Source organism: Escherichia sp. KS167_9B (assembly GCF_030295215.1).
GTDB classification, from domain to species: domain Bacteria; phylum Pseudomonadota; class Gammaproteobacteria; order Enterobacterales; family Enterobacteriaceae; genus Escherichia; species Escherichia coli_F.
The window spans coordinates 3,152,258-3,208,329 of sequence record NZ_AP025754.1; the positions used below are offsets into that span (position 1 = coordinate 3,152,258).

Below are 56,072 nucleotides of genomic sequence, written 5' to 3' on the forward strand. Positions count from 1 at the left end.
TTTCACCACATAATCCTTCGCCAGCCAGTAACTTCTCGTTTTCTCGTCGCCGTGATTCGGTCTGTTTAGCCTCTGTAACAAAAATTAAAATAGCAGGTGTTTAATCGCACAACATGATGCTATGCTGACCAAACCGTGTTTAGTAAATTAAACAAAATAATGAATACTCTCCCTGAACATTCATGTGACGTGTTGATTATCGGAAGCGGCGCAGCCGGGCTTTCACTGGCGCTACGTCTGGCTGACCGGCATCATGTCATCGTTCTAAGTAAAGGCCCAGTCACGGAAGGTTCAACATTTTATGCCCAGGGCGGAATTGCCGCCGTGTTTGATGAAACTGACAGCATTGATTCGCATGTGGAAGACACAATGATAGCCGGTGCTGGTATTTGTGATCGCCATGCAGTTGAATTTGTCGCCAGCAATGCGCGTTCCTGTGTGCAATGGTTAATCGACCAGGGGGTGTTGTTTGATACCCACGTTCAATCGAATGGCGAAGAAAGTTACCATTTGACCCGTGAAGGTGGACATAGTCACCGACGAATTCTTCATGCTGCGGACGCCACCGGTAAAGAAGTAGAAACCACACTAGTGAGCAAGGCGCAGAACCATCCGAATATTCGCGTGCTGGAGCGCAGCAACGCGGTTGATCTGATTGTCTCTGACAAAATTGGCCTGCCGGGCACGCGACGAGTTGTAGGCGCGTGGGTATGGAACCGAAATAAAGAAACGGTTGAAACCTGCCACGCAAAAGCGGTTGTGCTGGCAACCGGCGGTGCGTCGAAGGTTTATCAGTACACCACCAATCCGGATATTTCTTCTGGCGATGGCATTGCTATGGCGTGGCGCGCGGGCTGCCGGGTCGCCAATCTCGAATTTAATCAGTTCCATCCTACCGCGCTGTATCATCCGCAGGCACGCAATTTTCTGTTAACGGAAGCACTGCGCGGCGAAGGCGCTTATCTCAAGCGACCGGATGGCACGCGTTTCATGCCTGATTTTGACGAGCGCGGCGAACTGGCTCCGCGCGATATTGTCGCCCGTGCTATTGATCACGAAATGAAACGCCTCGGCGCAGATTGTATGTTCCTCGATATCAGCCATAAGCCCGCCGATTTTATTCGTCAGCATTTCCCGATGATCTATGAAAAGTTGCTCGGGCTGGGGATAGATCTCACGAAAGAACCGGTGCCGATTGTGCCTGCTGCACATTATACCTGCGGTGGTGTAATGGTTGATGACTATGGGCGTACCGACGTTGATGGTCTGTACGCCATCGGCGAAGTGAGCTACACGGGATTACACGGCGCTAACCGCATGGCCTCGAATTCCTTGCTGGAGTGTCTGGTCTATGGCTGGTCGGCGGCGGAAGATATTACCAGGCGTATGCCTTATGCCCACGGCGTCAGTACGTTACCGCCATGGGATGAAAGCCGCGTTGAGAACCCAGACGAGCTGGTGGTGATTCAACATAACTGGCACGAGTTACGTCTGTTTATGTGGGATTACGTTGGCATTGTGCGCACAACGAAACGTCTGGAACGCGCCCTGCGGCGGATCAATATGCTTCAGCAGGAAATAGACGAATATTACGCCCATTTCCGCGTCTCAAATAATTTGCTGGAGCTGCGTAATCTGGTACAGGTTGCCGAGTTGATTGTTCGCTGTGCGATGATGCGCAAAGAGAGCCGTGGCCTGCATTTTACGCTGGATTACCCACAGCTACTCACGCATTCCGGTCCATCGATCCTTTCCCCCAGCAATCATTACATAAACAGATAAAAAGCCTGGGTCAGCGCCGTATACGCTTCGGAATAGTTCTGGTCTGGCCCACGAATGACTAAGCGATCGCTAAAGCATTCTCCCGCCTGCGGGGAGAATGCCAGCAGCACCCGATGCGGCAGTCGCGCTTCGTTTTCCGCCACATCCGTCCGCAAACGTAAATGCCAGCCCATACTTAATGCCAGTTCAGTAAAACCATTACCAATCTGCTCTGGCAGCACCACGCAGAAAAATCCCTCTTCGGTAATGCACTCCGCCGCACAGGTCAGCAACGATTGGTGATCAAGCGTAGTGGTATAGCGTGCCTGTTCCCTCTGCGGCGTAGCGCACTCAACGCCCTGCTGATAATAAGGCGGGTTACTGATGATTAAATCAAAGCGTGCTGTCTGCTGGGTGATCCACTGCTGAATATCCGCCGTATAGACATTAATCCGCTCTGCCCACGGGGACTGGTTGATATTTTCCTGCGCCTGAGTCGCAGCTTCACTTTCCAGTTCAACGGCATCAATCATCACGCTGTCATCGGTTCGCTGCGCCAGCATTAATGCCAGCAACCCGCTACCCGCGCCGATATCAAGGCAACGTTTTACCCCAGCCACCGGTGCCCATGCGCCCAGCAAAATGCCATCCGTTCCCACTTTCATCGCACAACGATCGTGAGCAACAAAAAACTGTTTAAAAGTAAATCCATTACGACGAAGCACGGATGTAGACTGTGACATGAAAATAAAACCTTGCAGGAAAAACGGCGATAGCACCGGGTGAGAACAATACCCGAGAAGCGATATCCATACAAACAGATGAAGATTGCAGCCGTAACGTCTATAATCAGCGCCCCACACAGAGGTAGAACATGACTGTAACGACTTTTTCCGAACTTGAACTCGACGAAAGCCTGCTGGAAGCCCTCCAGGATAAAGGTTTCACTCGCCCGACCGCCATTCAGGCTGCCGCCATTCCGCCTGCGCTCGATGGCCGTGATGTACTCGGTTCTGCGCCGACAGGCACCGGTAAAACGGCGGCGTATCTGCTGCCAGCGTTGCAGCACCTGCTCGATTTCCCCCGTAAGAAATCCGGTCCGCCGCGTATTTTGATCCTCACCCCGACTCGCGAACTGGCGATGCAGGTGGCCGATCATGCCCGCGAACTGGCGAAACATACGCATCTGGATATCGCCACCATCACCGGCGGCGTAGCCTATATGAACCACGCGGAAGTATTCAGCGAAAACCAGGATATCGTGGTTGCCACGACCGGACGTCTGCTGCAATACATAAAAGAAGAGAACTTCGATTGCCGCGCGGTTGAAACGCTGATCCTCGACGAAGCAGACCGTATGCTGGATATGGGTTTTGCTCAGGATATCGAACATATTGCAGGCGAAACGCGCTGGCGTAAACAGACCCTGCTCTTCTCGGCAACGCTTGAAGGCGATGCCATTCAGGATTTTGCCGAGCGTCTGCTTGAAGATCCGGTGGAAGTTTCTGCGAATCCATCCACCCGTGAGCGCAAAAAGATTCATCAGTGGTATTACCGCGCCGATGACCTGGAACATAAAACCGCGTTGCTGGTGCACCTGTTAAAACAGCCGGAAGCGACTCGCTCAATCGTATTTGTGCGTAAGCGTGAGCGTGTGCATGAGCTGGCAAACTGGCTGCGCGAAGCGGGCATCAACAACTGCTATCTCGAAGGCGAGATGGTACAAGGTAAGCGTAACGAAGCGATTAAACGTCTGACCGAAGGTCGCGTAAACGTACTGGTTGCCACCGATGTTGCCGCGCGCGGTATCGACATTCCGGATGTCAGCCATGTTTTTAACTTCGATATGCCACGCAGTGGCGATACTTATTTACACCGTATCGGACGTACTGCTCGCGCTGGTCGTAAGGGAACCGCGATTTCACTGGTTGAAGCTCATGACCATCTGCTGCTGGGCAAAGTAGGCCGTTATATTGAAGAGCCAATTAAAGCTCGCGTAATTGATGAGTTACGCCCGAAAACGCGTGCGCCAAGTGAGAAGCAGACCGGCAAGCCATCGAAGAAAGTACTGGCAAAACGCGCCGAGAAGAAAAAGGCTAAAGAGAAAGAGAAGCCGCGGGTGAAAAAACGCCATCGCGACACCAAAAATATTGGTAAGCGCCGTAAACCAAGCGGAACGGGCGTGCCACCGCAAACGACAGAAGAGTGATCTTAATTCCGGGTTTAAGCCCGGAATTAAAAGTGCTGGCAAACGCAAAACTGCCTGATGCTCTACGCTTATCAGGCCTACATGGCTCATGCAATATATTGAATTTGCACGATCTTGTAGGCCGGATAAGGCGTTCACGCCGCATCCGGCATGAACAAAACGCACTTCGTCGACAAGTTAGGTGCCGGGTTTAAGCCCGGCATTATTTTTATCCCGGCAAAAAACACTCTTCAACACACTGAATAAAAGTGTGCATCGCCGGGCTAACCGCTTTCCCGGCATGGTGAGCGCACATTGCCGTAATGGTCTGCGACTGTTCGCCAAAAGGCAATTCGATTAATTCGCCACTCGCAAGTTCATTTGCCACTGCAAAGCGCGGCAGGTAACTGACCCCGATATTCGCCGCGACACAACGCTTGATGCTTTCAATGCTTATAAGCTCAATGGTATTTTCCACCGTGATCCGCCGCTGGCGCAGCGTGCTCTCAAATATCTGCCGGAAGACACATTGTGGTTCGTTGATAATAAAGCTACAGGCGTTATGTCTTCCAGGCTGAGTAAAATCGACATCTGCAATTTGCGGTGAAGCCACCAGCACCAGCGATTGTTCACCCAATTCTCGTCGATTCAGAGCATCATCATTTCCTACGCGATAAAAAACACCGACATCGGCCTCATCATTCAGTAGAGCATCACGGATCACGTAACAGTTCAGCGACTGCAGTGATAAACGCACTTTTGGTGCACGTTGCCGAAAACGCTGCAACACCTGCGGCATTCGGTAAGAGAGCAGCGTTTCGCCTGAAACAACGCGCAGTTCTCCGTCCGGATCAGACTCTTTTTTGGCAGCCTCACGAAGCGTATCCATCACTCTGGTGAGTTCATAGATGTGCGGCAGCAACTTTTTGCCTTCGCGAGTGAGGCACATCCGTCGGCCAATTTTCTCAAACAATTGTACTGAGAACTCCTGTTCAAGCTGCTGAATATGAAAAGTCACCGTCGATTGTGTGCAACACAATTTTTGCGAAGCTCGCAAAAAGGAACCCTCTTCCACCACGGTTTTAAGCGTAATAAAACGGCGCAGATCCATAACTCCAAACCTATCGAAAATATCGAATTTAGAATGTGAAAACATTCATTTTTTTAAATGTTTCGTGTCGGGTACTGTCTACCAAAACAGAGGAGATAACAAGTGACACCGACCCTTTTAAGTGCTTTTTGGACCTACACCCTGATTACCGCCCTGACGCCAGGACCAAACAATATACTCGCTCTTAGCTCTGCCACGTCGCATGGATTTCGTCGGAGTACCCGCGTGCTGGCAGGGATGAGTCTGGGATTTTTGATTGTGATGTTACTGTGTGCAGGAATTTCATTTTCACTGGCTGTTATCGACCCGGCAGCGGTGCACCTTTTGAGTTGGGCAGGAGCAGCATATATTGTCTGGCTGGCGTGGAAAATCGCTACCAGTCCAACCAAGGAAGACGGACTTCAGGCCAAACCGATCAGCTTTTGGGCCAGCTTTGCTTTGCAGTTTGTGAACGTCAAAATTATTTTGTACGGCATTACAGCACTGTCGACATTTGTCCTGCCACAAACGCAGGCGTTAAGCTGGGTGATTGGCGTCAGCGTTTTGCTGGCAATGATTGGGACCTTTGGCAATGTGTGCTGGGCGCTGGCGGGGCACCTGTTTCAGCGATTGTTTCGCCAGTATGGTCGCCAGTTAAATATCGTGCTGGCGTTGTTGCTGGTCTATTGCGCGGTGCGCATTTTCTGTTAATGAAAAAAAGCGGAAGAGGTCGCCCTCTTCCGCTTAGTAACTTGCTACTTAAACCTTACAGGCTTTCAGTAAAGGTACGAGCGATAACATCGCGCTGCTGTTCCGGAGTCAGAGAGTTAAAGCGAACTGCATAACCGGATACACGGATGGTCAGCTGCGGATATTTTTCCGGATGCTTAACTGCATCTTCCAGAGTTTCACGACGCAGAACGTTTACGTTCAGGTGCTGACCACCTTCAACGCGAACTTCTGGTTTAACTTCTACTGGAACTTCACGGTATTCAATGTCACCCAGTTTGCTTACTGCAACCACTTCGTCTTCTGCAAAACCTGCTTTCGCAACGATGCAACGCGCTTCGCCTTTTTCGCTGTCCAGCAGCCAGAAAGAGTTCAGCAGATCGTCATTAGCAGCTTTAGTAATCTGGATACCTGTAATCATGTGATGCCTCCCCGGCAAAATTATTTGATTTGTTTAGCCTGTCGCGGCCAATTGGTAAAACCATTGTTGCTTGAGTGTATATATACTCCTCAAACACCCTTGATTCTTTGATTTAAATCAATAAAAACCACGCATCAAGTGTGCTCGCAAATGGATTTTATTGTTTTACATCAACTTATACGGGTGTGAAATTTTACCAATTTACATTTTTTTGCACTCATTAAAGTCTAAAAAATGAGCTTGGTTTTGTTCTGTAGAAAGAAGCAGTTAAGCTAGGCGGATTGAAGATTCGCAGGAGAGCGAGATGGCTAACGAATTAACCTGGCATGATGTGCTGGCTGAAGAGAAGCAGCAACCCTATTTTCTTAATACCCTTCAGACCGTCGCCAGCGAGCGGCAGTCCGGCGTCACTATCTATCCACCACAAAAAGATGTCTTTAACGCCTTCCGCTTTACAGAGTTGGGTGACGTTAAAGTGGTGATCCTCGGTCAGGATCCTTATCACGGACCGGGACAGGCGCATGGTCTGGCATTTTCCGTTCGCCCCGGCATTGCGACACCGCCGTCACTGCTGAATATGTATAAAGAGCTCGAAAATACTATTCCCGGCTTCACCCGCCCTAATCATGGTTATCTTGAAAGCTGGGCGCGTCAGGGCGTTCTGCTGCTCAATACCGTCTTGACGGTTCGCGCAGGTCAGGCGCATTCCCACGCCAGCCTCGGTTGGGAGACCTTCACCGACAAAGTCATCAGCCTGATTAACCAGCACCGCGAAGGCGTGGTGTTTTTGTTGTGGGGATCACATGCGCAAAAGAAAGGAGCGATTATAGATAAGCAACGCCATCACGTACTGAAAGCGCCGCATCCATCGCCGCTTTCTGCACATCGTGGATTCTTTGGCTGCAATCATTTTGTGCTGGCAAATCAGTGGCTGGAACAACGTGGCGAGAAACCGATTGACTGGATGCCAGTATTACCGGCAGAGAGTGAGTAAATTTGAGGGAAAACGCCGGATGGCAGAATTGCCACCCGGCTGATTTATCAGGCTTTGTTCTGACGCCACCATTCGCCAAGCAAAACGCCGGTTGCAACAGAGATATTCAGCCCGGCAACATTGCCAGTTCCGTCAATCTTCACGCGCAAATCGTTCGGATCGCGTGCGGCATCCGGTAACCCTTCATATTCCTGACCCAGCACTAGCACCATTTTCTCTGGCAGACTGGTTTTGAACAGCGGTTTACCCTGCTCGCTGGAAGTGGTCACTACGGTGTAACCCGCCTGACGGAAGTCATCCAGCACGTTAACAATGTTGTCGCCAGTAATCGGCTGGACATGCTCTGCACCGCCTTCTGCGGTACGGATAGCCGCACCGGATTCCAGCAACGCCGCATCCTGCACCACAACGCCTTTCACGCCGAAGTGTGCGCAACTGCGCATCATGCCGCCCAGGTTATGCGGGTTAGATTCGTTTTCCAGTGCCAGTACACAATCCTGCGCACCTGCCTGACTTACCCACTGCTGCACGGTTGTACCGTTACGCTTTTTGATCAGGAAGCAAACGCCGCCGTGATGTTCCGTGCCTGACGCTTTGGTCAGTTCCGCTTCATCCACCACATGATACGCTTTGCGGTTTGCCGCCATCCAGCGCAATGCTTCTTTAAAACGTGGCGTTACGCTCTGAATAAACCAAGCGCGAACAATCGCTTCGGGGCGGCTCTGGAACAGTGCCTGACAGGCGTTTTCGCCGTAGACGCGGGTTTCTTCCGCACGCTGACGACGCAAAACTTCCGGATCAATAAAACTTTTACCACTGATGCCACCGTGATCGGCCTTTTCCGGCGTCTCATCACCCGGCGCGCGGGAAACCGTGCGCCACGGAGACTCTTCCCACTTGCGGTCACGGGGCTGACTTTGTTTGTCATCGCGGGCGGGGCGACGGCCACCGTCGGCACGAGATTTTCCTGGACGCCCGCCCCCTTTCCCGGTACGCGGGTTATGGGTACGTTTATCAGAATCATCATCACTGCGGACATACATCACTTTGACCTTGCCGCTTTTACCTTTCATCTCATCGTTCATGCTTTTCTCCACCAGCGCTGCGCGAAGCGCGCAGATTACCCGAAGTGCGCGCGGTTCGCCATGATTTCGTACCAAAGCCTGCGACTATCATACCTATTGAATAAAACAGATTGTTGTCTGGAACAATGTCCCCGATAATATGTAACATATTAGAAACATACCGGCGTCGTTGCCGATAAGTCTCCTTACTCATCCCGAGGTTAGTTATGAATACCGTTTGTACCCATTGTCAGGCCATCAATCGCATTCCCGACGATCGGCTCGAAGATGCGGCAAAATGCGGACGCTGCGGTCACGACTTGTTTGACGGAGAGGTGATTAATGCGACCGGTGAAATGCTCGACAAATTGCTGAAAGATGATCTGCCTGTGGTGATCGACTTCTGGGCGCCGTGGTGCGGCCCCTGCCGTAATTTCGCACCAATTTTTGAAGATGTTGCGCAAGAGCGTAGCGGTAAAGTGCGCTTTGTGAAAGTGAATACCGAAGCTGAACGTGAATTAAGCAGCCGCTTTGGTATTCGTAGCATTCCGACAATCATGATTTTCAAAAACGGTCAGGTTGTCGACATGCTTAATGGCGCAGTACCAAAAGCACCTTTCGATAGCTGGCTGAACGAATCGCTTTAATCTTGTCGGGGTGCATCTTGTGCCCCGTTTTCTCCTCTGCGACAATGGCGTTTTTTCGACGCTCTCTTATGACCGAAAACGTTGTTCTCCAGTTACGCGCCGAGCGTATTGCGCGCGCAACACGTCCTTTTCTTGCCCGCGGTAATCGCGTTCGTCGCTGCCAACGCTGTCTTTTGCCAGAGAAATTATGTCTCTGTTCGACAATTACTCCAGCGGAAGCTAAAAGTCGCTTTTGTTTGCTGATGTTCGACACCGAGCCAATGAAGCCCAGTAACACCGGGCGTCTGATTGCCGATATCTTGCCAAATACCGTCGCGTTTCAATGGTCCCGTACCGAACCCTCGCAGGATTTGCTAGCTCTGGTACAAAACCCGGATTATCAACCGATGGTGGTCTTCCCTGCCTCATATGCTAATGAACAACGGGAAGTGATTTTTACACCACCTGCTGGTAAGCCACCGCTGTTTATCATGCTCGATGGTACCTGGCCGGAAGCTCGCAAGATGTTTCGTAAAAGTCCTTATCTGGATAATCTTCCCGTCATTTCCGTCGATCTTTCCCGGCTATCTGCCTATCGCCTGCGTGAAGCCCAGGCTGAAGGCCAATACTGCACTGCCGAAGTTGCCATCGCACTGTTAGATATGGCCGGCGATACCGAAGCGGCGGCAGGTCTAGGCGAGCATTTCACCCGCTTTAAAACACGCTATCTGGCAGGAAAAACGCAACATCTGGGTAGCATCACAGCAGAACAGTTAGAAAGCGTTTAAAATCATTCGGTCACTTCTGCGGGAGACCGATATGAGTCAGCGAGGACTGGAAGCATTACTGCGACCAAAATCGATTGCGGTAATTGGCGCATCGATGAAACCCAATCGCGCAGGTTATCTGATGATGCGTAACCTGCTGGCGGGGGGATTTAACGGGCCGGTACTCCCGGTGACGCCTGCCTGGAAAGCGGTGTTGGGTGTGTTGGCCTGGCCGGATATTGCCAGCCTGCCCTTTACACCCGATCTTGCGGTTTTATGTACCAATGCCAGCCGCAATCTTACTCTTCTGGAAGAGCTCGGCGAGAAAGGCTGTAAAACCTGCATTATTCTTTCCGCCCCGGCATCGCAGCACGAAGATCTCCGTGCCTGCGCCCTGCGCCATAACATGCGTCTGCTGGGGCCAAACAGTCTGGGATTACTGGCCCCCTGGCAAGGCCTGAATGCCAGCTTTTCGCCGGTACCGATTAAACGCGGCAAACTGGCGTTTATTTCGCAGTCTGCCGCCGTCTCCAATACCATCCTCGACTGGGCACAACAGCGGGAAATGGGCTTTTCCTACTTTATTGCTCTCGGCGACAGCCTGGATATCGACGTTGATGAATTGCTCGATTATCTGGCGCGCGACAGCAAAACCAGTGCAATCCTGCTCTACCTCGAACAATTAAGTGATGCGCGACGTTTTGTTTCGGCTGCACGTAGCGCCTCACGTAATAAACCGATTCTGGTGATTAAAAGTGGACGTAGCCCGGCGGCGCAACGACTACTGAACACCACGGCAGGAATGGATCCTGCTTGGGATGCAGCTATTCAGCGCGCCGGTTTGTTGCGAGTACAGGATACCCACGAGCTGTTTTCGGCAGTCGAAACCCTTAGCCATATGCGCCCGCTACGTGGAGAGCGGCTGATGATTATCAGCAACGGTGCAGCACCTGCCGCACTGGCGCTGGATGCCTTATGGTCACGCAATGGCAAGCTGGCTACGCTCAGTGAAGAAACCTGCCAAAAATTGCGCGATGCACTGCCAGAACATGTGGCAATCTCTAACCCGCTCGATCTTCGTGATGACGCCAGTAGTGAGCATTATATTAAAACGCTGGATATTCTGCTCCACAGTCAGGATTTTGATGCGCTGATGGTTATTCATTCGCCCAGCGCCGCTGCCCCCGCAACAGAAAGCGCACATGCATTAATTGAAGCGGTAAAGCATCATCCCCGCAGCAAGTATGTTTCTCTGCTGACGAACTGGTGCGGCGAGCACTCCTCGCAAGAGGCACGACGTTTATTCAGCGAAGCCGGGCTGCCGACCTACCGCACCCCGGAAGGAACCATCACCGCTTTTATGCATATGGTGGAGTACCGGCGTAATCAGAAGCAACTACGCGAAACGCCGGCGTTGCCCAGCAATCTGACCTCTAATACCGCAGAAGCGCATCTTCTGTTGCAACAGGCCATTGTCGAAGGGGCAACGTCGCTCGATACCCATGAAGTTCAGCCTATCCTGCAAGCGTACGGCATGAACACACTCCCCACCTGGATTGCCACTGACAGCACCGAGGCTGTGCATATTGCCGAACAGATTGGTTATCCGGTGGCACTAAAATTACGCTCGCCGGATATTCCACATAAATCAGAAGTTCAGGGCGTCATGCTCTACTTGCGTACAGCCAATGAAGTCCAGCAAGCCGCAAATGCTATTTTCGATCGCGTAAAAATGGCCTGGCCGCAGGCGCGTATCCACGGCCTGCTGGTACAAAGTATGGCTAACCGTGCTGGCGCTCAGGAGTTGCGAGTAGTGGTTGAGCACGATCCGGTTTTCGGACCGTTGATCATGCTGGGCGAAGGCGGTGTGGAGTGGCGTCCTGAAGATCAAGCCGTCGTCGCACTACCGCCGCTGAACATGAACCTGGCACGTTATCTGGTCATTCAGGGGATCAAAAGTAAAAAGATTCGTGCGCGTAGTGCGCTACGCCCGCTGGATGTGGCGGGATTAAGCCAGTTACTGGTGCAGGTTTCTAACTTGATTGTTGATTGTCCGGAGATTCAGAGGCTGGATATTCATCCTTTGCTGGCTTCCGGCAATGAATTTACCGCGCTTGATGTCACGCTGGATATCGCTCCGTTTGAAGGCGATAACGAGAGTCGCCTGGCTGTGCGCCCTTATCCTCATCAGCTGGAAGAATGGGTAGAATTGAAAAACGGCGAACGTTGCTTGTTCCGCCCGATTTTGCCGGAAGATGAGCCACAGCTTCAGCAATTCATTTCGCGAGTCACCAAAGAAGATCTTTATTACCGCTACTTTAGCGAGATCAACGAATTTACCCATGAAGATTTAGCCAACATGACGCAGATCGACTACGATCGGGAAATGGCGTTTGTAGCGGTACGACGTATTGATCAAACGGAAGAGATCCTCGGCGTCACGCGTGCGATCTCCGATCCTGATAACATCGATGCCGAATTTGCCGTGCTGGTTCGCTCGGATCTCAAAGGGTTAGGCTTAGGTCGACGCTTAATGGAAAAGTTGATTACCTATACGCGAGATCACGGACTGCAACGTCTGAATGGTATTACGATGCCAAACAATCGTGGCATGGTGGCGCTGGCCCGCAAGCTCGGGTTTAACGTTGATATCCAGCTCGAAGAGGGGATCGTTGGGCTTACGCTAAATCTTGCCCAGCGCGAGGAATCATGAGTAAGGTACTGGAAATGTTGACCACTTAATCGGGACTGGTGTTATTATTGCCCGCTTATGTCGTCTGCATTGCACAGAGGACCCTTCAATGAACAGAGAAGAAATGCACTGTGATGTTGTCAAAATTTAAGCGTAATAAACATCAACAACACCTTGCCCAACTACCCAAGATTTCTCAATCAGTTGATGATGTCGATTTCTTTTACGCTCCCGCCGACTTCCGGGAGACGCTGCTGGAAAAAATAGCCAGCGCGAAGCAGCGCATTTGCATTGTCGCCCTGTATCTCGAACAGGATGACGGTGGCAAAGGCATTCTGAACGCGTTGTATGAGGCTAAAAGGCAGCGTCCGGAACTGGATGTACGGGTGCTGGTCGACTGGCATCGTGCACAACGTGGACGCATTGGCGCTGCGGCATCTAACACTAACGCTGACTGGTACTGCCGCATGGCACAGGAAAATCCGGGCGTAGATGTTCCAGTTTATGGCGTTCCAATCAATACCCGTGAGGCCCTTGGTGTTCTGCACTTTAAAGGCTTTATCATCGACGATAGCGTACTTTATAGCGGTGCCAGCCTGAACGATGTTTACCTGCATCAGCACGATAAATATCGCTACGACCGTTATCATCTGATCCGTAACCGTAAGATGTCAGACATTATGTTTGAATGGGTTACACAGAATATTATGAATGGCCGCGGCGTTAATCGTCTGGATGATGTTAATCGGCCAAAAAGCCCGGAAATCAAGAACGATATTCGTCTGTTCCGCCAGGAGCTGCGTGATGCCGCTTATCATTTCCAGGGCGATGCTGACAACGATCAGCTTTCCGTAACGCCGTTGGTAGGTCTGGGGAAATCGAGTCTGTTGAACAAGACCATTTTCCACCTTATGCCTTGTGCCGAGCAGAAACTAACCATCTGTACGCCATACTTCAACCTGCCAGCAATCCTTGTGCGCAATATCATCCAGTTGCTGCGCGAAGGGAAAAAGGTCGAAATTATTGTTGGTGATAAAACCGCGAATGACTTCTACATTCCGGAAGATGAACCTTTCAAGATAATTGGCGCATTGCCTTATCTCTATGAGATCAATCTGCGTCGTTTCCTGAGCCGTTTACAGTATTACGTCAACACTGACCAGTTAGTGGTTCGGTTATGGAAAGACGACGACAACACCTATCACCTGAAAGGGATGTGGGTTGATGATAAGTGGATGCTGATCACCGGCAATAACCTGAACCCACGCGCCTGGCGTCTGGATCTGGAAAACGCCATTTTGATTCACGATCCGCAACTGGAGCTTGCGCCACAGCGAGAGAAAGAACTGGAGCTGATCCGCGAGCATACCACCATCGTTAAGCACTATCGCGATCTGCAAAGTATTGCCGATTATCCGGTGAAGGTTCGTAAACTCATTCGCCGTTTGCGCCGTATCCGCATCGACCGATTAATTAGCCGCATCCTGTAATCACAACCCCGTCCTGTACGGGGTTTGTTTTTGGAGGCCACGTTTTGCGTATTCTTTTTGTCTGTTCGCTATTGTTACTTTCTGGATGCAGCCATATGGCTAACGATAGCTGGAGCGGGCAGGATAAAGCTCAACACTTTATCGCCTCGGCGATGCTTTCCGCTGCCGGAAATGAATATTCACAGCATCAGGGGATGAGTCGCGATCGCAGTGCCACTTTCGGGCTAATGTTCTCTGTTGGGCTGGGCGCGTCAAAAGAACTTTGGGATAGCCGCCCCGAGGGGAGCGGCTGGAGCTGGAAAGATTTTACCTGGGATGTCGCCGGTGCAACTACTGGCTATACCGTCTGGCAGTTGGCGCATAATTAAAGGCGCATCCCCTTCCCTTTGCGATGTAGCATCAAAGAAACCAGAAACGCCACCACGGCCATCAAGGTCACATACCAGAAGAAGGCTGTTTCCATTCCTATTGATTTCAGCGACAACGCTACGTACTCTGCTGAGCCACCAAATATCGCATTAGCGACGGCATACGACAGACCAACACCTAATGCGCGAACCTGGGCCGGGAACATTTCAGCCTTCAGTATTCCACTGATTGAAGTATAAAAACTCACTATCAGCAGGGCGCACATCACTAGACCAAAAGCGGCATAAGGCGAAGATACGTTCTGCAATGCTGAGAGAATAGGAACGGTAAAAATGGTTGCCAAAGAACCGAAACATAACATTGAGGTACGACGACCAATCTTATCCGACAGCGCGCCAATAAGTGGTTGAATAAGCATGAATACAAACAATGCGGCAGTCATAATGCCACTCGCCACGTTGGCATGCATTCCCGCAGTATTTACCAGATACTTCTGCATATAAGTGGTGAAGGTATAGAAACAAAGGGAGCCCGCAGCGGTAAAACCGAGAACCATGATGAATGCACGGCGATTGCGCCATAATCCTTTCAGAGATCCAGCTTCTTTTAAAGCGCGTGTTTCTTGTTGTGAAGTTTCATCTAACTGACGACGTAACCACAACGCCACAACAGCTAACACAGCTCCTAACGCGAAAGGAATACGCCATCCCCACTCTCTGAGTGCAGCGTCTTCCATGGTGTGTTGTAAAACCACGACAACCAGTAGAGCTAGCAGTTGCCCGCCGATCAACGTCACATACTGAAATGATGCGTAAAAACCTTTGCGCCCTTCAACGGCAACTTCACTCATATAGGTGGCGCTGGTGCCATATTCTCCGCCAACGGATAATCCCTGGAATAAACGAGCGAGAAGCAATAATGCCGGAGCCCAGGTACCGATTGTTTCGTAGCCTGGCAAACAGGCGATAACCAGTGAGCCGAAACACATCATACACACCGATAATAGCATCGATTTTTTGCGACCATGTTTATCGGCTATGCGGCCAAATAGCCAACCGCCTATTGGGCGCATCAGAAATCCCGCAGCAAAAACACCTGCTGTTTGCAGTAGTTGAGTCGTCGTGTTCCCGGAAGGGAAGAAGATGTGGGCGAAGTAGAGTGAACAGAACGAGTAGACATAGAAATCGAACCACTCGACCAAATTACCTGAAGAGGCCCCCACAATTGCCCAAATGCGGCGACGAGTATCACTACTTGTCAGTTTGCTGTCTGCCGTTACAGTACTTTCAGCCATGCCATTATGTCTCCTGCCGTAATCCGATGCTTTTGTCGGTCGCTGTTGTTTATTTTTTGGTAAAGAAAATGTTATACATTTGTTGCGTATCATTATGCAACCTTAACCATGAATTTAGTTAGCAGGAAAATGGTTATTAAGGAGCTTAAGGATAGATTTCTGGTAAGGAGGAAGTATTTAAGTGGGCAATTTGGGGAAGCCGTATTCGCTGTTGAATCTAGCTTATGTGGGAGCGTAGGCTGGATAAGACGCACCAGCGTCGCATCCGGCATGGTTTTCTGCACCATGCAAAAAGGCCCAGTCTTCCGACTGGGCCTTCTGCTTAATTTGATGCCTGGCAGTTCCCTACTCTCGCATGGGGAGACCCCACACTACCATCGGCGCTACGGCGTTTCACTTCTGAGTTCGGCATGGGGTCAGGTGGGACCACCGCGCTAAGGCCGCCAGGCAAATTCTGTTTCATCAGACCGCTTCTGCGTTCTGATTTAATCTGTATCAGGCTGAAAATCTTCTCTCAATCCGCCAAAACATCTTCGGCGTTGTAAGGTTAAGCCTCACGGTTCATTAGTACCGGTTAGCTCAACGCATCGCTGCGCTTACACACCCGGCCTATCAACGTCGTCGTCTTCAACGTTCCTTCAGGACCCTTAAAGGGTCAGGGAGAACTCATCTCGGGGCAAGTTTCGTGCTTAGATGCTTTCAGCACTTATCTCTTCCGCATTTAGCTACCGGGCAGTGCCATTGGCATGACAACCCGAACACCAGTGATGCGTCCACTCCGGTCCTCTCGTACTAGGAGCAGCCCCCCTCAGTTCTCCAGCGCCCACGGCAGATAGGGACCGAACTGTCTCACGACGTTCTAAACCCAGCTCGCGTACCACTTTAAATGGCGAACAGCCATACCCTTGGGACCTACTTCAGCCCCAGGATGTGATGAGCCGACATCGAGGTGCCAAACACCGCCGTCGATATGAACTCTTGGGCGGTATCAGCCTGTTATCCCCGGAGTACCTTTTATCCGTTGAGCGATGGCCCTTCCATTCAGAACCACCGGATCACTATGACCTGCTTTCGCACCTGCTCGCGCCGTCACGCTCGCAGTCAAGCTGGCTTATGCCATTGCACTAACCTCCTGATGTCCGACCAGGATTAGCCAACCTTCGTGCTCCTCCGTTACTCTTTAGGAGGAGACCGCCCCAGTCAAACTACCCACCAGACACTGTCCGCAACCCCGATAAGGGGCCTACGTTAGAACATCAAACATTAAAGGGTGGTATTTCAAGGTCGGCTCCATGCAGACTGGCGTCCACACTTCAAAGCCTCCCACCTATCCTACACATCAAGGCTCAATGTTCAGTGTCAAGCTATAGTAAAGGTTCACGGGGTCTTTCCGTCTTGCCGCGGGTACACTGCATCTTCACAGCGAGTTCAATTTCACTGAGTCTCGGGTGGAGACAGCCTGGCCATCATTACGCCATTCGTGCAGGTCGGAACTTACCCGACAAGGAATTTCGCTACCTTAGGACCGTTATAGTTACGGCCGCCGTTTACCGGGGCTTCGATCAAGAGCTTCGCGTTACCGCTAACCCCATCAATTAACCTTCCGGCACCGGGCAGGCGTCACACCGTATACGTCCACTTTCGTGTTTGCACAGTGCTGTGTTTTTAATAAACAGTTGCAGCCAGCTGGTATCTTCGACTGATTTCAGCTCCACGAGCAAGTCGCTTCACCTACATATCAGCGTGCCTTCTCCCGAAGTTACGGCACCATTTTGCCTAGTTCCTTCACCCGAGTTCTCTCAAGCGCCTTGGTATTCTCTACCTGACCACCTGTGTCGGTTTGGGGTACGATTTGTTGTTACCTGATGCTTAGAGGCTTTTCCTGGAAGCAGGGCATTTGTTGCTTCAGCACCGTAGTGCCTCGTCATCACGCCTCAGCCTTGATTTTCCGGATTTGCCTGGAAAACCAGCCTACACGCTTAAACCGGGACAACCGTCGCCCGGCCAACATAGCCTTCTCCGTCCCCCCTTCGCAGTAACACCAAGTACAGGAATATTAACCTGTTTCCCATCGACTACGCCTTTCGGCCTCGCCTTAGGGGTCGACTCACCCTGCCCCGATTAACGTTGGACAGGAACCCTTGGTCTTCCGGCGAGCGGGCTTTTCACCCGCTTTATCGTTACTTATGTCAGCATTCGCACTTCTGATACCTCCAGCATACCTCACAGTACACCTTCGCAGGCTTACAGAACGCTCCCCTACCCAACAACGCATAAGCGTCGCTGCCGCAGCTTCGGTGCATGGTTTAGCCCCGTTACATCTTCCGCGCAGGCCGACTCGACCAGTGAGCTATTACGCTTTCTTTAAATGATGGCTGCTTCTAAGCCAACATCCTGGCTGTCTGGGCCTTCCCACATCGTTTCCCACTTAACCATGACTTTGGGACCTTAGCTGGCGGTCTGGGTTGTTTCCCTCTTCACGACGGACGTTAGCACCCGCCGTGTGTCTCCCGTGATAACATTCTCCGGTATTCGCAGTTTGCATCGGGTTGGTAAGTCGGGATGACCCCCTTGCCGAAACAGTGCTCTACCCCCGGAGATGAATTCACGAGGCGCTACCTAAATAGCTTTCGGGGAGAACCAGCTATCTCCCGGTTTGATTGGCCTTTCACCCCCAGCCACAAGTCATCCGCTAATTTTTCAACATTAGTCGGTTCGGTCCTCCAGTTAGTGTTACCCAACCTTCAACCTGCCCATGGCTAGATCACCGGGTTTCGGGTCTATACCCTGCAACTTAACGCCCAGTTAAGACTCGGTTTCCCTTCGGCTCCCCTATTCGGTTAACCTTGCTACAGAATATAAGTCGCTGACCCATTATACAAAAGGTACGCAGTCACACCCCAAAGGGTGCTCCCACTGCTTGTACGTACACGGTTTCAGGTTCTTTTTCACTCCCCTCGCCGGGGTTCTTTTCGCCTTTCCCTCACGGTACTGGTTCACTATCGGTCAGTCAGGAGTATTTAGCCTTGGAGGATGGTCCCCCCATATTCAGACAGGATACCACGTGTCCCGCCCTACTCATCGAGCTCACAGTATGTGCATTTTTGTGTACGGGGCTGTCACCCTGTATCGCGCGCCTTTCCAGACGCTTCCACTAACACACACACTGATTCAGGCTCTGGGCTGCTCCCCGTTCGCTCGCCGCTACTGGGGGAATCTCGGTTGATTTCTTTTCCTCGGGGTACTTAGATGTTTCAGTTCCCCCGGTTCGCCTCATTAACCTATGGATTCAGTTAATGATAGTGTGACGAATCACACTGGGTTTCCCCATTCGGAAATCGCCGGTTATAACGGTTCATATCACCTTACCGACGCTTATCGCAGATTAGCACGTCCTTCATCGCCTCTGACTGCCAGGGCATCCACCGTGTACGCTTAGTCGCTTAACCTCACAACCCGAAGATGTTTCTTTCGATTCATCATCGTGTTGCGAAAATTTGAGAGACTCACGAACAACTTTCATTGTTCAGTGTTTCAATTTTCAGCTTGATCCAGATTTTTAAAGAGCAAATATCTTAAACATGACTCGTAAGTCATCTTTAACGATATTAAGGTCGGCGACTTTCACTCACAAACCAGCAAGTGGCGTCCCCTAGGGGATTCGAACCCCTGTTACCGCCGTGAAAGGGCGGTGTCCTGGGCCTCTAGACGAAGGGGACGTATCAGTCTGCTTCGCAAGACGCCTTGCTTTTCACTTTCTATCAGACAATCTGTGTGAGCACTGCAAAGTACAGTTCTTTAAGGTAAGGAGGTGATCCAACCGCAGGTTCCCCTACGGTTACCTTGTTACGACTTCACCCCAGTCATGAATCACAAAGTGGTAAGCGCCCTCCCGAAGGTTAAGCTACCTACTTCTTTTGCAACCCACTCCCATGGTGTGACGGGCGGTGTGTACAAGGCCCGGGAACGTATTCACCGTGGCATTCTGATCCACGATTACTAGCGATTCCGACTTCATGGAGTCGAGTTGCAGACTCCAATCCGGACTACGACGCACTTTATGAGGTCCGCTTGCTCTCGCGAGGTCGCTTCTCTTTGTATGCGCCATTGTAGCACGTGTGTAGCCCTGGTCGTAAGGGCCATGATGACTTGACGTCATCCCCACCTTCCTCCAGTTTATCACTGGCAGTCTCCTTTGAGTTCCCGGCCGGACCGCTGGCAACAAAGGATAAGGGTTGCGCTCGTTGCGGGACTTAACCCAACATTTCACAACACGAGCTGACGACAGCCATGCAGCACCTGTCTCACGGTTCCCGAAGGCACATTCTCATCTCTGAAAACTTCCGTGGATGTCAAGACCAGGTAAGGTTCTTCGCGTTGCATCGAATTAAACCACATGCTCCACCGCTTGTGCGGGCCCCCGTCAATTCATTTGAGTTTTAACCTTGCGGCCGTACTCCCCAGGCGGTCGACTTAACGCGTTAGCTCCGGAAGCCACGCCTCAAGGGCACAACCTCCAAGTCGACATCGTTTACGGCGTGGACTACCAGGGTATCTAATCCTGTTTGCTCCCCACGCTTTCGCACCTGAGCGTCAGTCTTCGTCCAGGGGGCCGCCTTCGCCACCGGTATTCCTCCAGATCTCTACGCATTTCACCGCTACACCTGGAATTCTACCCCCCTCTACGAGACTCAAGCTTGCCAGTATCAGATGCAGTTCCCAGGTTGAGCCCGGGGATTTCACATCTGACTTAACAAACCGCCTGCGTGCGCTTTACGCCCAGTAATTCCGATTAACGCTTGCACCCTCCGTATTACCGCGGCTGCTGGCACGGAGTTAGCCGGTGCTTCTTCTGCGGGTAACGTCAATGAGCAAAGGTATTAACTTTACTCCCTTCCTCCCCGCTGAAAGTACTTTACAACCCGAAGGCCTTCTTCATACACGCGGCATGGCTGCATCAGGCTTGCGCCCATTGTGCAATATTCCCCACTGCTGCCTCCCGTAGGAGTCTGGACCGTGTCTCAGTTCCAGTGTGGCTGGTCATCCTCTCAGACCAGCTAGGGATCGTCGCCTAGGTGAGCCGTTACCCCACCTACTAGCTAATCCCATCTGGGCACATCCGATGGCAAGAGGCCCGAAGGTCCCCCTCTTTGGTCTTGCGACGTTATGCGGTATTAGCTACCGTTTCCAGTAGTTATCCCCCTCCATCAGGCAGCTTCCCAGACATTACTCACCCGTCCGCCACTCGTCAGCAAATCAGCAAGCTGATTCCTGTTACCGTTCGACTTGCATGTGTTAGGCCTGCCGCCAGCGTTCAATCTGAGCCATGATCAAACTCTTCAATTTAAAAGTTTGATGCTCAAAGAATTAAACTTCGTAATGAATTACGTGTTCACTCTTGAGACTTGGTATTCATTTTTCGTCTTGCGACGTTAAGAATCCGTATCTTCGAGTGCCCACACAGATTGTCTGATAAATTGTTAAAGAGCAGTGCCGCTTCGCTTTTTCTCAGCGGCGCGGGGTGTACATAATACGCTTTCCCGCTCCAGAGTCAAGCATTTTTTTGCTTTTCTCTGTCGAGATTCTCAGGAGAACCTCGCTGACCCGGCGGCGTGTTTGCCGTTGTTCCGTGTCAGTGGTGGCGCATTATAGGGAGTTATTCCGGCCTGACAAGCGAAAAATATAAAAACTTTATCGTTCGCTCATTTTTCAGGCAAAACATCTTGAATATAGTCTTTTCCGTCTAATTTATAGACAAAAACGAGCCCCGAAGGACTCGTTTTATCATTACTGGACGGCGACAATCCTGTCTTCATTAACTTCCAGGCGAATAACTTTACCCGGAACCAATTCACCAGACAGTATTTGCTGTGCCAGCGGGTTTTCGATCTGCTGCTGGATAGCACGTTTCAGAGGACGTGCACCATAGACCGGATCGTAACCGTTCTCGCTCAGCAGTTTCAGCGCCTCGTCAGAAATGTGGATTTCATAACCACGTTCTTCCAGACGTTTGTACAGACGTTTCAACTGAATCTGCGCAATCGACGCAATGTGCTGTTCACCCAGCGGATGGAAGACCACCACTTCATCGATACGGTTAATGAATTCCGGACGGAAGTTATGGCTTACCACACCGAGTACCAGCTCTTTCATGTGCGCATAATCCAGTTCACCGAAGCGTTCCTGAATCAAATCGGAACCGAGGTTAGAGGTCATAATGACAACCGTATTACGGAAGTCGACCGTTCTCCCCTGCCCGTCAGTCAGACGCCCATCATCCAGTACCTGCAACAGAATGTTGAAGACATCCGGATGCGCTTTTTCCACTTCATCCAGCAGGATGACGGAATACGGACGACGACGCACCGCTTCGGTCAGGTAGCCACCTTCTTCATAACCGACATATCCCGGAGGCGCACCAACCAGACGAGACACCGAGTGTTTCTCCATAAACTCGGACATATCGATACGGACCATCGCCTCGTCGCTATCAAACATAAAGTTCGCCAGCGCCTTACAAAGCTCAGTTTTCCCCACACCCGTTGGGCCGAGGAACAGGAATGAACCAATCGGGCGATTCGGGTCAGCAAGCCCCGCACGGCTACGACGAATAGCGTTAGATACCGCATCAACCGCTTCGTTCTGACCAATAACGCGATGGTGCAGCTCTTGCTCCATACGCAGCAGTTTTTCGCGCTCGCTTTCCATCATGCGAGAAACCGGAATCCCCGTCCAACGCGCCAGCACTTCAGCAATTTCGGCGTCGGTCACTTTATTACGCAAGAGACGCATAGTTTTGCCTTCGAGCTGCGTTGCGGCTTCCAGTTGCTTTTCCAGTTCTGGAATTTTGCCATATTGCAGTTCAGACATCCGCGCCAGATCACCCACACGGCGAGCCTGTTCAATGGCGATTTTCGCCTGTTCCAGTTCCGCTTTAATGGTCTGCGTACCAGAAAGCGACGCTTTCTCAGCTTTCCACTCTTCTTCTAACTCGGAATACTGACGTTCTTTGTCGCTCAGTTCTTCGTTGAGCATATCCAGGCGTTTTTTACTGGCTTCATCAGACTCTTTCATTAACGCCTGTTGTTCCAGTTTGAGCTGGATGATACGACGATCGAGTCGGTCGAGTTCTTCTGGTTTTGAGTCAATCTGCATACGAATGCTGGATGCTGCTTCATCGATCAGGTCGATGGCTTTATCCGGCAGCTGACGGTCAGCAATGTAGCGATGAGATAATGTCGCAGCTGCAACAATTGCCGGGTCAGTAATTTGCACATGGTGGTGCAGTTCGTAACGTTCTTTCAGGCCACGCAGAATAGCAATGGTGTCTTCCACGGTTGGCTCGGCAACAAACACTTTCTGGAAACGACGTTCCAGCGCAGCATCTTTTTCGATGTACTGGCGATATTCGTCCAGTGTCGTGGCACCTACGCAGTGCAATTCACCACGCGCCAGCGCCGGTTTCAGCATGTTGCCGGCATCCATTGCGCCATCGGCTTTACCCGCGCCGACCATGGTATGTAATTCGTCGATAAACAGGATGACGTTGCCTTCCTGTTTGGCAAGATCGTTAAGCACGCCTTTTAAACGCTCTTCAAACTCACCGCGATATTTCGCCCCAGCCACCAGCGCGCCCATATCCAGCGCCAGTACGCGGCGGCCTTTCAACCCTTCCGGCACTTCGCCATTGATAATACGCTGAGCCAGACCTTCAACGATGGCTGTTTTACCAACGCCTGGTTCACCAATCAGCACCGGGTTATTTTTAGTACGACGTTGCAGTACCTGAATGGTACGGCGAATTTCTTCATCACGGCCAATCACCGGATCGAGTTTGCCTTGTTCGGCTCGTTCGGTGAGGTCGATAGTGTATTTTTTCAAAGCCTGACGTTGGTCTTCAGCTCCTTGATCGTTCACGCTTTCACCTCCACGCATTTGTTCAATCGCTTGAGTAATGTTGGCGGTGGTCGCCCCTGCTGCTTTCAGGATGTCGGCCAGCGTGCCGCGAGACTCAAGTGCCGCCAGAACGAACAGTTCTGACGAGATAAAGTTATCACCACGTTTTTGCGCCAGCTTGTCGCAAAGATTAAGAACGCGCACCAGATCCTGTGAGGGCTGGACATCGCCGCCAGTGCCTTCAACCTGCGGTAAACGATTTAATGCCTGATTGATATCTGTGCGCAACTGACCAGCATTGATGCCGGCGGATGTTAATAAAGGACTAACCGAACCCCCTTCCTGATTCAGCAGGGCGCTCATTAAATGAAGTGGTTCGATGAATTGGTTGTCGTGCCCGAGTGCAAGTGATTGGGCATCGGCAAGAGCAAGCTGGAATTTATTAGTAAGACGATCCAGACGCATAACTCCTCCCATAACGGATCAAAGTTGCTACTGGAGATTAAATGAGGTCATCCCTCAATTATTCAAGGTTATTGACCAGATTAATGTGAAAAGAAAATCACGCGTACCGGATCGTCTTGATTCTTTAGGTTATATCAGCCAAATGAAACTTGCCATACGACCGGTGGTCTTGTCGCGACGATAAGAGAAGAATGTCTCATTTTCCGTATATGTACAACGGTCGCCGCCGAAAATTTGCTCAACACCAACGTTCGCCAGACGCTGCCGGGCAAGCTGATAAATATCCGCCAGATATTTATCTCCATGCTGAATGAAAGCTGCACTCGCTTTGGCGTCTACTGCCATAAACGCCTCGCGAACCTCCGCTCCCACTTCAAACGCGCGTGGACCAATTGCCGGCCCTAACCAGGCGAGAATGTTTTCGGGATTATCAGCAAAACAGGAAACCGTCTCTTCCAGCACGCCTGCGCACAGTCCACGCCAGCCAGCATGAGCGGCGGCGACTTCCGTTCCCGCTCGATTGCAAAACAGCACAGGGAGGCAGTCAGCCGTCATCACGGCGCAAACCGTGCCGGGCGTATTGCTATAAGAGGCATCCGCTCGTTTTGAGGCATAAGGTTCGCCAGTAAGATTAAGCACATCTTTGCCGTGTACCTGCTCAAGCCAGACCGGTTTTGAAGGCAAATTGCCCGCAGCAAAAAGTCGCTTACGATTTTCCTCGACGTGATCCGGGTTATCGCCACAATGGGCACCGAGGTTGAGCGAGTCATACGGCGGCAAGCTCACGCCGCCGATACGGGTAGAGCTACAGGCCGCAACACCTTTTGGCAGCGGCCACTGCGGGACAATCAGCTTACTCATAACCAGTCCACTTCATCCTTATGCTCTTCGAAATCGGCGCGCATCACCTCAATCAGCTCCACCATATCTTGTGGAATAGGCGCATGCCATTCCATTTCGATGCCGGAGATCGGGTGATAAAGACGCAGCATGGTTGCATGAAGCGCCTGGCGGTCAAACTTACGCAGCGTGGAGATAAACGCTTCCGAAGCACCTTTTGGCGGACGCGGACGGCCGCCATAAACCGGATCGCCCACCAGCGGATGAGTGATATGGGCCATATGCACGCGGATCTGGTGCGTACGTCCGGTTTCCAGACGCAACCGCAGACGCGTGTGCACACGGAAGTGTTCCATGATGCGATAGTGAGTGACCGCCGGTTTACCCATCGGATGCACCGCCATGTGAGTACGTTTGGTCGGGTGGCGGCTGATTGGTTCATCTACTGTACCGCCAGCGGTCATATGACCAATTGCCACCGCTTCATACTCACGAGTAATTTCACGCCGTTGCAAAGATTCGACTAAACGCGTCTGAGCCGGAACGGTTTTTGCCACAACCATCAGGCCGGTGGTGTCTTTATCCAGACGATGGACGATGCCCGCACGCGGTACATCGGCAATGGGCGGATAATAATGAAGCAACGCATTCAGTACCGTGCCATCCGGGTTACCCGCGCCAGGATGTACCACCAGGTCGCGTGGTTTATTAATGACGATGATATCTTCATCTTCATAGACGATATCCAGCGGGATATCCTGCGGTTCAAAACGCGCTTCTTCTTCAATCTCAGCGTTGATGGCCACCTGCTCGCCACCCAATACTTTTTCTTTCGGCTTATCACAAACTTTGCCGTTAACCAGCACGCGCTGGTCGAGGATCCATTCTTTTATTCGCGAACGTGAATAATCCGGGAACATTTCGGCCAAAGCCTGATCTAAGCGTTGACCGAGTTGGTTTTCGGACACCGTTGCAGTGAGCTGTACTCGTTGTGCCATATATACTGCTTCTTCGTTTATCGTTGGGGTTTTACGGCTTTGCCGTTTAATATAGTGTGCTATTGTAGCTGGTCTTAACCGGGAGCAGGAACAGAGAATCTCCCGTATTACATTTTGAGGAAAGTCAAAACGTCATGACGCGCATGAAATATCTGGTGGCAGCCGCCACACTAAGCCTGTTTTTGGCGGGTTGCTCGGGGTCAAAGGAAGAAGTACCTGATAATCCGCCAAATGAAATTTACGCGACTGCACAACAAAAGCTGCAGGACGGTAACTGGAGACAGGCAATAACGCAACTGGAAGCGTTAGATAATCGCTATCCGTTTGGTCCGTATTCGCAGCAGGTGCAGCTGGATCTCATCTACGCCTACTATAAAAACGCCGATTTGCCGTTAGCACAGGCTGCCATCGATCGTTTTATTCGCCTTAACCCGACCCATCCGAATATCGATTATGTCATGTACATGCGTGGCCTGACCAATATGGCGCTGGATGACAGTGCGCTGCAAGGGTTCTTTGGCGTTGACCGTAGCGATCGCGATCCTCAACATGCACGAGCTGCGTTTAGTGACTTTTCCAAACTGGTGCGCGGCTATCCGAACAGTCAGTACACCACCGATGCCACCAAACGTCTGGTATTCCTGAAAGATCGTCTGGCGAAATATGAATACTCCGTTGCCGAGTATTATACAGAACGTGGTGCATGGGTTGCTGTCGTTAACCGCGTAGAAGGCATGTTGCGCGACTATCCGGATACCCAGGCTACGCGTGATGCGCTGCCGCTGATGGAAAATGCATACCGTCAGATGCAGATGAATGCGCAAGCTGAAAAGGTAGCGAAGATTATCGCTGCTAACAGCAGCAATACATAACAGAAGATTGAAATAAAAAAACGGCAGCCCTTGAGCTGTAATGCCGATCAGTTAAGGATCAGTTGACCGATTCAGTGGCTGTGTAAGAATCCGGAAACGCTCACTCGTTTCCGGATTTTTTTGTGCACAGAAAACCCCCAGCTAGGCTGGGGGTTCCGGAAAGCTTTCAGCTTTGAGCCAGTTATTAAAACCCCTTTTGATTTGTTAAAACACCTTGCGGTCTGGCAACTGCAAGTGTCAAACAAGAAATCAAAAGGGGGTCCCAATGGGGGACGAAAAGAGCTTAGCGCACACCCGCTGGAACTGTAAATATCACATAGTTTTTGCGCCGAAATACCGAAGACTGGCGTTTTACGGAGAGAAGCGTAGGGCGATAGGCAGTATTTTGAGAAAGCTGTGTGAGTGGAAAAGCGTACGGATTCTGGAAGCAGAGTGCTGCGCAGATCATATCCATATGCTTGTGGAAATCCCACCCAAAATGAGCGTATCCGGCTTTATGGGATATCTGAAAGGGAAAAGCAGTCTGATGCTTTACGAGCAGTTTGGGGATTTGAAATTCAAATACAGAAACAGGGAGTTCTGGTGCCGAGGGTACTATGTCGATACGGTGGGTAAGAACACGGCGAAGATACAGGACTACATAAAGCACCAGCTTGAAGAGGATAAAATGGGGGAGCAGTTATCGATTCCATATCCGGGCAGCCCGTTTACGGGCCGTAAGTAACGAAGTTGAATGCAAATGTCAGATCGTATGCGCCTGTTAGGGCGCGGCTGGTAACAGAGCCTTACAGGCGCATTTGAAAAACCTCCGGCTATGCCGGAGGATATTTATTTATGCTCATTGGACAGGCCCTTGATTTGGTATCCCGTTACGATTCTCTGCGTAACCCACTGACTTTTCTGGGGGATTACCTCGACCCCGAACTCATCTCTCGTTGCCTTGCCGAATCAGGTACTGTAACGCTACGCAAGCGCCGTCTTCCCCTCGAAATGATGGTCTGGTGTATTGTTGGCATGGCGCTTGAGCGTAAAGAACCTCTTCACCAGATTGTGAATCGCCTGGACATCATGCTGCCAGGCAATCGCCCCTTCGTTGCCCCCAGTGCCGTTATTCAGGCCCGCCAGCGCCTGGGAAGTGAGGCTGTCCGACGCGTGTTCACGAAAACAGCGCAGCTCTGGCATAACGCCACGCTGCATCCGCACTGGTGCGGCCTGACCCTGCTGGCCATCGATGGTGTGTTCTGGCGCACACCGGATACACCAGAGAACGATGCAGCCTTCCCCCGCCAGACACATGCCGAGAACCCGGCGCTCTACCCGCAGGTCAAAATGGTCTGCCAGATGGAACTGACCAGCCATCTGCTGACGTCGATGACGGACGCCATGCGCTTCACCGGGACGTATACCGGAGCTGATGCGCGATCTTGCAAGTATGGGACAACCAGTGAAATTACCGACAAGAAGGGAAAGGGCCTTCCCGAGAGTGGTAAAGGAGAGGCCCTGGAAATACCCCACAGCCCCGAAAAAGAGCCAGTCAGTTGCTTAACTGACTGGCATTACAGCCTTGAGCTGCCGTTTTTTTATTCTGTTAGTTGTGAAACTGAAGCGATTTAGTCACTATCGATCTCATCAAATATGGCTCGCTTTGAGATATTCCTCAAGTAAAAAAACACCTCTTCCTGCGATTTCTCACAAAAAAGATTCGTTGACAAAAAGTGACAAAATTATGAGATTTCCATCACACATTTTGACATCAGGAACGGTATGCTGAATTCACCAAGACGGGAAGACAAGAGGTAAAATTTATGACAATGAACATTACCAGCAAACAAATGGAAATTACTCCGGCCATCCGCCAACATGTCGCAGACCGTCTCGCCAAACTGGAAAAATGGCAAACACATCTGATTAATCCACATATCATTCTGTCCAAAGAGCCACAAGGTTTTGTTGCTGACGCCACAATCAATACTCCTAACGGCGTTCTGGTTGCCAGTGGTAAACATGAAGATATGTACACAGCAATTAACGAATTGATCAACAAGCTGGAACGGCAGCTCAATAAACTGCAGCACAAAGGCGAAGCACGTCGTGCCGCAACATCGGTGAAAGACGCCAACTTCGTCGAAGAAGTTGAAGAAGAGTAGTCCTTTATATTGAGTGTATCGCCAACGCGCCTTCGGGCGCGTTTTTTATAAAGCTAACAAATTGTTTCTATTAGCTTATTTCTTATAAACATCCACAAACTGTCCACATCAGTAATGATATACAAGCCCGCAAAAAATGCGGGCTTTGTCTTATATAGCCGAAATGGTTGTGGTAATAGTCCCCCGAAGCCGCTGCGCTGCTACCTCAAAATAATGATCACTGGTTTCTATACCAATAAATTTTCGCCCTGCTTTCAGTGCAGCCACACCCGTTGTCCCTGACCCCATAAAAGGATCAAGGACTGTTCCGCCACTATTCACAGTCCTGACCAGTTCCGCCATTAGTTCTTCTGGTTTTCCGGTCGGGTGCATTTTCTTTGACGGGATAACCGGGTACGTCATGCAGCCGTCGAACGGCCCCGAAGGCGATTTATCTAAATGGCCTTTGCTGCCCCAGACGATGTATTCGCACTGATGCCTGAAATACCCCGTATGGGGTGTTCGTGACCCCCTCCCCTTATTCCACGCAATGATGCCGCGCCATGTAAAGCCGCTGGCCTGAAACGCATCGGTTAAAGCTGGTAGTTGTCGCCAGTCAGTAAATACTAGGGCATAACCGCCCGGCCTGACTGCGCGGTGTGCCTGTGCCATCCATAATTGTGTCCAGTAAGCCCACGAACGGGCGTCCATGTTTTCACCCGCGAACCCATCAAAGCGGTGAAGGTTCTCGCCGTTCAGATATTTTGCATGGCTGCCTTGGTTGGTGCGTCCGGCCTTGTGTGTCGCACCCGAACTGTAAGGCGGATCAGTGATTAAGGCATCAATGCTTTCTGGCTCAATCAGCGGCAATATTTCCAGCGCATTCCCACGACAGAGCGTGGCATTGTCAGTCTGATAAACCTTAGTGTGTTCCGGTGTATGTGCTGGTTGGTGCTGGATTGCGATCCCCACGGTCATAACTCCTCATGTGTGTGGGGTGCTCGATGGCTCTCGTTATCTGGTTAAGTGTTTTGCAGCGCGGACATTTTATTTCAATGTAGTGAAATGAGGCGCGGGCAAGTAGTTTGTTGCAATTTTTGCATCGTACATTTTGCGTCATTTGCGGCACCTCTTGTGTGGTTACTGCTGCCGATATGATAACAAATCGATCGCTTTTATCGATCGGATTTATTGCATCGATCTGCTATGCCTATCACTTATGAATGGTGTTACCCTCATTTATGAGGACACCAAAAAGAAAACCCGCAGTTTTTACGCTGCGGGTTTGTCATTCTGATTCGCCCACTAGGCATTAGCCATATTTGCGGGCAAAGTCTTCATCAGAGGTGCATAGATAGATAAAAAACTCAATAAATGCCACGATTGCCGGAATGAATGTCCAGCAAAAAATAAGGTAAAGGAATCCTTGCCCCACTTTACCTAAATAAAATTTGTGTGCACCAAGACCACCTAAAAAGAAAGCCAGTAGTGCTGCTGTCATTCTGCTTTTTGAACTTGCTGTTCTTTGAGGTGCTCCACAATTGGGGCAGGATGTGGCATCTTTATGTATTTCCTTGCCGCATCCGCGACAAAATACCATTTCACTCATAAAGAGTTCCTTTCAAATTTAAATAAGCGTTAAGCCCACCACTCTTACTGGTGGGCCTCAATTTAAATTTGGGTGCCACTTCGACCATACCCTGGCAACCGATTGACGGGGGATTGCTCCCCCGTCGCGGTTTCCTTACTGCTTACACTGTAAGAACGCCGCAAACTCCGCTCCCCAGAAGCTCATCCGTATTTCACACAGCGAACCGTGCAGCATCCAGATGATGAGGATTACCGTCACGCAGAACGTGATGGCCGTAAGCGATTTTTGCGACATAGCGCTTGCTCCTTTGTTGGAGAGGCGCTAACCTATCACTTGCTTAAGGTAGATATGTTAGGGCCTCGGTTAAACAGAAATGTTTTCCGGGGCCTTTCCACATCTGGCCTTCGGGTATTCCCTCCGACCATCAGCCGAAAGGCACCCGCGCGTAATCTATCGCTTTTTTGTTACTCCGGCAATTCTGCCTGTTAATTCTGAGGTAAAGGCAAACTCATCTGATTGTTTCCCCTGTGTGAAGCTGGCAGCTCATGCCACGGGATACCTTCTGAAGAGTGAACGCCGGAGGCGTGTTTTGATGTGAATTTATGGAAGGCTTCCAGTGTTGAGAAGCATACGCCGCATTCCAGGTTGTTACACTGGTAATATTTTTTCCGTACGGTGTTTGAATCATTTTCCGAACGACTGGTGCGGATACGGGCAGATGCGCCACAAAGCGGACAACGGAACATAGCGACCTCCCTTAACGTGGTGCTGCCGCTATTCTAAGTTGCTCACTCTGTTTCTGCTATCCATTCCGGGATTTTTGCCTCAAGCTCAAGCTGCGTGGTAAAGCCGCTGTTATCAATGGTGTGCTCGGCTTTCGCAATAATCCAGTCCTGATTATCAATCTCGCTTTTAAATCCTGTTACCGTGCCATGCATTTCGGGGTAGAGTTCTGCGCGTCCACGTGCCAGTGTGATGGAGAACGCTGCGGCTCCGCGTTGTAGCTGCTGCCACTTTGCCGCCGCTGCGCGTCTTGCTGCCTGTTCGTTCTGATAAGTCTTGCGTAACACAAACACATTGCCTTCCGCACCTTCCATATAGTCACCTTCACGGCTGCTGCTTTTCTCCTTTTTCGGTTTGCGGCGTTTCACGCTGACTTTTTTCTTTTTCCCGTAATTAAGATCAAGCCAGTAGGCGCGTACCCCCGTATACGCCTCGCGGTCAGCAATGCGGAACTGATGGCGATCGCCGCTGCTGCGTGTGATGGCAAACGATGGCAACGGCTGGCCCTGCGCGTTCACGCCACCGCCGGGCATGATGAATAACAGATTACCGCTTTTTACCGTGGTGATTGCGCCCAGCATTTCCGCCATGCGCGTAAGGAAGGACATGTCGCTTTCTTCGGTCTGGTCGGCGTGGTCGATTTCGATATCCATCAGCATTTCGCTGATTTGCGGTTTCAGACCATACCGATGAGCGATGGCGGATACCACACGCTCAACGGTCACATCATGCCAGGACACCTCACGTTTAACGTTAAATTCATCCCGAAAATCTGCGCTTCTGGCTGAAACAGTCAGCCTGTCCGGCGGTCCTTCGTGAGCGATTTCATCAACAATGTAAGTGCCTTTTTCTGTCAGCGGTTCTCCTTTCCAGCCAATGAGAACCGTCAGGCGCGCGCCCCTTGACGGTAGCTGCAACTGACCATCCGCATCATCCAGCGTGATGGTGAGCTGGTCCGCCTCAAATCCCCGGTTGTCGGTCAGTGACAGGCTCATCAGGCGCTCTGCCACGCCTGACAGCGTTTTACCCTCCGCGAGAATATCAAAATCCGGCATTTTCACGGGGTCTGTGCCCTGACTGAGCAATTGCATGGTGGTGTCGGTCATCTGCTCCCTCCCTGTGTGGCATGGTCGCATGTGCGTGCGGAGGGGGTTACTGCTTTTTGTTGTCGCCGTGGCGGGAGAATGGCGCAGGGGTGAGATTACGCGCGTGGTGGGTGATGATTGTTGCCGAATCATTTAACGGATACAAGGGGCTGAAGCTATGAGTGAAACTCGTTTTCATGGTGCCCGTGTTACGGAAAATACCGACCTGGTAACAGCGATTAACGATGTTGATTCCAGCGTTATCGGTATCGTGGCAACGGCGGATGATGCGGACGCGAAGCTGTTCCCGCTGAACAAACCCACACTGCTGACCCGCGTCAATGACGTGCTGGGAAAATGCGGAACAACGGGGACGCTTTATCGTGCGCTTAAGGCCATCGCAGACCAGGTGAGCACAAAGGTGATCGTCGTTCGCGTGGCTGAACACAAAGAAGAAGACGGAAAGACGCAGGATCAACTGGTTATCGGTGGTTCTGAGGATGACGGCAGCTATACGGGGATGTATGCGCTGCTTGTTGCAGAGCAGGATGAAAGCATCGGATACCGTCCGCGTATTCTGGCCGCGCCGGAGCTGGACACGGAGGCGGTGACAAAATCCCTGTGCGTGATTGCGGGTAAGCTGCGCGCGTTTGTGTATGCCTCATGTCACGGCTGTAACACGATGGCTGAAGCGATTACCTACCGCCAGAAATTCAACGAACGTGAAGTGATGCTCTTGTGGCCGGACTTTATCGCCTACAACCCGAAAAGTGGCGAAAACGAAACGTTCCCCGCGCCTGCCTATGCGTGCGGCCTTCGTGCGTACATTGACCATGAGCAGGGCTGGCACAAATCGCTGTCCAACGTTCCGGTTAAAAATGTGCTGGGGATGTCCAGGCATGTGTTCTGGTCGTTACAGGCCGAAGACAGTGATGCCAACAGCCTCAACAACAAAGAAATCACGACCATTATTCGTCGCAACGGGTTCCGCTTCTGGGGCAACCGCACACCGGAAACGAACGCCTACATCTTTGAGGTGTATACCCGAACCGCACAGGTGCTGGCTGATTCAATTGCGGAAGCGCAGTTTGAAACCATCGACAGTCCACTGACGCCTGCGAACGTGAAGGATGTTATCAGTGCCATCAGGGCAAAACTGGATTCACTGGTTACTGCCGGGAAACTGATTGGCGCGGAGTGCTGGTATGACGTGGTGGATAACAGCACCACGGATTTACGTCAGGGGCGTGTGCGTATTCGCTACAAATATACGCCCGTTCCGCCACTGGAAGACATGGAGCTTTACCAGACGTTTACTGATGAATACTTTGAACCCGCATTTGCGGTTCTGGGAGGTGCCTGATGGCTGTGCCAAAACATCTTCGCTTTTTTACGCTGTTTGTGGATGGTGAAAACGAAGTGGGTAAGGTGACGTCCGTCACTCTGCCTAAGCTGACGCGCAAAACCGACAGCTACCGGGGTGGTGGCATGATGGGTGCGGTAAGTATTGATCTCGGTCTGGACGACTCCGCGCTTGATGCGAGCTTTGTCATGGGGGGCGCAGTTCGTGAGCTGTTCCTTAAGTATGGCGGCACGATTGACGGCACGCTGCTGCGTTTTGCGGGTGAATATTACACTGATGCAGAAAGCGACCTGTATGAAGTCGAAATGCGCGGACGTGTGACGGAAATTGATATGGGGGAAGCCAAACAGGGCGAAGCCACATCACACACTTACGCCATTAAAAACACCTACTACAAGCTGAGTGTTAACGATCGTCCGTTGTGGGAGATTGACCTGCTGAACTTCATTTACCGGAAGGACGGCAAGGACATTGTGCCCGATCGCATCCGTTCCGCGCTTGGGCTTGGCTGATAAGTAATATGCAGGCGGCGCAGTGCGTCGCCTCTGACTGAAAGGAGTTTCCTGATGAAAGAGACGAAAAACATCGATACCGAAAACACGGTAGTTGCTGACACTGTGAAAGAAACCAGTGAGCGTGGCGTAAAACTTACCCAACCAATTGAGCGAGGCGGCGAAAAAATCACGTATGTGGAGATCACCGGAGCTATTGAGCAGGCTGGATCTCTGCGAGATTTGTCGCTGTCTGATGTGCTGAATCTGAAAGCGGAATCCATGTTTACGCTGCTGTCACGCGTGACATCACCGCGACTGGATGAAGTGACGATCAAAAAAATGGCATCCCGTGACTTTATTCAGTTATGTGTGGTTGCCGTAAATTTTTTGAGCGGTGCGGACTCTGGCGGGAAGAACGAACAGGCGACGGAAGCCTGATCACGGTTGTGTGCTTTGAGCACATAGAAGACTTTGTGGCAGATATTGCCGTTATTTTTAACTGGTCGCCCGCCGAAATCTTCATGATGACGCCCGGCGAAGTGGTTAGCTGGCGTGAGCGGGCGGCACTTCGCAGCGGGAATGCAGACAATGAAGACTCTTGATATCCGGGTCGCTTTCAGCGCCGTTGACAGGCTGACCCGGCCTGCCGAAAACGCCCGCCGCCTGATGGGGCAGTTTGGTGACTCCATCCAGCGAACGCAGGTGGCGATCAAAAATCTCGAGCGTCAGGCGCGTTCATTTGAGCGCGCCCGCGACGCTGTCAGTAAAGCGGATGCGGGTATCGTGAAAGCACGACGCCAGCTTAACGCCCTTAATCAGTTACAACGCACGGGTACAGTGCTCAGCGAAAAACAACAAAAGCTGATGCAGCAGTTAAGCACCCGACTTGAACGCCTGAATGAATCGCGCGCACGGGAAATTCAGAAAATGCGGGAGCTTGGCGGAGAGCTGAAACGCCACGGCATTTCCCTGACAGGCAGCGATAACACCATTCAACAGGCCATCAGACGCACCGAACAGTACAACAACCAGCTTGAACGCGAACGGCAGGCGCTTGCGCGTGTAACGCTGGCGCGTGAGCGGTATTCGCGCGCGCAGGAAACAGCGGGAAAACTGAAAACAGGTGGTGCACTGGCAATTGGTGCGGCAGCGGCGGGCGGCTATGCTGCCGGGCGTTTTTTGCAGCCCGCAATCGGGTTCGGGAAAGAGATGTCCCGCGTTCAGGCGCTGACGCGAATCGACCAGAACAGCCCGCAGTTTAAGGTGCTGCGTGAGCAGGCGTTAAAACTTGGCTCTGAAACGCAGTTCACCGCAGGCGATGCCGCCAGTGGGCAGGCATTTCTTGCAATGGCTGGCTTCACTCCGCAGGCCATTCAGGCTGCGCTTCCCGGCGTGCTGAGCATGGCAACGGCTGGCGGCATGGATCTCGGCGAGACGGCGGATATTGGCTCAAATATCCTGACTCAGTTCGGCCTTTCTGCTGACCAGATGGACCGGGTTGGCGACACACTCACCGCAGCGTTTACCCGTACCAACACTGACCTTCGCGCACTGGGCGAAACCATGAAATATGCAGGTCCGGTGGCGGGTAAGCTGGGAATATCGCTGGAGCAGGCCGCAGCGATGGCAGGCGTGCTGGCGAATATGGGTATCAGAGGGAGTGATGCCGGGACGGCAATGCGTGCCAGCCTGGCTCGTCTGGCATCACCGCCTAAGGCGGCAGCAGAGGCCCTGAAAGAGCTTGGCGTGTCTGTCTCGGATGCCGGGGGCAAAATGCGCCCGATGGAGGATGTGCTGGCTGACCTTTATAAAGCTACCCGCAAATACGGGGAAGTTGACCGGGTATCGTTCTTTAAGGACATTGCCGGAGAAGAGGCTTTCACATCATTTATGGCCCTCGTTGATGCGGCAGGTGACGGCTCCTTACCCAAACTGAGAAAAGAACTTGAAGGCGCGCGCGGTGAGGCTGAACGCACAGCAAAGGTTATGGCCAACAACCTTGACGGCGATCTGAAATCACTCGGCAGTGCATGGGAAGGTCTGCGCATCCGCATTGCAGATCTGATTGACGGTCCACTGCGTTTTGTCACGCAGTGGCTCACGCGGGTGGTATCAAAGGTGACTGCGCTGGCGCAGGCCCATCCGGTACTGACGCGCCAGCTACTGATAGCAGGCGGTGCGTTGCTGGCAATGACTGCAACGGTTGGCTCGTTGTCGCTGGCTATTGGTGTGCTTGCTGGCCCGCTGGCAAAACTGCGTCTTGGTTTTTCTCTCCTGACCGGATCAATGAATGCTGTCAGGGTCCTGCCAGCACTATGGGGAATGGTGACGGGGTCCGTTTCTTTGCTGGGAGGTGCTATCGGGGCGCTGTTCAGTCCGGTTGGTCTTATCGTGGCTGCGCTTGCCGGAGCTGCCATTCTTATCTGGAAATATTGGGATCCCATCAGGGCATTTTTTGCCGGGGTGTTCAGCGGGATTATGGAAAGGCTGACCCCGTTGCGCGAAACCTTTGAACGGTTTGGCCCTGTTTTTGACGCAATCGGAAGCGGGATCGGCCAGGTGTTTAACTGGTTTAAATCGCTGCTGTCACCAATGGAGTCCAGCAAGGAGACGCTGGATAAATGTACCAGTGCTGGCGAGATATTCGGTAACGTTCTTGGTGGCGCGTTACAGCTTGTTCTGACGCCTGCAAAAATGTTGCTGGATACGCTGGCGTGGATACTTGAAAAACTCGGTGTGCTTCCGGATGAAGCAGAAAGGGCGAGAAAGAAAATCGAAGACGCACAGCGTGCGGCTATTCTCCAGGACAAGGTTGCCTTGCTTCAGGGGGACCTGGCGAAAATCAATCCGCCGAAGCCTGTAGAAAATGGCAATGGCACCGGAGGTGATAAACCCAAAGATAATAAACCGCTCACAGACAGCAATACCGGTACGCTACGCAGACTCAGCAAAATTGCTGATAACACAGGTAAGCTGGTTGATGAGACGAAAAAACGCATTGGCCCCGGCGATATTGTCTTTAAGAACCTGCCCCGCGCACTTACTGTTCGTGGGGAGTGGCAGGAGCGGAAGATTGCACAGGTCAGTAAGCCTGCCCCCGCAATTAATATCACGCCTGTGGTTCCGGCCCCGCTGCCTCCGGCGCTGGTCCCTGTTGTTGCGGCCAGCTCCCGCCCGGTGGCGGAAGCCATACGATCGCCAGTGGCATCAGCCCCAGCACCTTCGCGTAACCGGGAACCTGTTGCCTCAGGATTTGGCGGTGAAATTCATGTTCATCTGCATAACGTCGTTACACAGAATCCCCGCGAACTGGCGAAACTGGTCGGTGAAATGGTCAGGGCAGAAATGGAACGGCGCGCCCGTGCCGGGCGTGGCAGTTTTTACGATAAAGATTGAGGAGTCATGGCCATGATGATGATCTACGGCATGTTTGTTTTTGAGCTGCGCACGCTGCCGCATCAGCAGTTACAGCAAAACAAAAGCTGGCGGCATGTGAAAAATGAACGCGTTAACCGTTCAGCAAGCTGGCAGTATATCGGTGCAGGTGATGATCGCATCGTGCTTTCTGGCGTGCTTTATCCTGAAATTACAGGTGGCGAAGTGTCGCTTTCGCTGCTGACCACGCAGGCATATACAGGACGCCCCTGGCCTCTGATTGATGGTGTCGGGCAGATTTACGGCATGTATGTACTGACTGAAACGAATACGACCCGCTCCGAGTTTGATCGCTACGGTAAGGCGAAAAAGATAGAATTTTCACTGACTCTTGAACGCTGTGATGAGGATTTGCGGGAGCGCCTGCAATCCTCATCGTTCAGTGATATGCTGTCCGGCTTCAAAGATAAGGTCACATCATCCCTTAACAGCGCGGCCAGCTCCGTTAAAGGGCTGTTTTGATTAACGCAAAACCGCTAATGGTCAGATTAGCGGTTTTCATTTTCCTGAGTCTGCCTGGTTGTTTCTTCAGCCTGTATATCGCCTACAGGGTGATAACGATAAATCGTCGATATGCCGATGTCGTAAATGATCGCCAGTTGTTTCCTGTCATGACCGTTTTTAATCAGCCTCGCTATTTGCTCGTGTTGTTCTTTTGTCAACTTCGGGCGACGTCCGCCAATGCGTCCTTGTGCGCGTGCTGCTGCCAGCCCGGCCAGTGTACGCTCTACAATTAATTCACGTTCCATTTCGGCTAAAGCCCCCATGACGTGAAAAAAGAAACGCCCCATGGGTGTTGATGTGTCAATGCTGTCCGTCAGACTACGGAAATTAACACCTTTTTCCCGCAATTCCTCAATAAGTGTGATCAGGTGTTTCATACTTCTGCCCAGTCTGTCCAGCTTCCAGACAACCAGCGTATCTCCTTCTGATAGCGTTCTGAGCAGTTTTTTCAATCCCGGTCTGGCTGATTTCGTTCCGCTGATTTTATCTTCAAAAATCAGTTCACATCCTGCGCAGTTCAGTGCATTGCGTTGTAAATCCGTGTTCTGGTCATTTGTTGACACACGAATATAGCCAATTTGCATAAAAAACATCCTCTTTGTTTCGTGAAAAATACATAGTTGGTATAGGTAGGGATAAAGACGGAAACGTTGGTTTGGGGGAAGGCTCTGCACTGCCCGTTGGTGTACCTGTTCCATGGCCCTCAGCCACGCCGCCAACGGGGTGGCTGAAATGTAACGGCGCAGCATTTTCTTCTGAAATGTACCCCAATCTGGCAAAGTCTTATCCGACAAATAAATTGCCTGATTTACGTAGTGAGTTTATTCGTGGCTGGGATGATGCGCGAGGCATTGATAGCGGACGAATATTATTATCAAGTCAAGGGTATGCAACGGAAGATCACGCACATGGATTACCATCCAAATCCTCCATTGTGACTGATTCAACGATTAATTTTTATTTTGATGAAGGCTGGGTAAATAGTGGTACTGATATCATCAGAAGGGGGAATACGAACGATGCCGGATTACCAGCTCCAGATTATGGAACCTTTAAAACATATAAGCAATCCGTGGCAGGTTTAGGTATTGCAGCGTCTGAAACTCGCCCTCGCAACGTTGCATTTAATTACATCGTAAGAGCCGCATGAAAACGTTGGTTTGGGGGAAGGCTCTGCGTTGCCCGTTGGTGTACCTGTTCCGTGGCCCTCAGCCACACCGCCAGCAGGGTGGCTGAAATGTAACGGTGCAGCATTTTCTTCTGAAATGTACCCCAATCTGGCAAAGGCTTATCCCACCAATAAATTACCGGATTTACGGGGCGAATTTATTCGTGGCTGGGATGATGGGCGCGGGGTGGATGCCGGAAGGGGCATCTTAAGCATGCAGGGGTGGTTAACAGGAAGTCATTATCATAATATTCGGTCATGGGATGCGTGGGATAACACGGTACTGGTGCCAAATGACAAAGGAGGGGATAGTCTGTTGTCGACAGATAACGCCGTCCGGCAAGGTGCAATTAACGGTAGATTTACCAGTCAATACAGAACGGAATCCTCAGAGGGGAATGAAACCCGCCCACGCAATATTGCCTTCAATTATATTGTGAGAACCGCATAATGAATAACGCGATATTAAATGATGACCTTATTGCCGTACAGGCAGGAAACATCGTCGTTTATAACTATGATGGTGAGACACGGGAATATATTTCCGAATCAACTGAATATCTTGCTGCGGGTGTCGGTATTCCGGCAAATTCCTGTTTAGATGCCCCGGGCGCACATAAAGCGGGCTATGCTATCCGCCGTTCGGAGAATTTAAATTCATGGGAGTATACGCCAGATCATCGTGGTGAAACCGTCTATAACACTGACACGGGAAACACCGAAGAAATCACGACGCTGGGTGACTACCCGAAAAATACAACCACTATCGCCCCGTCAACACCATACGATAAATGGGATGGTGAAAAATGGGTGACAGATACTGAGGCACAACATCGTGCCGCAGTAGAAGCGGCAGAAACCAAGCGCCAGTCACTGGCTGATGCGGCAATGGATTCCATAAGTCTGATTCAGTTGAAGTTGCGGGCCGGGCGGAAGTTGACGCAGGCAGAAACCACCCAGCTTAACGCCGTGCTGGATTATATAGACGCGCTGAACGCAATGGATATAAACATGGCACCAGATATCAACTTGCCGGAAATACCACTGGCAGCAGCCAGTTGAATATAACTAAGCCGCCCTCACGATATAGTTAAATGCAATATTGCGGGGGCGGGTTTCACTACCACCTGTGTTACCAATACTTCCTCGTGAATGAAGCGTTGGTGATGGAATCAAACTCCCTCCTGTATTTGTGGCATCAAGCCCCCTGCCTTGTGTATATGTTTTTTTGAAAATCGTGGCCAACTCCCATTCATCCTTTGTGTCATATCCATCGTTAGCTACAACAATATGGCGGTGTTTTTCCAACATCCCGGTTTGAATGCTCAATAAAGCGCGTGCTGCATCAATTCCTCGCCCATCATCCCAGCCACGAATAAATTCGCCCCGTAAATCCGGTAATTTATTGGTGGGATAAGCCTTTGCCAGATTGGGGTACATTTCAGAAGAAAATGCTGCTCCGTTGCATTTCAGCCATCCCGTTGGCGGTGTTTCTAAGGGCCACGGAACGGGTACACCAACGGGCAGTGCAGAGCCTTCCCCCAAACCAACGTTTTCATGCTGCCCTTACGATGTAATTAAATGCGATATTTCGCGGCCTGACAGCAACAAAATTTATACCATCGCCTACAGAGTTACTGGTGAAATTAAATCGTGAAAATCCTGGCTGATTTCCGACTATGCCATCATGAAAATTAATTGCGTGGCCCGCACCATCGCCTATATTTCCGGCACGCTGAGAAAAATTTGTAGCCTCTTGGCTGCTTAATAATGCCCTCCCATTGTCCACACCACGTCCATCATCCCAGCCACGAATAAATTCGCCCCGTAAATCCGGTAATTTATTGGTGGGGTAGGTCTTTGCCAGATTGGGGTACATTTCAGAAGAAAATGCTGCGCCGTTACATTTCAGCCACCCCGTTGGCGGCGTGGCTGAGGGCCATGGAACAGGTACACCAACGGGCAGTGCAGAGCCTTCCCCCAAACCAACGTTTTCATGCTGCTCTTACGATGTAATTAAACGCAATGTTGCGTGGGCGGTTTTCGTTTGCAGTTGGAACAATTCTTGAAGCATCAAGGCCAATCACTTTTGGGTAAACAGCGCCATCTGTTCTTTCAGTCACCATACTTCTGATTAAGGAGAAATAACTATTGTTCGTTGAGGGACTCAAAGGCACCACTGCCCCCTTAAATGAGCCTACTGATTCCCATATTGAATAATTTTCGGTGTTTACAGTCTTGAACTCACCATAGATATTACGTATGGCATCACCTTGAGCGGATAATATTGTTCTCCCCGCATCCACACCACGTCCGTCATCCCAGCCACGGATAAATTCACCGCGTAAATCCGGTAATTTATTGGTGGGATAAGCCTTTGCCAGTTTTGGGTACTTTTCAGAAGAAAATGCTGCTCCGTTGCATTTCAGCCATCCCGTTGGCGGTGTTTCTAAGGGCCACGGAACGGGTACACCAACGGGCAGTGCAGAGCCTTCCCCCAAACCAAGGTAATCAAGAACTCCCTGAGTGCTGGTTTTACCAAGAATGGCACGTCCAACACTTGTCAACGCGGTTAACGCGGCACGATCTGCCCCTGTAAAATATGGGAGTTTATCTGCTGATGTAGCAAGCTCTGCCAGCGCCGTCAGGGTGGCATCCTTCGGTTGCTTACCCGCAAGCGCGTTAGTCATGGTGGTCGCAAAATTCGGGTCATTGCCCAGCGCCGCAGCCAGTTCGTTCAGCGTGTTCAGTGCATCAGGTGACGAATCTACAAGTGCGGCAATCGCGGCCATAACGAAAGCCGTGCTTGCGATCTGGGTACTATTATTCCCCTGTGGCGCTGTTGGTGTTGTTGGCGTTCCGGTCAGTGCCGGGCTGTTTAATGGTGCTTTCTTGTTCGTTTCATCCATTACCGCCTTAACAGCTTTTGGTGTTGCTGCCAGCGTTTCAGACGTGCTGTTCGTGGCGCTACTGAGCTGAACAATCCCTTTTTGTGTAGTGGTGGCGTTCTGGGCGGTATATTTCCCGTTAGCCAGGTCATATGCAGCCTTAACCGCTTTCGGTGTTGCGGCCAGTGTTTCTGATTCACTGTTAATTGCACTGCTTAACTGAGTAAAACCTTTTACGGTCAGCGAGGCGTCCGGGTGACGTCGTGACTGTTCGTGCTCTGAGATTTTATCATCCACATATTTGCGGGTTGCCAGAACTACAGACGGGTCGATTTTCAGCGTGATGGCTTCGGTGTTCGTGACAACCAGAATCATGCGGATAGTCTGGGTGCGTCCACTGCCTTCCTGCAACTGCGGTTTGTACGTTTCCGGGCAGTTTGCCACCGCAATGAGTACACCTTCATCATCATAAAGACCAATCTCACGGATCCAGAATCCTCCCTCGTTTTCAGGGATGATTTGCTCCGCAATAATCTGGCTCTGATTGTTAGGGTCAACACTCAGAAGATTCAGCGGTGCAATGCGTTTCTGGTTAATCAGTTTTGTTTGTGCAGGGTCTGGTGTTGGTAACACACCATTTGCATCACCAACGGCCATTTGCGTCAGATTCAGCTTACTGCCGAGCATCGTCGCGTTAGCCAGTCGTGCCGCGCCCTGATTAGTCAGAATGGCGTAGTATTTCACTGTCATGCGTTTACTCTCAGATTATCAATTAAATGAATGGCCGGGGCAGGGAAATAATCCCCTTCGACAATAATGGACTCCGGGGTGTAGGGATAAACCGTCAAGGCATCGCCGTGATAGCATCCCGTACCAACGAAAATCTTTCCGTTCACACTCAGGCTGATCGCCAGCCCCGTCAGATGGCGACTTACTGGTTTTGCATCCGCAATAAGGCGCTCAAGTTCCTGATACATTTCATCGGTGATGCCCTGATCAAGTACTCCGACAACAATGCGAAATGTTCCCGGCTCCTCGTTGAGTTGCCACCACTCCTTTACTTCAATCAGGTAGCCGAGAGGCTCCACGGCTCTTCGCAGTGCGCTGATGGTCCCTTTGTGTCGGTGTATCAGCCATGCATCACGAATCACCTGTCGCTTTGTCTCTTCCGGCCAGTTGCGATCCCAGCGGTCAACGGAAAACGCCCAGGCGAGATAAGGCAGCAGATGCACCGGGCAGGTGTCCGGCGACCACAGCGTGTTGAGGTCTACCGGAATGTCTGTAATGCGTGTTCCGACGGCTTCGGCACAACGCATGAAATTGCTGGCTGATGGTGGTAACAACGAATTACTCATTACGCCCACCTTCGCTGATGGTGAATGACTCACAGCGCGCCGCCTGTATGTCGCTGATGGCCATATTCTGTGTGGGTTCGATTATCTCCACGCGTTGCACACCGTGCACATGCAGTGCGGCAGCAATGGCGGACAACGCCACGTCCTGACCGATAAGCCCCTGTTCAGCCAGCCACTTCCTGAACGACGATTCAGCCGCGGCCAGAATAGGTTCGGATTCCGGGCCGGGGTAAAAGTACAGTTTTGCATTCAGCCGCCATGTCACGATTCTGGCGCTCTGTACGGTCAGGCGATCGGCCACCGGGCGGGTATCCTCTGCATTCAGAACGGCGCGAACGGTATTAAGCAACGCCTCCGTTGCTGTGCCGTCGCCTTCAGTGGACAGGATGGAAACCGTCACACAGGCCGGAGACGGACTGATAGCCCGCGCATCGCGCACCAGACCGCTGGCGCTGCGGGCAAAATACTCGTATGCACCTGACGGGCCAGCAACACTCAGGCCGTCGTACGCCCGCTGCGCCCGCAGTCTCAGCGAGGTGTCGCTCTCCATCACCGCGTCGGTGGTATCCGTTGCCGGAGTGATAACCAGGCGCTTTGTGTTCATATTGCCCGCGAGGTTGTCCAGGTCTGTCCCGGCGCTGTGGCTTAACATGCAGGCGCGTGCACCCTCATTGACCCGCTGGCGTAACAGCATTTCACGAAACGACATGGTTTGAGCGATAACGTTCAGGGGTTCCGATTCCAGCTCCAGCGCGGCGGAAACGGCTTCACGCTGTTCGGCGGGATAGGACGCAATCATCATGGCTTTTGTGTCAGCCAGAATTGCTTCAAAGTCAGGCTCCGCGATGATGGCGGGTTCCGGTAACTGGGAAAGGTCAACGGCGGGCATGATTTACTCCCTCAGCGTGATGGTTAACTCAACATTCTGCATGGTCTGCATGACAGTGCCCGACAGTGTCACCCCGGCGCGGCCTCCCGCTTTCCAGACAACGTCGATGGCATCCAGGGCAATGCGGGGTTCCCATCGTGTCAGCGCAATCACGGCAGCACTCATGCATTGCAGACGCGTGGTGTTATTCATGGGTTCGTCAATCAAATCAGGCACAAGGCTGCCATATTCCCGTCGCATAACCCGGCTGGCCAGCGGGGTGGTCAGGATGTCCCTGACTGACTGTTTCAGGTGCTCCATATCGTTCAGGTTTCCCGTTCCGTCCAGGTTCATTCCTGTGTAGCGGGTTGTCACTGCGGGCCTCCTGTCGAATCGCTGCCACCTTTAACGCCACCGTGCTTATGCGTATGCACTGTGATGCCGTTTGAGGTGAAATCGCCGCCGCTGTGCGTGATATTGCCGCTCATCTTTCCCCCTTTTGTGACGTCAAGCGTCGCTGTTCTCAGAAGGTTTGTGCATTCCACGACGGGCGTATCCAGTGTCACGCTGACGGATGCCTGCAGGGTGGCTGTTTTCATGCCGCTGGCGCTCAGTGCGCCAGCGTCTGCGTCGTAGCGGAACACCGCGCCATCCGGCGCGCTGACCACGATTTCTTTCAGGCTTTTGCCGGGGGCTGGACTGGCATCACTCCACAGGCTGCCAATTATCATGGCGGTTTCCGGGTTGCCGCCAATGCAGGCAATTACCACCTGTTCGCCTGGTGATGGCGGCAGCCACACATTGAAGGCTCCCGCGCGCGTGGTGTTCCAGCGCAACCAGCCTGTTTCCAGTTCGCCGCTGCGAACGCGCACGCGCCAGGACTTCTCATCAACTTCAGAGATGATCCCGGTGCGGATGATATTGCTCAGCAGTCGCATGAGTTCTGCGCTCACCGTACAGCCTCCGCAATCCGGCCCAGCACCGTGTTATAAATCAGGCGCTCATCTGCCTGGCTGATACCCAGCAGCTCACGTACCGGGTAATCGGTGAAAATGCCCGGCGCAACCTGATCGCGCTCACCGAACTGATGAACGCGGGCAATACGTGCGGCCACGCCGCTGTAACCCACCGTCACACCGGAAGCATCTGCACGGGCTTTCAGGTAGCGGGCGGTGCGCAGTTTTACGAACATGGGGACGCGCTTTGTGCTGTCCTGGTTGATGCGCCGGGTGCGTATTTCCAGAAAACGGTCGATGTCATCCCGGTAAAACGTGCGGATATTGTTTTTATCCTCATCCCACCCGGTAATGGTTCGCCCGTATTTCCCCGTGTCGTGATGCCAGTTTTTCAGCGTGCGTGCTTCGTTATTCCAGATAAAGCGAATGCGTTCCTGTATCCGGGTTACGCGGCGTCTGCGTGGTGTCCACGCGGTCCCGTCCGGCGCTTTCTGTGACCGGATACGCGCCTGCTGGGCGCGGCGTAAATCCTGTGCCAGCTTTCTGGCAATGTTATTGATGGCCTGCTGATTCAGGCTGTCGCGGATGGCCTCAAAGGTTTCATCCACGCGGGTGAATGCCTTATCCATCGCTTTCACCCCACGTCACATCCTGGAATACATGCGACCAGTCGCCTTCGGAAGATGGCAGGCGGGGTTTTGGCTCCGGCAGGTGTTCTGCCTGCGGCGTGCCCTGACTGCTGCGCGTGATGCGAACGCGTTCCCGCAGAGGGAGCGTAAACAGGAGATCGGCGCTGTCATCGTCATTGATAACGGCGGAGAATTTGATGTCCTGATTACGCTCCGGATTGAGCAACAACTGTGGCTGATTTTCTGATAACCACGCCAGTAGCGGCAGCGTGAGGTCGTCCAGCTCCCCGGCGTAATCCATGACAAACATCACCATCTGATAGCGGTAAACAAACGAGGGCGTTTCTCCGGTCGTTTCAATGTTGCCGCTCTCCACGAAAATGGTGAATTTTTCCGGGTTGGCCTGACACCATCGGCATGAACGGGTCATGGCTTCACGCAGGGAATCAGTTTTCAGCATGGTTGTTGTCCTCGTTGTTCAGTCGTTGCAGCCTGCGCTGTTCCAGTAATTCAATGGCCCGTTTATCCGCGTTACAGGTTTCCAGTGCATCCAGAAGGCGGTCGCCCCATATACCGAGATTTCCCCATGTGGGAGTATCAGGGAAGGGGGGAGGCATTACCGGTATGGTCAGCGTCTGCGGTATAAGCCGGACTGACGGCGCTGGCCGTGGCGCGTTCTGCGTGCCTGCGCAACCTGTCAGTAAAACGAGCGTCAGGCAAAGCGTGGGCGCATTCATCTTTTGCAATATCGTTGCGTAGCTGTTCACGTCTTACCTCTCCGTCCTGATTGCGTTGCTGATTTTCCACGCGGAGTTGCGCCAGCACCTGCTGCATATCCTGTACCCCGGCGCTGATGATATTCAGGGTGTCGGCGGTACTTTTCAGGGTGCTGGCCTGCGCTTCGTTTCTGGCGTTCTCCCGGCCCAGCGACCACGACAGACGCATGGATGTTCCCCATCCGGCAATCAGAAGGAAAGCGACGCCAAGCGTGGGCCAGAGCTTCATGCCGGATAGGCTCCGTGTGGTAACTGAAAATGCGGTCCGTCTTTCAGGGTCTTCCAGTCGCCGCCCCATTCCACCGGAATATTCAGTTCCCGGCTGGCCTGTCTGAATGCTGCTGCGATTTTTTCGTACAGCGGCCATTCCCATGACACCTGGCTGCCGATATAAGCCACAACATCCACGGCATGCCCCGTAAGGTGGCGGCTGTTCATGGTCTGGCTCTTACCTGTGGCCACAAGTTGCTTCTGGCGGTAACGGCTGCGCAACCCTTCGGTGATACCAAAATCCACTTCCGAGATTTCCAGTGCCCGTCGGGTCACTTTCACCAGATCAGGATTTACGCCCTGCAAATTCTTTTCGCTCCGGCTGCTGAATTTAAATGTGTTGCTCATTCGTCCTTCTCCTTCACCCTGCGATTAAAGGCCGCAATAACCTTGTCGCGTGCTTTCTCTGCCCCCATAAAACCGATTGATGCGCCGATAAACGTCACGGCATCTTCAGGAAAACCGAAGAAGCGCAACGACCCGGCCACGGCCATGGCAAGAACGCCGCACGCCAGCGATCCCGTTACGGTCTGAACCAGTGTTCGTCCGTCATAAAGACTCATCAGCGCGGAAATGCTGACCGCCGCGCCTACTGCATACACCGTTGGCAGGTGGTCAAAGAGCCATGCAATAACCTGCTCTGTGATCCCTGTTTGAATGGTGCTCACTGCTACTCCCCCCACAACTGAATCATTTCTCGTTTCTTCTTCTCCGGCTCCGGCATCTCAACTTCCTGCCCGGCGTCCAGAAATACCTGCTGACAGAGTCCGGGGTTGGCATCCAGCACCTTTTCGGTGACGCCCTGCGTCGTGCCGTAGTACCGGAAACAGAGCGAATCCACGGTGTCGCCTTCCAGTGCCTTCACTTTCATCAGCACAGCTCCGCAAAGATTCGCGGGCGGCACAGAATGTCAGAGATGGCCCAGCTCACATCACGCCACAAATCCGATGTCTGTATATCCAGAGCGTCCGCCCGGCGGTCGCCCTTGTCCGTTGTGTCTGCATCACGATAACGCTCCAGAATCAGGGCGCGCGTGGCGGTATAAACAGCATTGCGCCAGTGCCAGAGATTGACGCTTTCTCCGTTAATTACGGGTGCCGGAACATCGGCCAGCGTCTGATGGCCAGCTGCCTGCTGTTCCTGCTGCCATGTTTCCAGCTCGCGGGTAACGTGTGCCACAGCCCCGGTGGCAGTATGCAGCAGGCGGGAGGTGGTCACGCGGCCCGGCAGTCGTACCGCCAGACGCAGCTCGCGCAGCACAATATCCGGCCAGAATGCACCCGCTGAAATGCGGGTATCGCCATCATCGGTATCGGTGATGTCGTCCTCTGCGGGTCTGGGTTCAGTTCTGGCAACCATACTCATGGGGTTCACTCCTGAAAAAAATCGGGCGGTGGGTGCGCGGTGTAAACGGTCACGGAGTCAAACCGGAACACCGCGCACGCCGCCCGCTGACGGGGTCAGTCGTTAACCGCGCTTCGCCTTCTGCGTCGCGGTGGTTTTTCGTGTTGCAGGCTTCCGCGTTGTCTTTTTACTTTTGCTGCTTTCGTCCTGCGCCTGCTGTGCGCTGGCGTCTTCTGGTTCGGCTGCGGAATCGGCTTTTTTCAGGGCGCGGGAAAGGGTTGCAATCTCGCGTTTCACACCTGCGTTCGGGTTCAGGTGCATCGCTTCGCGCAGCAGCTTCAGTGATAAGGCCATGTTGTCTGCATCGGTCAGACCACGACGGGCAAAGGCGCACGCCTTGCATAATTTGGCGCGTACTTCGTCCGGCATGTCCTGGTCGGTGACAATCTTCCGGAGGGTGTCCAGTGGTTCGATAAAGGCGGACAAATCCGCGTCGGCATCCGCCCCGGCCTGCGTCAGTACCGGGTTGCAGATTTCTTCGGTCAGCACTGTGGCAGCAGTACGGCCAAAGTTATCCGGCATAATGAGGTTATGACGGACCACATACGCACCAATACGCAACGCCAGCGGAAGATCGCCGCAGTCAATCGCCCACACCATCAGCGTGGCAATCACTTCATCCTGCTGCCCGCCGTCAGCCTCCAGCGTTCCCTCAATCCAGCCGGAAAAATCCGGCAACAACTCTTTTTTGATGGCGGCTTTCGCGCTTCTGGCCTGTACGCCCTTAAGCCGGGCCTGTGCCAGACGCAGACGATACAGCACCTCTTCATGCGCGGTACGCGCGGCGTGGTCCACGCCTTCATTCGCCCGGCCTGCGCGCTGTGCCATCACGTTCTGCCAGTGTTGCTGTGCAGGAGTAATCATTTTTTCTCTCCGTTACAGGCGGGCATGATGCCCGCCGTGAGTTGATTAGCTGTCGGCGAACTTCAGGCCAGTGACCATCGCGCACTTGCCATAGTCTTCAACGACATAAGCGTCATTGATGGACTGGTAGGTGGCGATGCGGTTGTATTCCGGTTCGTCTTTCATCAGACGACGCATTGAACCTTTCTGCCAGTAAATTGACAGGTTGTTGAATGAGGTGATCAGCATCGTTGAATCCGGGAAGAACGGCGCAAGGAACACGCCCAGCCCGCCAATGGTGCGCGATGACAGAATGAGCTGCCCGGCGAGTAATTCCGCATTAGGATTCTGGCCGCTGATGCTGTTCAGCACGGGCAGACGCAGCGAGTTAAACAGGTTGCGCCCCATAATCACCACGAGGTCGTCAGCTTCCTTGTGCCATTCATCCAGCAGGGATGAACGCGCGTCCTGTACCAGTGCATCAGCGTTCGCATACTTACCCGCGTGTGCCACGGTGTTGTCCATGTTGCGGGAGGTCAGCGTCACGTCATTCATAACGCGTTCGCTGGCGTCGGTTCTGATGTGCTCCAGCCAGCCCACGTTAACGTCCTGAAGCAGCTTGTTGGTGCTGAAGTTGGACTCATCCGCGTGAGACGTGCCGTTGAAACCGATCATGATGCGGTCAAGCGCCACCTGTCGGGCAATCTGTGCGCTGATGCGGGACTGAAAATCAGGGTGTGCCGACCAGGCATCAAGCTGCGGATACGAAATAAACGTGTCGTAGTTCACCTGTTCACACTGATATTTGCGGTTTTTCAGATCAACCACGTTATTCGGGTTACGGCGTTTTGTGCCGTCATAACTGGTATTCGTGCGTGCAATTGGCCCGGTGGTGTCCAGGAGGATTTTTTCGCCTTTCTGGTCGGTCACGCCGATCACGTTAATTCTTTTTGTAAATTCGGTGCTTTCCTTTGAGGCGTTTTCAAAACGCTGCTGCACCGAGGGTTCCACGGTAAATCGCGATACCAGTGCGGAAACCGGGATATTATTAAGCGACGCCTGCTGCGCCATATAGCAACCCAGCTTGTTGCGGGTAATATCTGACATCACCAGATTCATAAAAAATTTGCTCCTTTGTCTTATCAGAAGTCAGCCAGCTGGTCGGAGGCTGCGCCCGTTGCGGTGAACCGGTTCTGCGGATCGCCGTCCTGCGTGCGCAGTTTTTCCTTCAGTGCTGCCAGCTCTGTGGTCAGTGACGTAATTTTCTGGCGGTCCTGCTGATGGCGGGTTTCCAGCACATTAAAACGGTCGATAATGTCGGCCTGTGACGTTGCGACGCCTTCCACCGCTTCCTGAATACGGGAAAAACTGGCGTCATCCGCTTTGCGGCCACGGCCAATAATTCCCATTACGCGGTTAAACCACTGGGTGCCTTCTTCCTGGCGTTGTTCTGCCATTTCGATGATTTCAGACTCGATGGCTTCGGAGATAAGCGGTGCTTCACCCTGGATACTGTTGAACGTCATCACTGCCTGACGTTGCTGTGCCGTGAATTTCAGGCGCTCAGTGCCCAGGCTTGCCGGGGTGTCGGTCATCGCCAGCCCGACCAGATAGGCGCGCCCGTTAACGGAGAACTGCGGGTGCAGTTCGATACTGGAATAGATTTTCTTGCCGTCAGCGACAAGCTGCTTCATGCGCTCGGTCGGTTCGATTTCTGCATACAGCGCAGTACGTCCGGCCAGCGGGCCTTCCGTAATATCTTCCGTACTCAGCGCGGTGACATCGCCCATTGCGGAAAATTCGCTTGACGGGCATGGCGAGAGATAGTGCTCAACGTTCACGCGGGCAGCGTAAACATCCGGGTTGAAGTTCTCGGCAGCTTCACGCAGATGTACCGGACTGATTTCGCGTCCATCAACAGTTGATCCGGAGACAGCCACGCGAAACTTTTTGCGGGATGTCTTTTTTTCATTAGCCATAGTTTTTGCCCCTCTGACTGGTTCTTCAGTCATGATGGCAAAGCGTAACAGGCTGATACAAAGGGCTTTTGTTGTAAGAAAACGGCCAGAACAGGGGGTTAAGGAGAACGGTTTCGCGCGCGGGTAATCTTCCTGTAATTACTCAGGGGGAGCAATGATTCAGGACGCTTTTGTGCGCCAGCGTGCGCGTCAACTTTACTGGCAGGGTTATCCGCCCGCAGAAATATCACGTCTGATGGGAATAAACCCGAACACGATTTATGCGTGGAAAAAACGCGACCAGTGGGATGAAACGCCACCCGTGCAGCGTGTCACGCAGTCCATCGATGCGCGCCTCATCCAGCTCACTGAAAAACAGAATAAAACAGGTGGTGACTTCAAGGAAATAGACCTGCTGACCCGGCAGCTTAAAAAACTGCATGATGGCCAGCCGGATGCGGCGGCCACAGGAAAGAAAGGCCGGGCGAAAAAACTCAAAAATCATTTCACGCCGGAACAGATTGCCGCACTGCGGGAAAAAATCATCAGCAGGCTGGAGTGGCATCAGCGGGGTTGGTTTGACTCCCTGACCCTTTGCAGGGAAGCCGGGATACGTAACAGGATGATCCTGAAATCCCGACAGATTGGGGCGACCTGGTATTTTGCACAGGAAGCACTGCTGATGGCGCTGCGTGACGATGTGGCGCAACCTTACCAGCGTAACCAGATTTTTTTGTCTGCGTCGCGTCGTCAGGCGTTCCAGTTTAAAAGCATTATTCAGAAGGCCGCGGCTGAAGTTGATGTGGAGCTGAAAGGGGGCGATAAAATCATCCTCTCCAACGGCGCAGAACTGCATTTTCTCGGTACTTCTGCTGCGACGGCACAGTCCTACACAGGCAATTTTTATTTTGATGAATTTTTCTGGGTCAGTCGCTTTGCTGAACTGCGCAAGGTGGCTGGCGCTATGGCAACCCTCAGCGGGCTGCGACGCACCTACTTCTCCACGCCATCCACCGAAACGCACGAGGCATACGTCTACTGGAACGGCGACCGCTGGAACGAGAAAAAGGCCGCGCATAAACGCCAGCGTTTTTCTGTGGACTGGAAAACGCTGCATAACGGGCTTATCTGCCCCGACCGGACGTGGCGGCAAATTGTCACGCTGGAAGATGTGGTTAATCACGGCTGGAAACACACCGATATTGATGAAATTCGTGATGAAAACACCGAAGACGAGTTCCGCAATCTCTATATGTGTGAGTTTGTCCGCGAAGGGGAATCGGCATTTAACCTGAATATCCTGATTGGCTGCGGTGTTGATGGATACGACGACTGGAAAGACTGGAAACCTTTTGCTCCCCGCCCGATGGGGAATCGTCCGGTATGGATTGGGTATGACGCAAACGGCAGCAGTGGCAACGGCGACAGCGGCGCTGTGTCCGTGGTGGTTCCTCCGGCTGTTCCTGGTGGCCGTTTTCGAACGGTGGAGACGCGACGCGTTCAGGGGCTGGAGTTTGAAGAACAGGCCAGAGTCATTGAAGAGTTCACGTGTCGCTACAACGTGGAACACATCGGCATTGATGTGACGGGCGGGAACGGGGAGGCTGTTTATCAGATAGTGAAACGGTTTTTCCCTGCCGCTATTCCGTACACCTTCACGCTGTCATCAAAACGGTCGCTGGTACTGAAAATGCTGCAAATAATGCGTGCCGGGCGATGGGAATACGATCGCGCCGAACGCGAGCTGGTCGCGGCCTTTAACGCCGTGCGTAAGGTGAAAACACCGGGCGGCTTTATCACTTACGAAACGGACCGCGCGAGGGGGATCAGCCACGGCGACCTTGCGTGGGCAACCATGCTTGCTGTCATTAACGAACCAATTGGCGGCGAAGGAGAAAACGAGCGTTTCACGGTTATGGAGTTCTGATGAGCAGAAAAAATAAAAAAGTGCGCATGAGTTCACGCATTGATCTCGCTGATGCGCTCAGGAAAGAATCGTCGCTCAGTGCATTCACTTTTGATGGTCCTTATCGCCTGACCGGGCATGATTTGCTGGACAATATGTACTGTGCTGATAACGGGCGGTGGTATGAAACCCCGGTGGACTGGTACGGTCTGGCAAGAGCCGCCCGGCAAACGTCCTGGCATCAGTCTGCGCTTTACTTTAAGCGCAATGTATTACTCGGTTGCTACATCCCGCACCCGCTGCTTTCCCGGCAGGATTTCTCGGCGCTGGCGCTGGACTGGTTTGTGTTCGGTAACGCATTCCTTGAGCTTCGAAGCAATATGCTCGGCGAACCGCTTAAATTACGGCACGCCCTGGCGAAATACATGCGACGCGGAAGCGATCTTGAATCATGGTGGTATGTGCAGGATGGTAAGGACGCGTTTCAGTTTCGCCCTGGCAAAGTGTGCCACCTGATGAATCCTGACATTAACCAGGAAATCTACGGCATGCCGGAATATCTCGGCGCATTACTCTCGGCCAGCCTGTCTCATTCGGCGGACATGTTCAGAAAACTGTATTACGACAACGGATCCCACGCCGGGTGCATCATCTACATCGGTGCAGCGCAGGTAAACCGCGAAAGCATGGACTCCCTGAAAGAAACGCTACAGGGTGCGCGTGGTGGTGGTGCGTTTAAAAACGTGCTCATTCATGCGCCCAACGGGGGCAAAGAGGGGGTGCAAATTTTGCCGTTCCAGCAGATCACCGCAAAGGATGAGTTCATGAATGTTAAGGCGGCATCCCGTGATGATGTGCTGGCTGCGCACCGCGTTCCGCCGCAACTGATGGGGGCGATGCCGGGCGAAAAAAGTGCGTTTGGTGATGTGGAGAAGGCCGCGCGGGTTTACGCAATTAACGAGCTGATGCCCGTCATGGAGGCTATGAAGCACATCAATGACTGGCTTGGCGAAGAGGTGATCCGCTTTAACCCTTACGCACTGTTAGATACCCAGCCCACATCCTGACGCGCTTCGCTTGTCTGCTGCTTCGCCGGGGCATAAAAAATTTATGCCCCGACTCTCCAGCTCCTGTATCAGTCAGATAATTTCACGACGCTTTCCTGCTTATTGCCATCATCGACGGTCAGACTCTTACGCAATCCCACTGCGCTGACTGCATGTTCTCGCCGCCTCAGTGCGATTTTGACGGCCTTACCTTTCACCCCATCAAACCAGAATCCCTCACGTATTTTTCACGCTCAGCGTGAGAAATACGGCCATTCTGTCGTGTCGCTGCGACATCGTTAAGGGAACGCTATTTACCCCCTGAAACGCGGGCTGTTCCCCCGTCACCTGCGCGCAGAAAAAACGCGTTTTTTTGTGCACGCACGGATCCTTGACGGATCCAGCCGCCATGCGGGCCGGAAGGGTAAAAAGTTGTTCAAAAAAATTGTGCAAATTTGTGCACTATTGTGCAGCAGGGCGATGCGCGATTATCGCCCTGGTTTGAGGGGGATCAGGTGTTATTTTTATCTGTCGTCAGTGGGCTACACCATCCACGATTTACATCGCAGGACTGGTGCGTTCTGTCCTCGTGTTTCTCCTGCCACAATGCCTTTCCGCCAGCCTTTATGATGGCTCTTTCAACATCCCGCTCGTATCGCAAGGGCTGAAATACGTCATTAATGAAATATTCGCTTATGTCCGGAAGCGATACTGCAAAATTATTGGTTTGTTGCGCCGTCCGGCTATGCAGCAAAGCGGCATGCTTTAATGCGTCCTGTGCTTTCTGGAATTTAAGTGCATAGTCAGTGGCGATTTTTTCCAGTTCAGCGATTCGGTTGTCTTTAGTTTCCAGCCAATCAAGTAGCGCCAATACTTCAGGATCCCCGACATCCAACACTGTTACGCGTGATTTTTCATAATGTTCGTCGGCAAGAGTTCGACCAATTTTGAAATCTCCATCATCACCATAACCGGAGCAGGCATAAACAACCTGTGCTCCAGATATTCGCTGAATTGACATTTCCTCGCCGCAAATAGGGCATTTCGGTACTGGCGCAGGTGAATAACGTTCGCGTAATGCCTGATAGTCAATCTTGCTCACTGGTTGCCTCCTTTGTGTTGCGTCAGCTCTTCCTGCGCCTGCATCATGCGATTGACCTGAACGCGTGTGCGTCGAACGGCAAAATTAAATTGAAACATGAGCCGGAACATTTCTGAGGCTTCCGTGTGAGCATCATGGAGAGGTGACAGGCGGTACAGTTCTGCCTCCGTAGCTTGTTGAATCAATGACAGATCAAATTGAAGTGCGGGTCTGGTACATTTTGCACATCTGGCAGCAAGCTCCGGCATCAGTTTCTTAACGAAGGTGTTTTGCACCGCCTTGTTGAGTTGTGTCTGCATCCAAATCGCAAATTTCAGCGAACGCATAAGTTTGATAGCCTCGGGCAGCGGCAGATAGATCATGCTGGTAGATTTGGGTGGTTGGTGAATCATCTTCACGGATACGCGATTTCGCAGCGTTCGGAAAATCGTGTTCCCAACAACAGCTTCTACGGATACAGGACAAGGAGCCAGACCAGCCCGCAGTGCTTCTTTCATTAGCATGTATTCGTATTTTTTCATCGTGTTTTCCTCGTGCGGGGCGACAGTGCGCCCCGATAAAATTAAAAGTCGTCAAATTCGTCATTCAGGAAATAATGCCCGGATATTCCCTGCCATCTGACTGGTTATCTGTGCGGTTGGTACTGGCTGTGACACGGGGCGTTCTGTCCTGGTTTGTGTCACTGATAACGCCTCATCGTCAGCCCATGCAGCCAGTCGGTAAGCCTCTGCTGGATTCATTTTCAGAAGTGCCAGCCCGGCCAGAAAAGCCACGCGTTGGCCGCTTTTGCGGGCTTCTGGTGTAAGGCTATCCAGCCAGGCGCATGCTTCGCTTTCGTTCTTGACGGCCGCAGGCTTCAGATAGAAACTTATCCGTCTGGTTGGTGTCGTCATTGGTTTACTCCTTGTCCATTGCGTACAGCCCATTAACCAGAGCAAACTGTGGCACCCCGTCCGCGATGAAAGT

At 52.2% G+C, this 56,072-nt stretch carries 60 protein-coding genes, 1 tRNA gene, 3 rRNA genes and 2 pseudogenes (1 of these 66 cut by a window edge); 25 read left to right on the forward strand and 41 right to left on the reverse strand.

Annotation, left to right across the window (positions count from 1 at the left end; translation table 11 throughout):
• Nucleotides 1-159: 159 nt before the first annotated feature.
• Nucleotides 160-1,782 (forward strand): L-aspartate oxidase, encoded by a 1,623-nt coding sequence (gene nadB, locus QUE34_RS15745; RefSeq protein ID WP_032303580.1) that lies wholly within the window; start codon nt 160-162, stop codon nt 1,780-1,782.
• On the opposite strand, the gene trmN is transcribed toward nadB, so the two are convergent.
• Nucleotides 1,767-2,504, reverse strand: a complete 738-nt coding sequence (gene trmN, locus QUE34_RS15750) for a tRNA(1)(Val) (adenine(37)-N(6))-methyltransferase TrmN (protein ID WP_032303581.1) — start codon at nt 2,502-2,504, stop codon at nt 1,767-1,769. The genes nadB and trmN overlap by 16 nt on opposite strands.
• Before the next feature lie 131 nt (nt 2,505-2,635).
• Between trmN and srmB the strand changes: the two genes are divergently transcribed.
• Nucleotides 2,636-3,970 (forward strand): ATP-dependent RNA helicase SrmB, encoded by a 1,335-nt coding sequence (gene srmB, locus QUE34_RS15755; RefSeq protein ID WP_000219193.1) that lies wholly within the window; start codon nt 2,636-2,638, stop codon nt 3,968-3,970.
• A gap of 208 nt (nt 3,971-4,178) precedes the next feature.
• Here the strand turns inward: srmB and QUE34_RS15760 are convergent, their stop codons facing one another.
• Complete coding sequence (locus tag QUE34_RS15760; RefSeq protein WP_032303582.1) at nt 4,179-5,060, reverse strand: LysR family transcriptional regulator; 882 nt, start codon at nt 5,058-5,060, stop codon at nt 4,179-4,181.
• 102 nt (nt 5,061-5,162) lie between these two features.
• On the opposite strand from QUE34_RS15760, the gene eamB reads away from it, so the two are divergent.
• Nucleotides 5,163-5,750 (forward strand): cysteine/O-acetylserine transporter, encoded by a 588-nt coding sequence (eamB, locus tag QUE34_RS15765; RefSeq protein WP_032303583.1) that lies wholly within the window; start codon nt 5,163-5,165, stop codon nt 5,748-5,750.
• A 55-nt stretch (nt 5,751-5,805) separates the two neighbouring features.
• On the opposite strand, the gene grcA is transcribed toward eamB, so the two are convergent.
• On the reverse strand, nt 5,806-6,189 hold the full coding sequence (gene grcA, locus QUE34_RS15770; RefSeq protein ID WP_000627804.1) for an autonomous glycyl radical cofactor GrcA: 384 nt from the start codon (nt 6,187-6,189) through the stop codon (nt 5,806-5,808).
• Between the two features lie 304 nt (nt 6,190-6,493).
• On the opposite strand from grcA, the gene ung reads away from it, so the two are divergent.
• Complete coding sequence (ung, locus tag QUE34_RS15775; RefSeq protein ID WP_001262721.1) at nt 6,494-7,183, forward strand: uracil-DNA glycosylase; 690 nt, start codon at nt 6,494-6,496, stop codon at nt 7,181-7,183.
• A gap of 47 nt (nt 7,184-7,230) precedes the next feature.
• Here ung and QUE34_RS15780 read toward each other — a convergent pair whose 3' ends face one another.
• Nucleotides 7,231-8,268 carry a tRNA/rRNA methyltransferase gene (locus QUE34_RS15780; protein WP_000997419.1) on the reverse strand — a complete coding sequence of 346 codons (1,038 nt, stop codon included), beginning with the start codon at nt 8,266-8,268 and terminating at the stop codon, nt 7,231-7,233.
• A gap of 206 nt (nt 8,269-8,474) precedes the next feature.
• On the opposite strand from QUE34_RS15780, the gene trxC reads away from it, so the two are divergent.
• From trxC to QUE34_RS15810, 5 genes are all read left to right on the forward strand, one after another.
• Nucleotides 8,475-8,894, forward strand: a complete 420-nt coding sequence (trxC, locus tag QUE34_RS15785) for a thioredoxin TrxC (RefSeq protein WP_032303585.1) — start codon at nt 8,475-8,477, stop codon at nt 8,892-8,894.
• Between the two features lie 68 nt (nt 8,895-8,962).
• Nucleotides 8,963-9,661 (forward strand): tRNA-uridine aminocarboxypropyltransferase, encoded by a 699-nt coding sequence (gene tapT / locus QUE34_RS15790; protein WP_032303586.1) that lies wholly within the window; start codon nt 8,963-8,965, stop codon nt 9,659-9,661.
• Between the two features lie 31 nt (nt 9,662-9,692).
• Complete coding sequence (gene patZ / locus QUE34_RS15795) at nt 9,693-12,353, forward strand: peptidyl-lysine N-acetyltransferase PatZ (protein WP_032303587.1); 2,661 nt, start codon at nt 9,693-9,695, stop codon at nt 12,351-12,353.
• A 113-nt stretch (nt 12,354-12,466) separates the two neighbouring features.
• On the forward strand, nt 12,467-13,822 hold the full coding sequence (pssA, locus tag QUE34_RS15805; protein ID WP_000949265.1) for a CDP-diacylglycerol--serine O-phosphatidyltransferase: 1,356 nt from the start codon (nt 12,467-12,469) through the stop codon (nt 13,820-13,822).
• A gap of 44 nt (nt 13,823-13,866) precedes the next feature.
• Nucleotides 13,867-14,190 (forward strand): YfiM family lipoprotein, encoded by a 324-nt coding sequence (locus QUE34_RS15810; protein ID WP_001221087.1) that lies wholly within the window; start codon nt 13,867-13,869, stop codon nt 14,188-14,190.
• Here the strand turns inward: QUE34_RS15810 and kgtP are convergent.
• From kgtP to rluD, 8 genes are all read right to left on the reverse strand, one after another.
• Nucleotides 14,187-15,485 carry an alpha-ketoglutarate permease gene (gene kgtP, locus QUE34_RS15815; RefSeq protein ID WP_000841106.1) on the reverse strand — a complete coding sequence of 433 codons (1,299 nt, stop codon included), beginning with the start codon at nt 15,483-15,485 and terminating at the stop codon, nt 14,187-14,189. The two genes, QUE34_RS15810 and kgtP, sit on opposite strands and share 4 nt — an antisense overlap.
• A gap of 332 nt (nt 15,486-15,817) precedes the next feature.
• Nucleotides 15,818-15,933, reverse strand: a 5S ribosomal RNA gene (rrf, locus tag QUE34_RS15820).
• Between the two features lie 95 nt (nt 15,934-16,028).
• Nucleotides 16,029-18,934: ribosomal RNA gene (locus tag QUE34_RS15825) — 23S ribosomal RNA — on the reverse strand.
• A 194-nt stretch (nt 18,935-19,128) separates the two neighbouring features.
• Nucleotides 19,129-19,204: transfer RNA gene (locus QUE34_RS15830), tRNA-Glu, on the reverse strand.
• Between the two features lie 85 nt (nt 19,205-19,289).
• Nucleotides 19,290-20,831: ribosomal RNA gene (locus QUE34_RS15835) — 16S ribosomal RNA — on the reverse strand.
• The 16S, 23S and 5S rRNA genes sit together here with 1 tRNA gene alongside, the layout of an rRNA operon.
• Nucleotides 20,832-21,272: 441 nt before the next feature.
• A complete protein-coding gene (gene clpB, locus QUE34_RS15840) occupies nt 21,273-23,846 on the reverse strand; it encodes an ATP-dependent chaperone ClpB (protein WP_002431841.1) in 2,574 nt (857 codons plus the stop codon).
• A 129-nt stretch (nt 23,847-23,975) separates the two neighbouring features.
• Nucleotides 23,976-24,707 carry a purine nucleoside phosphorylase YfiH gene (gene yfiH / locus QUE34_RS15845; protein WP_032303598.1) on the reverse strand — a complete coding sequence of 244 codons (732 nt, stop codon included), beginning with the start codon at nt 24,705-24,707 and terminating at the stop codon, nt 23,976-23,978.
• The gene (gene rluD, locus QUE34_RS15850; protein WP_000079112.1) at nt 24,704-25,684 is read right to left on the reverse strand and encodes a 23S rRNA pseudouridine(1911/1915/1917) synthase RluD; all 981 of its coding nucleotides are present in this window, start codon (nt 25,682-25,684) and stop codon (nt 24,704-24,706) included. Before rluD ends, yfiH begins: the two co-directional genes overlap by 4 nt.
• Nucleotides 25,685-25,818: 134 nt before the next feature.
• On the opposite strand from rluD, the gene bamD reads away from it, so the two are divergent.
• The 4 genes and pseudogenes from bamD to raiA all read left to right on the forward strand — a co-directional run bounded on the left by bamD (nt 25,819) and on the right by raiA (nt 28,703).
• Complete coding sequence (gene bamD, locus QUE34_RS15855; protein WP_000197686.1) at nt 25,819-26,556, forward strand: outer membrane protein assembly factor BamD; 738 nt, start codon at nt 25,819-25,821, stop codon at nt 26,554-26,556.
• A gap of 265 nt (nt 26,557-26,821) precedes the next feature.
• Nucleotides 26,822-27,280, forward strand: a complete 459-nt coding sequence (gene tnpA / locus QUE34_RS15860; protein WP_000502112.1) for an IS200/IS605 family transposase — start codon at nt 26,822-26,824, stop codon at nt 27,278-27,280.
• Nucleotides 27,281-27,390: 110 nt separating this feature from the next.
• A pseudogene (locus tag QUE34_RS15865) lies at nt 27,391-28,102 on the forward strand (IS4 family transposase).
• A gap of 259 nt (nt 28,103-28,361) precedes the next feature.
• Nucleotides 28,362-28,703 (forward strand): ribosome-associated translation inhibitor RaiA, encoded by a 342-nt coding sequence (gene raiA / locus QUE34_RS15870; protein ID WP_000178456.1) that lies wholly within the window; start codon nt 28,362-28,364, stop codon nt 28,701-28,703.
• A 150-nt stretch (nt 28,704-28,853) separates the two neighbouring features.
• Here the strand turns inward: raiA and QUE34_RS15875 are convergent, their stop codons facing one another.
• The 6 genes from QUE34_RS15875 to QUE34_RS15900 form a co-directional block, all read right to left on the reverse strand.
• Nucleotides 28,854-29,660, reverse strand: coding sequence for a DNA-methyltransferase (locus QUE34_RS15875; protein WP_286338850.1), 807 nt, complete (start codon nt 29,658-29,660; stop codon nt 28,854-28,856).
• The gene (locus QUE34_RS15880) at nt 29,605-29,802 is read right to left on the reverse strand and encodes a Com family DNA-binding transcriptional regulator (RefSeq protein WP_001353016.1); all 198 of its coding nucleotides are present in this window, start codon (nt 29,800-29,802) and stop codon (nt 29,605-29,607) included. The genes QUE34_RS15875 and QUE34_RS15880 overlap by 56 nt, the downstream gene beginning before the upstream one ends.
• Nucleotides 29,803-29,994: 192 nt before the next feature.
• Nucleotides 29,995-30,291 carry a TM2 domain-containing protein gene (locus QUE34_RS15885; protein WP_001519189.1) on the reverse strand — a complete coding sequence of 99 codons (297 nt, stop codon included), beginning with the start codon at nt 30,289-30,291 and terminating at the stop codon, nt 29,995-29,997.
• 135 nt (nt 30,292-30,426) lie between these two features.
• The gene (locus QUE34_RS15890; protein ID WP_000078920.1) at nt 30,427-30,567 is read right to left on the reverse strand and encodes a Hok/Gef family protein; all 141 of its coding nucleotides are present in this window, start codon (nt 30,565-30,567) and stop codon (nt 30,427-30,429) included.
• A 191-nt stretch (nt 30,568-30,758) separates the two neighbouring features.
• Nucleotides 30,759-31,019 (reverse strand): Ogr/Delta-like zinc finger protein, encoded by a 261-nt coding sequence (locus QUE34_RS15895; RefSeq protein WP_042028452.1) that lies wholly within the window; start codon nt 31,017-31,019, stop codon nt 30,759-30,761.
• 42 nt (nt 31,020-31,061) lie between these two features.
• The gene (locus QUE34_RS15900) at nt 31,062-32,162 is read right to left on the reverse strand and encodes a phage late control D family protein (RefSeq protein ID WP_286338851.1); all 1,101 of its coding nucleotides are present in this window, start codon (nt 32,160-32,162) and stop codon (nt 31,062-31,064) included.
• Between the two features lie 157 nt (nt 32,163-32,319).
• On the opposite strand from QUE34_RS15900, the gene QUE34_RS15905 reads away from it, so the two are divergent.
• From QUE34_RS15905 to QUE34_RS15930, 6 genes are read left to right on the forward strand one after another with little or no spacing between them, the layout of a single operon-like run.
• The gene (locus QUE34_RS15905; protein ID WP_000005380.1) at nt 32,320-33,504 is read left to right on the forward strand and encodes a phage tail sheath subtilisin-like domain-containing protein; all 1,185 of its coding nucleotides are present in this window, start codon (nt 32,320-32,322) and stop codon (nt 33,502-33,504) included.
• Nucleotides 33,504-34,016, forward strand: a complete 513-nt coding sequence (locus QUE34_RS15910; RefSeq protein ID WP_000290450.1) for a phage major tail tube protein — start codon at nt 33,504-33,506, stop codon at nt 34,014-34,016. Before QUE34_RS15905 ends, QUE34_RS15910 begins: the two co-directional genes overlap by 1 nt.
• Before the next feature lie 54 nt (nt 34,017-34,070).
• Nucleotides 34,071-34,436, forward strand: a complete 366-nt coding sequence (locus QUE34_RS15915; RefSeq protein ID WP_000665308.1) for a tail protein — start codon at nt 34,071-34,073, stop codon at nt 34,434-34,436.
• 8 nt (nt 34,437-34,444) lie between these two features.
• Nucleotides 34,445-34,600: a GpE family phage tail protein gene (locus QUE34_RS15920; protein WP_000333495.1), complete on the forward strand. Its 156-nt coding sequence runs from the start codon at nt 34,445-34,447 to the stop codon at nt 34,598-34,600.
• On the forward strand, nt 34,587-37,394 hold the full coding sequence (locus QUE34_RS15925; protein ID WP_286338852.1) for a phage tail tape measure protein: 2,808 nt from the start codon (nt 34,587-34,589) through the stop codon (nt 37,392-37,394). Before QUE34_RS15920 ends, QUE34_RS15925 begins: the two co-directional genes overlap by 14 nt.
• Nucleotides 37,395-37,406: 12 nt before the next feature.
• Entirely contained in the window at nt 37,407-37,895 is a 489-nt protein-coding gene (locus QUE34_RS15930; protein ID WP_000979945.1) for a phage tail protein, read from the forward strand.
• A gap of 26 nt (nt 37,896-37,921) precedes the next feature.
• Here QUE34_RS15930 and QUE34_RS15935 read toward each other — a convergent pair whose 3' ends face one another.
• On the reverse strand, nt 37,922-38,521 hold the full coding sequence (locus QUE34_RS15935) for a recombinase family protein (protein ID WP_001165544.1): 600 nt from the start codon (nt 38,519-38,521) through the stop codon (nt 37,922-37,924).
• Nucleotides 38,522-38,592: 71 nt separating this feature from the next.
• On the opposite strand from QUE34_RS15935, the pseudogene QUE34_RS15940 reads away from it, so the two are divergent.
• The 4 genes and pseudogenes from QUE34_RS15940 to QUE34_RS15955 all read left to right on the forward strand — a co-directional run.
• Nucleotides 38,593-38,703 (forward strand): annotated as a pseudogene (locus QUE34_RS15940) (phage tail protein); the annotation flags it as partial.
• Nucleotides 38,704-38,736: 33 nt separating this feature from the next.
• On the forward strand, nt 38,737-39,087 hold the full coding sequence (locus QUE34_RS15945; protein WP_286338980.1) for a phage tail protein: 351 nt from the start codon (nt 38,737-38,739) through the stop codon (nt 39,085-39,087).
• 10 nt (nt 39,088-39,097) lie between these two features.
• Nucleotides 39,098-39,556: a phage tail protein gene (locus QUE34_RS15950; RefSeq protein ID WP_052829886.1), complete on the forward strand. Its 459-nt coding sequence runs from the start codon at nt 39,098-39,100 to the stop codon at nt 39,554-39,556.
• Nucleotides 39,556-40,167, forward strand: a complete 612-nt coding sequence (locus QUE34_RS15955) for a tail fiber assembly protein (RefSeq protein WP_286338853.1) — start codon at nt 39,556-39,558, stop codon at nt 40,165-40,167. Before QUE34_RS15950 ends, QUE34_RS15955 begins: the two co-directional genes overlap by 1 nt.
• A 6-nt stretch (nt 40,168-40,173) precedes the next feature.
• Here the strand turns inward: QUE34_RS15955 and QUE34_RS15960 are convergent, their stop codons facing one another.
• From QUE34_RS15960 to QUE34_RS16040, 18 genes are all read right to left on the reverse strand, one after another.
• Nucleotides 40,174-40,650 carry a phage tail protein gene (locus QUE34_RS15960; protein ID WP_286338854.1) on the reverse strand — a complete coding sequence of 159 codons (477 nt, stop codon included), beginning with the start codon at nt 40,648-40,650 and terminating at the stop codon, nt 40,174-40,176.
• Between the two features lie 10 nt (nt 40,651-40,660).
• Nucleotides 40,661-41,089: a phage tail protein gene (locus QUE34_RS15965; RefSeq protein WP_286338855.1), complete on the reverse strand. Its 429-nt coding sequence runs from the start codon at nt 41,087-41,089 to the stop codon at nt 40,661-40,663.
• A gap of 10 nt (nt 41,090-41,099) precedes the next feature.
• Nucleotides 41,100-42,743, reverse strand: a complete 1,644-nt coding sequence (locus QUE34_RS15970) for a phage tail protein (RefSeq protein ID WP_286338856.1) — start codon at nt 42,741-42,743, stop codon at nt 41,100-41,102.
• Nucleotides 42,740-43,348 (reverse strand): phage tail protein I, encoded by a 609-nt coding sequence (locus tag QUE34_RS15975; RefSeq protein ID WP_000071724.1) that lies wholly within the window; start codon nt 43,346-43,348, stop codon nt 42,740-42,742. The genes QUE34_RS15970 and QUE34_RS15975 overlap by 4 nt, the downstream gene beginning before the upstream one ends.
• Nucleotides 43,341-44,237 carry a baseplate assembly protein gene (locus QUE34_RS15980; RefSeq protein WP_032419537.1) on the reverse strand — a complete coding sequence of 299 codons (897 nt, stop codon included), beginning with the start codon at nt 44,235-44,237 and terminating at the stop codon, nt 43,341-43,343. Before QUE34_RS15980 ends, QUE34_RS15975 begins: the two co-directional genes overlap by 8 nt.
• A gap of 3 nt (nt 44,238-44,240) precedes the next feature.
• Entirely contained in the window at nt 44,241-44,591 is a 351-nt protein-coding gene (locus tag QUE34_RS15985) for a GPW/gp25 family protein (RefSeq protein ID WP_089614669.1), read from the reverse strand.
• Nucleotides 44,588-45,154, reverse strand: a complete 567-nt coding sequence (locus QUE34_RS15990; protein WP_071597728.1) for a phage baseplate assembly protein V — start codon at nt 45,152-45,154, stop codon at nt 44,588-44,590. The genes QUE34_RS15985 and QUE34_RS15990 overlap by 4 nt, the downstream gene beginning before the upstream one ends.
• 11 nt (nt 45,155-45,165) lie before the next feature.
• Nucleotides 45,166-45,801: a phage virion morphogenesis protein gene (locus QUE34_RS15995; RefSeq protein WP_000356339.1), complete on the reverse strand. Its 636-nt coding sequence runs from the start codon at nt 45,799-45,801 to the stop codon at nt 45,166-45,168.
• Nucleotides 45,794-46,261 (reverse strand): phage tail protein, encoded by a 468-nt coding sequence (locus QUE34_RS16000; protein ID WP_000920594.1) that lies wholly within the window; start codon nt 46,259-46,261, stop codon nt 45,794-45,796. Before QUE34_RS16000 ends, QUE34_RS15995 begins: the two co-directional genes overlap by 8 nt.
• Complete coding sequence (gene lysC / locus QUE34_RS28640; protein ID WP_418930381.1) at nt 46,248-46,517, reverse strand: Rz1-like lysis system protein LysC; 270 nt, start codon at nt 46,515-46,517, stop codon at nt 46,248-46,250. Before lysC ends, QUE34_RS16000 begins: the two co-directional genes overlap by 14 nt.
• Nucleotides 46,399-46,806, reverse strand: a complete 408-nt coding sequence (locus QUE34_RS16005; protein ID WP_000780572.1) for a DUF2570 family protein — start codon at nt 46,804-46,806, stop codon at nt 46,399-46,401. Before QUE34_RS16005 ends, lysC begins: the two co-directional genes overlap by 119 nt.
• The gene (locus tag QUE34_RS16010) at nt 46,803-47,195 is read right to left on the reverse strand and encodes a M15 family metallopeptidase (RefSeq protein ID WP_000072327.1); all 393 of its coding nucleotides are present in this window, start codon (nt 47,193-47,195) and stop codon (nt 46,803-46,805) included. The genes QUE34_RS16005 and QUE34_RS16010 overlap by 4 nt, the downstream gene beginning before the upstream one ends.
• Nucleotides 47,192-47,515: a phage holin family protein gene (locus QUE34_RS16015; RefSeq protein WP_000104350.1), complete on the reverse strand. Its 324-nt coding sequence runs from the start codon at nt 47,513-47,515 to the stop codon at nt 47,192-47,194. Before QUE34_RS16015 ends, QUE34_RS16010 begins: the two co-directional genes overlap by 4 nt.
• Nucleotides 47,516-47,517: 2 nt before the next feature.
• Nucleotides 47,518-47,718, reverse strand: a complete 201-nt coding sequence (locus QUE34_RS16020; RefSeq protein ID WP_000864901.1) for a tail protein X — start codon at nt 47,716-47,718, stop codon at nt 47,518-47,520.
• Complete coding sequence (locus QUE34_RS16025) at nt 47,718-48,212, reverse strand: head completion/stabilization protein (RefSeq protein WP_089614667.1); 495 nt, start codon at nt 48,210-48,212, stop codon at nt 47,718-47,720. The genes QUE34_RS16020 and QUE34_RS16025 overlap by 1 nt, the downstream gene beginning before the upstream one ends.
• A gap of 102 nt (nt 48,213-48,314) precedes the next feature.
• Nucleotides 48,315-49,115 (reverse strand): phage terminase small subunit, encoded by an 801-nt coding sequence (gene gpM / locus QUE34_RS16030; RefSeq protein ID WP_000632329.1) that lies wholly within the window; start codon nt 49,113-49,115, stop codon nt 48,315-48,317.
• A gap of 45 nt (nt 49,116-49,160) precedes the next feature.
• On the reverse strand, nt 49,161-50,213 hold the full coding sequence (locus QUE34_RS16035; RefSeq protein WP_040072196.1) for a phage major capsid protein, P2 family: 1,053 nt from the start codon (nt 50,211-50,213) through the stop codon (nt 49,161-49,163).
• Between the two features lie 23 nt (nt 50,214-50,236).
• Complete coding sequence (locus QUE34_RS16040) at nt 50,237-51,073, reverse strand: GPO family capsid scaffolding protein (protein ID WP_001262654.1); 837 nt, start codon at nt 51,071-51,073, stop codon at nt 50,237-50,239.
• Between the two features lie 154 nt (nt 51,074-51,227).
• On the opposite strand from QUE34_RS16040, the gene QUE34_RS16045 reads away from it, so the two are divergent.
• Nucleotides 51,228-52,979: a terminase large subunit domain-containing protein gene (locus QUE34_RS16045; protein ID WP_286338857.1), complete on the forward strand. Its 1,752-nt coding sequence runs from the start codon at nt 51,228-51,230 to the stop codon at nt 52,977-52,979.
• Nucleotides 52,979-54,025: a phage portal protein gene (locus QUE34_RS16050; protein WP_000087812.1), complete on the forward strand. Its 1,047-nt coding sequence runs from the start codon at nt 52,979-52,981 to the stop codon at nt 54,023-54,025. Before QUE34_RS16045 ends, QUE34_RS16050 begins: the two co-directional genes overlap by 1 nt.
• A 490-nt stretch (nt 54,026-54,515) precedes the next feature.
• Here the strand turns inward: QUE34_RS16050 and QUE34_RS16055 are convergent, their stop codons facing one another.
• The 4 genes in view from QUE34_RS16055 to QUE34_RS16070 are tightly spaced (at most 60 nt apart) and all read right to left on the reverse strand, a layout consistent with a single transcriptional unit that may run on beyond the window.
• Complete coding sequence (locus tag QUE34_RS16055; RefSeq protein ID WP_042053774.1) at nt 54,516-55,106, reverse strand: ead/Ea22-like family protein; 591 nt, start codon at nt 55,104-55,106, stop codon at nt 54,516-54,518.
• Nucleotides 55,103-55,627, reverse strand: a complete 525-nt coding sequence (locus QUE34_RS16060) for a hypothetical protein (protein WP_000759755.1) — start codon at nt 55,625-55,627, stop codon at nt 55,103-55,105. Before QUE34_RS16060 ends, QUE34_RS16055 begins: the two co-directional genes overlap by 4 nt.
• A 60-nt stretch (nt 55,628-55,687) precedes the next feature.
• Nucleotides 55,688-55,999 carry a plasmid partitioning/stability family protein gene (locus QUE34_RS16065; RefSeq protein ID WP_000211276.1) on the reverse strand — a complete coding sequence of 104 codons (312 nt, stop codon included), beginning with the start codon at nt 55,997-55,999 and terminating at the stop codon, nt 55,688-55,690.
• Nucleotides 56,000-56,003: 4 nt separating this feature from the next.
• Nucleotides 56,004-56,072: the 3' end of a plasmid segregation protein ParM gene (locus tag QUE34_RS16070; RefSeq protein WP_000686521.1), read on the reverse strand. 891 nt of this gene lie beyond the right edge of the window; 69 of the gene's 960 nt are visible here — the last part of the coding sequence; the start codon falls outside the window, past its right edge — the gene reads right to left on this strand; the stop codon is at nt 56,004-56,006.

Coding starts and splice junctions, on each gene's coding strand:
- nadB (WP_032303580.1), top strand. CDS start 160: ATGAATACTCTCCCTGAACATTCATGTGACGTGTTGATTATCGGAAGC.
- trmN (WP_032303581.1), bottom strand. CDS start 2,504: ATGTCACAGTCTACATCCGTGCTTCGTCGTAATGGATTTACTTTTAAA.
- srmB (WP_000219193.1), top strand. CDS start 2,636: ATGACTGTAACGACTTTTTCCGAACTTGAACTCGACGAAAGCCTGCTG.
- QUE34_RS15760 (WP_032303582.1), bottom strand. CDS start 5,060: ATGGATCTGCGCCGTTTTATTACGCTTAAAACCGTGGTGGAAGAGGGT.
- grcA (WP_000627804.1), bottom strand. CDS start 6,189: ATGATTACAGGTATCCAGATTACTAAAGCTGCTAATGACGATCTGCTG.
- ung (WP_001262721.1), top strand. CDS start 6,494: ATGGCTAACGAATTAACCTGGCATGATGTGCTGGCTGAAGAGAAGCAG.
- QUE34_RS15780 (WP_000997419.1), bottom strand. CDS start 8,268: ATGAACGATGAGATGAAAGGTAAAAGCGGCAAGGTCAAAGTGATGTAT.
- trxC (WP_032303585.1), top strand. CDS start 8,475: ATGAATACCGTTTGTACCCATTGTCAGGCCATCAATCGCATTCCCGAC.
- tapT (WP_032303586.1), top strand. CDS start 8,963: ATGACCGAAAACGTTGTTCTCCAGTTACGCGCCGAGCGTATTGCGCGC.
- patZ (WP_032303587.1), top strand. CDS start 9,693: ATGAGTCAGCGAGGACTGGAAGCATTACTGCGACCAAAATCGATTGCG.
- pssA (WP_000949265.1), top strand. CDS start 12,467: ATGTTGTCAAAATTTAAGCGTAATAAACATCAACAACACCTTGCCCAA.
- kgtP (WP_000841106.1), bottom strand. CDS start 15,485: ATGGCTGAAAGTACTGTAACGGCAGACAGCAAACTGACAAGTAGTGAT.
- clpB (WP_002431841.1), bottom strand. CDS start 23,846: ATGCGTCTGGATCGTCTTACTAATAAATTCCAGCTTGCTCTTGCCGAT.
- yfiH (WP_032303598.1), bottom strand. CDS start 24,707: ATGAGTAAGCTGATTGTCCCGCAGTGGCCGCTGCCAAAAGGTGTTGCG.
- rluD (WP_000079112.1), bottom strand. CDS start 25,684: ATGGCACAACGAGTACAGCTCACTGCAACGGTGTCCGAAAACCAACTC.
- bamD (WP_000197686.1), top strand. CDS start 25,819: ATGACGCGCATGAAATATCTGGTGGCAGCCGCCACACTAAGCCTGTTT.
- tnpA (WP_000502112.1), top strand. CDS start 26,822: ATGGGGGACGAAAAGAGCTTAGCGCACACCCGCTGGAACTGTAAATAT.
- raiA (WP_000178456.1), top strand. CDS start 28,362: ATGACAATGAACATTACCAGCAAACAAATGGAAATTACTCCGGCCATC.
- QUE34_RS15875 (WP_286338850.1), bottom strand. CDS start 29,660: ATGACCGTGGGGATCGCAATCCAGCACCAACCAGCACATACACCGGAA.
- QUE34_RS15880 (WP_001353016.1), bottom strand. CDS start 29,802: ATGACGCAAAATGTACGATGCAAAAATTGCAACAAACTACTTGCCCGC.
- QUE34_RS15885 (WP_001519189.1), bottom strand. CDS start 30,291: ATGAGTGAAATGGTATTTTGTCGCGGATGCGGCAAGGAAATACATAAA.
- QUE34_RS15890 (WP_000078920.1), bottom strand. CDS start 30,567: ATGTCGCAAAAATCGCTTACGGCCATCACGTTCTGCGTGACGGTAATC.
- QUE34_RS15895 (WP_042028452.1), bottom strand. CDS start 31,019: ATGTTCCGTTGTCCGCTTTGTGGCGCATCTGCCCGTATCCGCACCAGT.
- QUE34_RS15900 (WP_286338851.1), bottom strand. CDS start 32,162: ATGACCGACACCACCATGCAATTGCTCAGTCAGGGCACAGACCCCGTG.
- QUE34_RS15905 (WP_000005380.1), top strand. CDS start 32,320: ATGAGTGAAACTCGTTTTCATGGTGCCCGTGTTACGGAAAATACCGAC.
- QUE34_RS15910 (WP_000290450.1), top strand. CDS start 33,504: ATGGCTGTGCCAAAACATCTTCGCTTTTTTACGCTGTTTGTGGATGGT.
- QUE34_RS15915 (WP_000665308.1), top strand. CDS start 34,071: ATGAAAGAGACGAAAAACATCGATACCGAAAACACGGTAGTTGCTGAC.
- QUE34_RS15925 (WP_286338852.1), top strand. CDS start 34,587: ATGAAGACTCTTGATATCCGGGTCGCTTTCAGCGCCGTTGACAGGCTG.
- QUE34_RS15930 (WP_000979945.1), top strand. CDS start 37,407: ATGATGATGATCTACGGCATGTTTGTTTTTGAGCTGCGCACGCTGCCG.
- QUE34_RS15935 (WP_001165544.1), bottom strand. CDS start 38,521: ATGCAAATTGGCTATATTCGTGTGTCAACAAATGACCAGAACACGGAT.
- QUE34_RS15955 (WP_286338853.1), top strand. CDS start 39,556: ATGAATAACGCGATATTAAATGATGACCTTATTGCCGTACAGGCAGGA.
- QUE34_RS15970 (WP_286338856.1), bottom strand. CDS start 42,743: ATGACAGTGAAATACTACGCCATTCTGACTAATCAGGGCGCGGCACGA.
- QUE34_RS15975 (WP_000071724.1), bottom strand. CDS start 43,348: ATGAGTAATTCGTTGTTACCACCATCAGCCAGCAATTTCATGCGTTGT.
- QUE34_RS15980 (WP_032419537.1), bottom strand. CDS start 44,237: ATGCCCGCCGTTGACCTTTCCCAGTTACCGGAACCCGCCATCATCGCG.
- QUE34_RS15990 (WP_071597728.1), bottom strand. CDS start 45,154: ATGCGACTGCTGAGCAATATCATCCGCACCGGGATCATCTCTGAAGTT.
- QUE34_RS15995 (WP_000356339.1), bottom strand. CDS start 45,801: ATGGATAAGGCATTCACCCGCGTGGATGAAACCTTTGAGGCCATCCGC.
- QUE34_RS16000 (WP_000920594.1), bottom strand. CDS start 46,261: ATGCTGAAAACTGATTCCCTGCGTGAAGCCATGACCCGTTCATGCCGA.
- QUE34_RS16005 (WP_000780572.1), bottom strand. CDS start 46,806: ATGAAGCTCTGGCCCACGCTTGGCGTCGCTTTCCTTCTGATTGCCGGA.
- QUE34_RS16010 (WP_000072327.1), bottom strand. CDS start 47,195: ATGAGCAACACATTTAAATTCAGCAGCCGGAGCGAAAAGAATTTGCAG.
- QUE34_RS16020 (WP_000864901.1), bottom strand. CDS start 47,718: ATGAAAGTGAAGGCACTGGAAGGCGACACCGTGGATTCGCTCTGTTTC.
- QUE34_RS16025 (WP_089614667.1), bottom strand. CDS start 48,212: ATGAGTATGGTTGCCAGAACTGAACCCAGACCCGCAGAGGACGACATC.
- gpM (WP_000632329.1), bottom strand. CDS start 49,115: ATGATTACTCCTGCACAGCAACACTGGCAGAACGTGATGGCACAGCGC.
- QUE34_RS16035 (WP_040072196.1), bottom strand. CDS start 50,213: ATGAATCTGGTGATGTCAGATATTACCCGCAACAAGCTGGGTTGCTAT.
- QUE34_RS16040 (WP_001262654.1), bottom strand. CDS start 51,073: ATGGCTAATGAAAAAAAGACATCCCGCAAAAAGTTTCGCGTGGCTGTC.
- QUE34_RS16045 (WP_286338857.1), top strand. CDS start 51,228: ATGATTCAGGACGCTTTTGTGCGCCAGCGTGCGCGTCAACTTTACTGG.
- QUE34_RS16050 (WP_000087812.1), top strand. CDS start 52,979: ATGAGCAGAAAAAATAAAAAAGTGCGCATGAGTTCACGCATTGATCTC.
- QUE34_RS16060 (WP_000759755.1), bottom strand. CDS start 55,627: ATGAAAAAATACGAATACATGCTAATGAAAGAAGCACTGCGGGCTGGT.
- QUE34_RS16065 (WP_000211276.1), bottom strand. CDS start 55,999: ATGACGACACCAACCAGACGGATAAGTTTCTATCTGAAGCCTGCGGCC.